Genomic DNA, 46,852 nt, shown 5'->3' with positions numbered 1-46,852 from the left:
GCCTTTCCACTTGATGATGTTAAGCTGGTTCCAGTTATTGCTATTGGAACGGCTGCTGTGTCGCACACCTTTTATTTCTACGATTACGAGACATTCGGGGTTGATCCTGCAAGGGACTGGCCTGCCCAGTTTGCCGGTATTCGTACAGATCCTGATTTCAAAGAAATCGAAGAACCTCTGGAGTTATTCTGCAAGCTTCCTGAGGATCAGCTGCCCCATCCGGAAGCCTGTCTGGTAACTGGATTGACTCCTCAAAAGGTTAATCAGAAAGGTATCTGTGAAGCAGGGTTTATCGGGCGTATTCATCAGGAGTTTGCCAGGCCCAATACTTGTGTTCTGGGTTACAACACACTTCGATTTGATGATGAGGTAACCCGTTACAGTCTCTACAGAAACTTCTTTGACCCTTACGCCAGAGAGTGGCAGAACGGTTGCAGTCGCTGGGATCTGATTGATGTCGTCAGGTTATGTGCTGCTCTGCGGCCGGAAGGGATTGTGTGGCCCAAGCGTGAAGATGGCAGCAACAGTTTTAAGCTGGAAGAGTTAACCCGGGCCAATGGTATTTCTCATGCTGATGCGCATGATGCAGTTTCTGATGTGCGCGCCACCATTGCCATGGCGAAGCTATGTCGTCAGGCGCAACCTGAGTTGTTTAATTTTGCTTTGCATCACAGAAAGAAAGCTGAGGTGGCGAAGCTGCTGAATATAAATATTGCGCGGCCACGTCCGGTTGTTCATGTTTCGGGAATGTTTCCTGCCATACGCAATTGCCTGGCGGTTGTTGCTCCACTGGCTCCGCACCCAACCAACAATAATGGTGTATTGGTTTACGATCTTTCAGTTGATCCGGAGCCGCTGCTTTCCCTGACCGCTGAAGAAATTCATAAGCGAATCTACACATCAAACGAAGAGCTTGTGGCAGAAGGCAAAGAACGAATTCCGGTCAAGACTGTGCATATCAATAAGTGTCCGATAGTTGCTCCGCTGGGTGTTATCAAAGATGACTGGGAGCGACTGGAAATCAATCGCAGAGCCTGTGAACAGCATTACTCCCAGTTGTTTGATGACCGCGAGGCTTTGGCTCGTGTCAGGCAAAAGCTGCAGGATGTCTTTTCAAGGAATGATTTCCCGGTCAGTGATGATCCGGATCACCGTTTGTATGGTGGTTTTTTCCCGAACCAGGACAAGCCGCTTATTGAGCATGTGAGAAATACATCTCCAGAGCATCTGAGTGGCATGGTTCTGCCATTTAGCGATGATCGTCTAGAAGAGATGTTGTTCCGTTATCGTGCCAGAAACTGGCCGGAGCTACTGTCAGAAGAAGAGAAATGTCATTGGGGTCAGTTCCGCAGTCAGCGGTTGCGCCATGGATGTGGCGGAGATAGCTTGGACCTGCAGACCTATCATGCCCACCTTGAGCAGTTGCTGGGAGGGGAAGCTTCAGAAAGCCGCAGGCAGGTTCTAAGAGATCTTCAGGCTTACGGGCATTACCTGGAAGGACAGCTGTAAGCCTGTAATGTCAGTGTATCAGGATGCCAGTGCGGCAATATGCTGAGCCAGGCGTCCTGCAAATGACGGCTTCTCAATATAATCAATTGCTCCAGCCTGAATGGAAGCGACAGCGCCCATAAGATCCTGCTGCAGTCCCAGCACAATCACTGGAATCGTTGCATATGTACGGGTGATATCCGTAATACGCTTAACCATGCTCTGGGAGCTGTTTTCCTGGGACAGGATCAGGCAGCGGGGGGATCTGTTTGTCAGACTGGTTTGCAGCTCTTCCCAGGAACTGAAACAGTGCAGGTCAACCTCACCCTGTTCTTCGCAGAGCTGGTTCACGGAGTCCATTATGTCCTTGTCGTTTTCCAGCAGAAAAACGCAGGACTCTGCTTTAGTGCTCATGTGTAAATCTATCCCGAAGTCATCAGCGTAAAAATGTGATGCGTTAACGCTGAGTTTCTGTATTTTCTGGCTGTTTTCTCTACAAAACGCCTGAATTGTGCTTGAAATCAGAAAGCCATGGTTATCATAGGGGCGCTGAACCATTTCAAGCCATCGTTGCTTTTACCCAGCAGGATGTGAGATGTAACTAGCGGCTGGTACAGCTGTGCAGAAACTGAAAGGACTAAAGAGGGGAGAAATCCTCCGGCACCCGGGGTGGCACCGGAGAAGGGAAGAAGAAGTTCTTACTTGAAGCGGAAATCTTCTTTGATGTGTTCCTTAACCTGCATAACCTGACGAACCAGGTGTGCCAGAGACTTGGTACCCATCTTTTCCATTACGCGGGAACGGTGGATTTCAACGGTACGTTGGCTCAGGTTGATGTCGGCAGCAATGACCTTGTTGGCCTTACCTTCAACAACGTGATGCAGAACTTCGCGCTCACGATCGGTCAGGGTGGACAGGCGACGCAGGATTTCCTTGTGCTCGAGCAGTTCGGCGCGTTGCTGGGTATCCAGCTTCAGAGCGTCGTTGATCAGGTCCAGAAGTTCCTGGTCACGGAAAGGCTTCTGGATGAAGTTCATGGCACCATCCTTGATGGCTTGAACGGCCATAGGTACATCACCGTGACCGGTAATGAAGATGATAGGCAGGATACAGTGCATGTCGTTCAGCTTGCTTTGCAGCTCCAGACCGCTCATGCCCGGCATTCTGATATCCAGAACAATGCAGCCGGGTCTGTTTTCATCGTAGGCTTCCAGAAAATCTGCAGGAGAGGCAAAGACCTCAACCTTCTGACCTACGGAATTCATCAGCATTTTGAGAGAGTCGCGAACTGCTTCATCATCGTCGATGATAAATACAGTGGGTTCCTGGTGTTGCTGCATGATGGCTCCGATATGCTAACAGGCAAAAGTGCTGAAAATTAATTGTCAGATGGGATGATCATGAAATCAGTCGACAATGTGTGTTTTTTTGTGAGTACGTATGTGCACTCTTTACCTGAAACTCACGCTTGTCGAATCGATTAGGTCACCGTCCCTCTGTGCAAAGCTGTCAGTTTTATAGCTGCTGGTTCCAAAATCGGCAAACCACAAACAAGCGCTGCCTTGCCTACGGGAGCACTTACTTTCTGTCGAATTGTGGTTGATGACTTTGTTCTTAGTACAGAAAACCTGCCAACTGTATTCAGCGATATAGGACAAAGTTATCTTTTTCGTATATCGCCGGGTGCTACTGAGTTGATTGCTGATCAGTCCGCACATTTATCGTAAGCCTCACCCTGTTCGGTTGGTTGCCAGGGGAGGGATCCGTAGGGCGGCGATCTTATAGTGAAAGAATGTGTCTGGTTATCCGTAAAAGTACCGATTGTTGGAATTGCTCATACTGAGAGCGGAAAGGAGAAGATGGGCTGAAATTTTAGACTCTAGTTAACTTAATGCGTAGTTTTTGTTTTTCTGGATTACTCCTCCCCTCCCTGATCCTGTTTCATCTGTTGTACCCAGCGGAAGACTTCAGCAACCGGTGTGATCAGTTCACTGGGAATAAACGAACCCACTTCAGTCTGGCTGAACAGTGCATGGGCAAGAGGAACATTCTCCATAACCGGGATTTCATGGCGCTCGGCTACCTTGAGAATAAACTGCGCCTGGTTGCGCTTTCCGAGGCAGGTCACCATTGGCAGTGGTGTTAGGGCTTTGTCGTAGTGAAGGCCTACGGCGAGATGTGTCGGGTTCTTGATCACAACATCTGACTGGGAAACATTATCTTCCGAGTTAAGCAGCTCTTGATGCAGTTGCTTACGTTTACCCTTTATCTCAGGGTTACCTTCCATTTCCTTGTATTCCCGTTTGACCTCATCTTTGGTCATTTTCTGTTCTTTGGTGAACTGGTACTTTTCGAACATAAAGTCCGCAACTGAAATCACCATAAAAGCGACAATGGCGAACAGCATCAGCTTTTTCATCAGAGAACCCAAGACTGGCAAAATACAACTGGAACCACACCAGGGCAGGTTGATCAGCTCATTCAAGCTGTTACGAATCACGTAATAGACTACAAGGGAAAGAAACAGAATCTTGATTATTGATTTAACCAGTTCCACAACGTTCTTGATTGAAAAGATTTTCTTGGCACCCTGAATTGGGTTGATCTTTTTTATATCTGGTTTGATTGGTTCAAAAGCCAGCAGAAATCCGAACTGCACAACATTGCCGGCAACTGCTGCAAAAGCAGAGGCGACAACCAGCGGGGCTATCATTAGTATTGCTTTGGAAAGCAGGGCCCAGGTCACTATCTGCAAAGCCCGCTTGAACTCCATATTGTACACTTCCGCTGGGAACAGAAGGATCTCCTGGAACATCTGCAGGTACCAGTCACTCAAAGCCCAGATAATAACCACAACGGCAATGATGCCTGCAGTTGAGGATATTTCCTTGCTCTTGGCAACCTGGCCTTTCTTGCGGGCGTCGCGAAGTTTTTTGGGGGTGGGTTGTTCGGTCTTCTCACCACTCATTGCGCATGTTTCCCGGCTGCAATTATTTTAAATATTGACCAAGAATGGCCATCACGCTCGGGAACTGAGCGGCATTCTGCTTGCCAAGGGTCATGATGGTGGCAACGTAAAGAACCAGAATGGCTACCGCAACAGCAGATTTGATCGGCATAGCAAGAATAAACACATTCAATTGTGGAGCTGAGCGGCTGATCAAGGCAATTCCCCACTCGGTGATAAACATGCAAATGATAATGGGAGCCGCCAGCCAGACTGCCAGGGTAATAATCAAATCAAACTGACCAAGAAAAAACAGCACGGCTGATTGATTAACCTTGGGCCAGAATTCAAACACCGGCCAGGCTTCATAGCTGTGGAAAAGGCTACCCAGCATAATCAGGAAAATACCGCTCATCAGATAGAGCGTTGTGAATGTCTGGGCAAACATAATACCCATGGGAGACGACTCGGAACCGGACATGGCATTCATGCTGCTGGCCATGGAGGCACCACGCTGGTTATCGATAAAAAATCCGGCAGCTTCAACGGCCCAGAAGGGAATATTGATAATGAATCCAATAAACATACCGATCATGACTTCTTTCATGATCAGAGCAAACAACATTAACGTTCCAATGGAAGTTGCGGGCTCCTGGGATTCAACCAGGGGAAATAAAAACAAGGCCAGACACATCACAATGCCATTACGAATCATGGCACTGCCTGTTATCTGTTTATTCAGCATGGGAAGGGTATTGAATACAGCCGCCATACGAACCATGGTCAGGCTATGGATATAAAACCAGTCCTTAAGCTGTGTGACAATTTCCTCTGGCATGAATTCGCCTTAAATTTCCGGGATGTAATTCATAACCGCAAGAGCAAAGTTATAAACCTCTATCCCCATCCAGCGTGCAGTGGCAAATATGCTTATCACCACGGCGATCAATTTGAAGGCAAAGGGCAGAGTCTGTTCCTGTATCTGAGTCAGAGCCTGAATCAAGCTGACCAGTAGGCCAATACCTGCGGCAGCGATAATAGGCGGCATGGACAGCAGCAGGGTCAGCATCAGAGCCTTGGCTGTCATTGTCAGAACATCAGCTTCAACCATCGGTCAGTCCTCGCTACTGATAACTGAGCACGAGTCCGTGCACCAGTTTGGTCCAGCCATCGAGAAGCACGAACAGCAGCAGCTTGAAGGGCAGGGAGATGGTCATTGGCGACACCATCATCATACCCATGGCCAGAAGAATATTTGAAACAATCAAATCGATTATTATGAAAGGCAGATAAAGCAGGAATCCCACCTGAAAAGCTTTGGTCAACTCACCAAGAGCAAAAGCCGGAATCATGATCATAAGGCTGTCTACAGCCAGTTCTTCCTGATATTCAGGCGGCCAGAGTGCTCGGGCTGTTTTCAGGAAGAACTTTCGTTCACGTTCCGTGGTGTTTTTCGCCAGAAACTTTCGGTAGGGCTCTGCGCTGGCCTCAAACGCGAACTTCCAGGAGTCATCCTCCAGACTGATTTCCTGCTGACTCTGCTCCAGTGTCTTATAAGCTTCGATACCTATTGGAGCCATGATGTAGATGGTCAGGATAATGGCCAGGGAGTTCAGGGCCATATTGGGAGGAATCTGCTGCAGACCTGTGGCGTTGCGCAGGATACCAAACACCACAACAAGCTTCAGGAAGGATGTGCCCAGAACCGCAACAAACGGAATCAGAGACATCAATGCCAGAGGCAGTATAAGGTAAAATGGTGAGGAAATATCGAAATCCATATCCCTGGCCTTGTTTCCTTTCCCTGAACGGCAGAGCCGTTAAATAAGCCTGACTATACGTGCGCCCAGCTGGTTATTGATCTGAACCAGTTCACACTCTGCAAATGGTTTACCGTTGGCCTTCATGGTGACGGGGCTGGCTGTATCCCTGTTCAGCTCAAAGGTGTAACCAGGGCTCAGGCGGCCCATGTCCCCCACAGTGATTTCGTGATTGCCAATATCAAACATCAGCTTAACCGGAAGACCTTGAATATCCGCATGAGTTACCTGCTGGCTTGGGGCCTGAGCCTGTGGTGCCTGTGCAGGTGCGGCTGCAGCCTGCTGAGGCGCTTCTGGTTGTGCTGCAGGAGCTGCCTGGGCCTGAGGGATTTCATCCAGATCATCATCAAAGTCATCTCCCAGATCCAGGTCGTCATCCAGGTCGAAATCATCGAAGTCGTCATCACTCATGGTATTTTTCACCTGTTGTTCCAGAGTTATCCGGTTTCCATCGAGTCGGCCCAGAAAACCCGAGCTGGCAGACATTCGCAGGAAGACATGTTGCCGGTCCTTATGCCAGCAGCGGTCGAAGAGAACTATGTCTCCGGTTGACATGCGAGCCAGCCGGGTATCAGCAATCTTGGTGTAACCCACTTCCACAGGCAAAGGCATGAGCAAGTCAGCGGGAGGTGCTGGTTCTGCCGTTGTGGCCAGGTTGTGAAGAAGAGTTGTCAGCTGGTCATTAAGAATCAGCAAACCATTTGAGGTGCGGTTGCCCAGCTGTATGGCAATACCCAGTGCAGGTGTTCCATCAGGAAGATGTTCGCAGCGTGAGATTTTACTGAGACGGACATCTTTCTGAATCAGTGAGCGAAGGTCTCCCAGCAGTCTGTCGACGACCATACTTGCACATCCCATGCGCAACTCGTCGGGCAGCTGCTCAAGAAGATCTGCCATGGGAGAACCACCTACCGCCATTTCTGCAAAAAGATCACGGGAGACCTGGATTCGAACCGGAAGCCCATCGACCTCCAGAGTGAATTGAAGATCAAACTGGCGGGTAGTTGTGATGGGATAAAGTGATATCTGGCAGGTTGAACTGCCAAGTTGTGTCTGAAGCTGGCCACTTAGTCCGCACACCAGGTTATTCAGCAACACCTGCTGGTGGGGGAGTTGTGAGTAGGTCAGTGGCCGAATCGACATGGTTCAGGTTATTCCTGTCTATTATGGAAATGCCAAGGCATTTTCATTTTTTGGGATGGGCATTTTACCCGCAGGGCACATGGCCCGCTCATGGCTGTTTGTCCTTGTCGTCTTCATCCTCGAATGCATACTGTTCTCTGGAGCGACCATCTCCGGTATCCTGGTCTGCTCCACCTCCCTGCATTTTGATATCGACTGAAATATCACCACCAATTTTGCGATTCAGGGTATCCATCAGTGCCTGCTCGCCCTTATTGAGAAAGTTAAAGGAATCAGCTGATGTTGTGGTGAACTCAATATTTAATTTCCCAGTGGCGTCCTTGCGAATCATGACTTCAGTGCCAGGCAGCACGCTGTTATTGAAGTCGACTTTGACCGCTTTAACGTCCTGGGCGTTACTGACCATGATCTTGTCGGCAATCTTATCGATCTTGTCGATCATGGCCTTGTTCTCAACGCCCTGTACTTCGGCAGCCTTGCCCATGCGGGCATCCATGGCTTTGCCAGCTTCGCCACCAAAGGCACCATCCTCACGGGAATCTTTTTTCTTGGAGTGGGCCTTGCGGAACAGGTCTTCGAGACCGTCTTCCTTCTTCTCACCCTTTGCGCCCTTATCTTTCTTTTCCAGAGCTTTATCAAACTCGCCTTTGCTGCCTTCAGCCTCTTTGGAATTTTTAGCCTCTGGCCTGTTGTTTTCGGTAGGGCCGGAAGACTGGACGCCACCGGCGGAAGGTCCCTGGATGCTCATGGTGATATCCTTTCACTCTTTGTTTATCAAGGAAATGCCCCGCATTCTACGTGTATGGAGTTGGCATTTCCCGCTCATGGCTGCTCGGCTCAGAAACGGTTTCTGGGGGTAAACTCTTCCAGCTCCAGTTCTTCCAGCCGGGCCTTTTCCTTGGCCTCTTCCTTGTCCAGTGCATCGGTAAATTCTTTGAACTTCTGCACAGCCTGTGTTGCCAGAACGTGTTTCTGGCGGGCTTCTTCCAGTTGCTGGCGGCTTTCCTCAAGGTGTTTCTCTGCGTCCTTGATGGCTTCTTCCAGTACCAGATCTTTCTCCCTCAGTTTGGCGACTTTCTGCTTAAGAATGTCAAGATCAAACTGTTTTACGGAGGTGTTCATAATATTATCGTAGAGTCTTTGTTCTTCTTTATGACGCCAGGCTTTGTATTCTTCGAGATTTCTCTTTTTATCCTCGACGTCTTTGACTGCGATTTCGACCCGGTACTTGCACTTGCGGACTTCTTCTTCAGCGGATTTTTCCCGAATCCGCTTGATGCGCAGCAGGTCATGCAGCATGGGCGTTCAACCCGCTACCTGACCAGCTGATGTAATTGCTGGACTGAGGTATCGAATGGTGACAGTTCATCGGTACGCTGTTTCAGGAAGTTGCGGATATGTTCAATCTTGGCCAGCGCTTCATCTGCCAGGGCATCAGCACCCTGCTTGTATTCACCGACTTTTACCAGCAGCTCGATCTCTTCGAACTTGGCCATCAGCTCCCGCACCCGGCCTGCTGAGGCAATATGGTCTTTATCCACGATATTGTTCATAACCCGGCTGGTACTGGCGAGAACATCGATAGCCGGATAGTGGTTGGCCGCTGCTAACTTTCGGGACAGGATAATATGTCCATCAAGAATGGATCGGGTTTCGTCAGCCACCGGTTCAGTCATATCGTCACCTTCCACCAGAACTGTGTAGAGTGCGGTAATTGAACCTTTATCTGACATACCTGCCCGTTCCATTAACTTTGGCAGCGTAGCGAAAACAGAAGGCGGGAATCCTCGGCGGGTTGGTGGTTCACCAGCTGCCAGACCAATTTCCCGCTGTGCACGAGCGAAACGGGTAACAGAGTCCATCAGCAAAAGAACCCGCTTGCCCTGATCCCTGAAGTACTCGGCAACGGCTGTTGCTGTATATGCAGCCTTGGCCCGCTCCATCGAGGATTTATCTGAGGTGGCAACGATGGTAACTGACTTCTTGATACCTTCCGGTCCCAGGTCATGTTCAAGGAATTCCCGTAGTTCCCGTCCCCGTTCACCGATCAGTGCCAGAACGGTCACATCAACTTCAGCACCTTTGACCAGCATGGAGAGCAGGGTTGACTTACCACCACCGGCTGCCGCGAAAATACCCATCCGCTGGCCTTCACCACAGGTCAGGACACCATCGAGGACTCTAAGGCCAAGGGGAAGTGGTTTATCAATAATCTTACGGGTTAAAGGGTCGGGAGCATTGGCATAAACGGGATACCAGGCCTCAGGTCTGATTTCTTCGTCTGGATCCTGATGCAGGGGGCGACCCATACCATCCAGAACACGTCCTAATAAATGATGACCGACGGCGACATGATGGACTCTGCCGGTCGGGATAACTTCTGTATTGGAAGAGATGCCCAGCATATCACCGAGTGGAGTGAGAACCGCGTCGTAGCCTTCAAAGCCCACCACTTCGGCGTAGTTCATATCATCTTCGCCGGGGGTATAGAGTTCACACAGTTCCCCGATTTTTACGCCGGGTACTGCGGCTTTGATAATCATCCCCTGAACTTCAGTCACTCGACCGCGGATATCAACCAGTCGACTGCCATCTACAGCGTTTTGCAGGGCCTCTGTCAGATAATCGAGTGCATCACTGTCGCTCAAGGTCAACTCCTTTGACCATTTTTCCCCTTGCTCAAAACCAGTATAGGGTCTTTAAAAAAAACGCCCCGTTAGGAGCGCTATGAGTGGGGGGATTAATTCTTTTTTGATTCTGTCTGGTTGTTTTTGTCTTGGCAGAACCCGATTTAAGCGATCCGGCTTAAACCATAATTCCCATATCGCCGCCAGGTTGTCCTGGAGGAGGTGTGTTTGGTTGGTTGCCGCCACCAGCACCGGAAGCGCCGCCGCCAGGGCCCTGAGGTGCTGCGCCATCTCCCTGCGTGTTATTGGCTTCCTGAACCACCCATTCCAGAGTATTCACAAATTTCTCCAGATTGGATTCAAAGGAGCCGTAATCAATAGAAGCAGGCATGGAGCGGATCAGCAGGGTTTCGGTCTTGTCATGGTTAAGAGCCATGTAGGCCCCCTGCATGCTGTGATGCTGCAGGTTTAAAAAGAGCAGTTTCTCAAGGAGGTCACGCTTCTCTTCACACTGAGCATGAGCTTCAACCGGTTTTACGGCAGAAACGAAAACCAAGGCTTCATCTTCTTCCAGATACTCCATGTTTACGATCAGAGTATCGTCGAAGCAGAGGCCGCAGGCACCGTGTTCATTAAGCTTCAGCTCCCCCAGGCCAATGCCTTCAGCGAAGCGTTGCAGGTTTTCTTCGACATTTTGCCGATGGGACATGAGTGTAATCCTCCCTGATTATCTTTATGCCCGTCTCCTGATCAGCAGCATGATTCAAAATCATCAAAATGCGCTTCAGGGATGAACTTAGTAAAAGTTAAGCATAAAAAAGAAGAAGGAAACCGGTTCTTACAGTTGATTGTTTTGTTGAAGGCAAAAATGACAATTTTTTGATTGAGGTCTGGGTGGTGTCTGATGTTTGCAAATATCTGGTCATAACAATGTCAGAGTGAGGTCTTGCATAGGTAGTCACACTACAAAATATGCTTCGAGTCAGTTGATGTTCGAACTCTCTTTGGTAAGGTCGGGTGCTATATGTAATGCCACTCGCTTAAGAGCGACTGGCTCTCTTATTCAAGGGATATTTCACGGCTTTTCTCATAATCACCCTTGGGTATGCCCCCTTGCGTCTCTCAGGCAATATCAATCGCTTTCCCTGTGACCTCAAATTGGCAGGTTTTTTGGTTATCGTTCCAGGGATCGCTCAGAACAACATAGGAACTCATCCAGTATCAGGGTAAAAGCGGCCAGAAAACTGATCCTCAACGGCTTCCAGCCCCCGAGTCAGAAAAACCGCCGATACCCCAGCATCCTTCTGGATGCCGAAGGTTAGTTCTATTGTGCATTTTCTGCGGCTGTAGGTATCCCGTCCTTCTTGTGTCTGCAAACACCAACGTATCTATTCCAGAGCACTAGCCTTGTCACCCATGTACAGAACCGTTAACAAAAAATGAAATAACAACACTGTATATGAACGACCTCTCAACAGCTTTGTCTGTAACTCCATAGGATAATCGAAAAGAGGAAATAGACTTATGGAAGCTACAGCTTCAACAGGATATGGCGCTACCGGAGTAACACCCGCACCTCCCCAGAATGGCCATGAAAATCGACAAAGATTTGTTAGCACCAAAATAGTCGAGATAGGATCAACAACACCACCAAATTTACTAGCGAACGATCAAGTCCCCATAACAGAGAGACAGGTGGAAGATGCGCCAACAGCTAGAGCTACCAATCTTGGGAGCCCCCCGTCTTTAAAAACAAATGAAACGGACACTGGTACTGTGGAAGCGCCAAGCCCGACAGGAAGCAAAGAAAAAACACTGGAAGAGCATTCGGAGGCGCTGAAACTCACTCCTCTGGCCGATTTTCAAACACCGGAGGACAGAGACCACAATAGATATAGCTTTTGCTCCTATGTCAGCAAAACAGATTACCTTTCTCTGGAGACGAATACCAAAAACGTAATCGCGTCATTAAAAGAAAAAGAGGATGATAAACAAGGAAGTAAGGATAAGGATATCCAAAAGGCGAATATTGAAAGGCTGTGTAATAACGAAAATACAATTCTGGTGATCCAGATAAATGGCATGTCCTGTACCGTAACCTCTAGTTCAAAAGTCAATGACGGAGAGATTATTCTCCACCCCATGCATCGGGATGACCTTGAAAAGAAACAAGGTGAATCACTCAATGGCACCATTACTGTTCAGACAGTAGACGAGTGCCCAGTTATGACTGCAGCTACCAGGGTTGATATTGACCTACCTGATGGATCCTCTCCGGTTTCTATTGATGAAACAATCCTGCGTAATATAGGCATGAGGATGTTTGCGCACACGCCCGTTATACAGGGGCGCAATTATGAGACCAACTATATTGTCTCAGAGCCACAATCATGTGCCGTCGGAAGTGAAGCGTCTGATCCTCCCCGAAGACTAATACTTCGTTTTTTCAGATCATTGCAAAATTCGAAGAATATCACAGCAGGCACACCGTTTTTCCTGGGGCCACAAGTTGCTTTCAATGTTGCTTCTGGGAAGGAACACATAATTACTCTTTCAAATGAAGAAATTCCGTCTCTGAGTAATACTCATATAAAGTCGAGTTATTGTGGTAGGGCGCACAACTGTCTCCTGATACATCCGGAACAATACGCACACCTGAGTGATGGCTCTGATAGCAGGGCAACACTGGTGACTGTCAATGGGGAATATTATTGCGCGATGCCCCGATTAGATTGTAAATATGAGGCTGGCCAATGGAAGAAGCCAGAAAAAATAGGGGAGGTTCATGTTTCGACAACGACCTTCCCGAATCATCTTTCCGGCAAGGCCTGCATCAAAAAAGCCGCTACCGATACGCAGCTTCCCATAGCAAATTCCATAGAAGTGCTCGTTAGCAGAACCTCGATTACCTCCGGACGAGGATTCTGGAAAAAAACAGATATAGAAGCTATGGTTCGCAACTCTCTTCGGTACTTTCCGGCGGAAAATGGGCGGAAATTTGATGTTTACCCTCTTCCAGAGAATGGTATCGATTCAGGTAGATATTACCCCTTGGAAGGAGAGGTTCTGTCTGTCACAGGTGAAAGCAACAGTGGGGAGTCATCACTACCATTTTGGGTAGAAAAGAGCACCCGGATTGAGCTGGAAATCAATGATCCAAGTATTACACGTCAGAGTCACCCCGATTGCCCCGAACGCTGGGACGAACGAGTCAAGCAGGTTGTTGGCGGAGCCGAAGCAGCCATTGACCTCATTAAAACCGACTTACTTGATGACTGGCTATCTTACCACGACTTCAATACTTCAATGGATAGAAAATCCAAAGGCTGTGTTATCCATGGCCCTCCAGGCACCGGAAAGACTCTTCTGGTACAGACTGTCCTCCATGAATGGGTCAAATCTGGCTATATCAAAAGAGAGCATATCACCGTAACAAATGGAGCCGAGCTCCTGAAACACAAACCGGGAGAGAGCGTAAATGAACTCCATCGTCTTTTTAGAAAACCGAAAGAGGACTTTAAAAAAAACAATAAGAAAGCTGACCTTCATGTTCTTCATATTGATGAGGCTGAGGGATTTCTCAGGCGTAAAAGTAATGACCACACTACCCTTACGTCCGAGTCTGCCGTCAATACCTTCCTCAGCTTGCTTGATGGCGAAGAACGTCTGTCCAATGTGATGGTATTCGTTACAACAAACCATATTAATGTCATTGAGCCTGCCATACTGAGATCCGGTCGATTAGGGTTACACATCCCAATGACTTACCCTACACCAGATGAACAAAAAAACATCCTGCGCATCCAATTAGGGAGCTTGGCCAATCAGGGCTGGAGAACGGGTGGCTGCGATCTGGATAAAGTTGTTCAACAGACCGGCCAAAAGACAGGGGCTGACCTTGGCGCACTTGTGAACAAAGCAGTCAGGATATCAGTACAGAAATCAGAAGAGTCCAGATCGATAGCAACAGAACACCTGAAAGAGGCCCTCTTCAATGAAGTGGAAAGCCAAACATTCCAAAAACAAGCAGTGGCACAAATTCCGTTAAAATTCCGTCAAAAGCAGCAATATTTTAGCGATGGGCAAAAGAACGCCATCGCCGAAATAACACGCTTGACCAACGCTGCCTTATCGAAGCCCCTCTCTCTTGTTGTCTATCTTCACGGAATAGCAGCATCGGGAAAGTCAACCGTATTGCACGAAGTGATACGTCAATCCCCAGGGTATGAATACTACAATGTAGCCTCTGACAAGGATGGGGGAGGTCTTATAGATGACATGCACAGCGCAACCACTGTCGCCCGTAAAAAAAACAGTTCATTATTATGTCTCGACGGTATTGAGGCATTCCTCAGTGAAGACAATGCCCCCAATGCTGCTCATAAATCCACTGATGTTGTCAATAAGTGGAGACAGGCAACTGCAAGGCCCGCAAGTACGAATGTCCTGCTGATTTCTACCCAGGAAGAGTATGGTAGGTTCGATGATACATTGGGGTTGTATGGAATGCGGCGTCATGTAGGACTCCCTGAATATCTGACTGATGAAGATATAAATTCAATGCTGGAAACGAACTACAAGGTCAGCAGCTCAAAACTGAAGAAAGCTATCATCAAGGGTGTATCTAAATATCAGCCCCTGACATTCGATAAATTTCACCAGCTGGTCTCTGCCGGGTTGGATGAAGAGACAATGAAGTGGGATGGCGGACTAATAAAGGGGGTACACTTTTATGTTCCAAACAAATCTGAAACTGGAAATTTATACACTTGACCCCTGTAAACCCTCCCTGATGGGAGCCACCATAACATTCACTCCACCAGGTAGAATGCTCCTCCCATTTCAGCTATTTTGCACCTAAATGGGGGGGCAAACACCTCACTCAACTTATTGTCACTAAGGCTTCTTTTTCTTCAGGTATCCCTCCTCTACACATATCAGTGATATAATTCGCGCCCGTTTTCCCCCACCAGAATATCCCTATGTCAGAACTCCACGTAAAAATCGGTCACTGGAACAAGCTCAAGGTTATCCGCGAGAAAGATTTTGGTGTATTTCTGGAAGGCGGACAGTACGTCGATATTCTGCTTCCCAAACGTTACGTGCCAGAAAACACCGAGATTGGTGATGAGTTGGACGTGTTTATCTATCTCGATTCCAACGACGATGTTATCGCGACGACAGAGAAGCCCTATGCCCAGATGGGTGAATTTGCTTATCTGAAGGCGAAAGACGTAAACCGCATTGGTGCATTCCTGGACTGGGGACTTTCCAAAGATCTGCTGGTTCCCTTCTGTGAGCAGAAGCAGCGGATGCAGGCTGGTCATGCCTACATTGTTTATATCTATCAGGAAAATCGTGAATGGCGGATAGTTGCCTCATCCAAAATTGACAAATTCCTGAGCAATAAGCCACCACGTTACAAGAAAGGTCAGGAGGTAGATCTGCTGATCTGTGAAAAAACCGATATCGGATTTATGGCCATCATCAATGGTCTGCATCAGGGTGTGATTTTCAAGAATGATATCCACCAGCCTATTCGTACCGGTATGAAGATAACCGGCTATATCAAACGCATACGCCCGGATCAGAAAATTGACCTGTATCTGCAGCGTCCGGAAACCCAGCGCGATGATCTGGGTGACCAGATTATTGCAAAGCTGGAACAGAACGATGGATTCCTGCCCTTGCACGACAAGAGCGAACCGGAACTTATCAAACAATACTTCCCAGCCAGTAAGCGTGTTTTCAAAATGGCTATCGGTGGCCTGTATAAAGACCGTAAGATAACCATTGAATCCGATGGCATTCGCCTGATCACTGAAAGTGAATAATCTCTGGATATTGGAGAAGAGTACCGATGCATCCAATGAATGTTGTTAAAGCCTTTCTGCCAGCACTATTCGCTTGCCTGCTGAGCGTGACAGCCTGGGCTGAGGCGTCTGCTGTTAAACCAGTCAAGGAGCAAACACCTGCTGCGACCAAAGTCCTGATGGAAACCAGCAAGGGCACAATTACTCTTGAGCTGAATGATGAAAAAGCGCCTGTGACTGTGGCGAACTTTATCAAGTATGCCAATGAAGGGACTTACAATAATACGATCTTCCACCGTGTAATTAACGGTTTTATGGTCCAGGGTGGTGGCTTTGACGTGGATATGGACAAGAAGCCCACCAACGCTCCAATCCGTAACGAATCAACCAATGGTCTGGGCAATAAGCGCGGCACTATTGCCATGGCAAGAACCAATGATCCAGACAGTGCTACCAATCAGTTCTTTATCAATCTTGTTGATAATGATTTCCTTGATGGCAGTAAATCCAAGCCCGGTTATGCCGTATTCGGTAAAGTCACCAGTGGTATGAATGTTGTTGATGACATTGCCAAAGTGAAGACTGGTCGAAAGAGCTATTACAGTGATGTGCCTGTTGAACCCGTTATTATCAAGAAGGTAACTTTGCCAGCACGCACCATAGCACCATATTGAGTCCGGTTCAGACTGGTCTATTCAGCTGGAGAAAGCTTCCAAGTAAAAAATAAAAGTAGTTAGGCTCTGTTGACGTAAGAAAGCGTATAAACCATTCCCGTTTATACGCTTTCTTTAAATTCTGAATTATTTTCCAGCGATGAATCGAGTTTCACCGGGTACTGGCGGGTAAGGATAAAGGCTGAGCAACGTTTCTGAACGACCATTGTCCAGTACCTCTCTGGCATGGTTACGCCTGAGCTGCCTAGGTTCAGCCACGCCACAGGAGTGCGCAATCAACTCGACATCATGAACCAGATTATCGTGATAACTCGCTACACGTCGCGCCTTATCTTCCGGTACCAGTCCTCGCTGTAAACGTCTGTTATGGGTTGTGATACCGGTTGGGCAGGTGTTCTTATTGCATTGCAAAGCCTGAATACACCCCAGGGCAAACATATAACCTCGGGCTGAGACACAAAAATCGGCACCCATGCACAGCGCCCAGGCAACATCAGAAGGGTTTATCATCTTGCCGGAGCAGATAACCCTGACCCGTTCCCTTAAACCACGCTCAATCAGCAGATTTACAACCCAGGGAAGACTCTCCCGCAGGGAAAGTCCAACATCATCCATCAGCGCCATGGGAGCAGCTCCGGTCCCGCCATCACAGCTGTCTATGGTCATAAAGTCCGGAGCAGACTGAGCACCTCTCTTGGCTATCTCGGCACAAAGATCCAGTAACCACTGCTGACTGCCAAGCACAAACTTAATACCGGTGGGTTTCCCGGTCACGTTGCGGATACGCTCAATCATATCCAGCAGATCACCCACATTATCAATATCAGGGTGCCGGTTGGGGCTGATGGAATCCTCTCCCTCCTGAATCAGGCGAATACGGGCAATCTCAGGTGTGACTTTCGCCGCAGGGAGGATACCGCCCTTGCCGGGTTTAGCCCCCTGGCTGAGCTTGATCTCAAACATCCGGATCTGCTCATGGGCTGCGACTTCTTTCAGCCGGGCATCATCCAGCTTACCCTCAGGGCATCGGACACCATATTTGGCTGTACCGATCTGGTAGATCAGATCACAGCCACTCTCAAGATGGTAGGGTGAAACCCCACCTTCCCCGGTGTTCATCCAGCAGCTGGCTTTGGCAGCTCCCTGAGACAACGCCCGCACGGCAGGTATAGAAAGGGCACCAAAGCTCATACCGGAGATATTGAACAAAGAGCCCGGTCGATAGGGAGAACGGGTACCGGGACCGATAAGAACACAGGGTGTCTCACGGGCTTCATCATCCAGCGTTGGACTGAAGCAGTTAAGAAACAGGATTGAGCCACGCTCTTTGACCGGTTTACTGGAGCCAAAAGCCACGGTGCGATCGACATTCTTTGCCGCTCGGTAGACCCACGCCCGCTGGGCACGGTTAAAAGGCATCTCCTCCCGATCCCCGGCAAAGAAATACTGGCGGAAGAACTCCCCCACATGCTCAAAGAAATATCGGAAACGGCCAATAACCGGGTAGTTGCGGCGAACAGTGTGGCTGGTCTGGTTTTTATCAACCACATACATGATAACGACCCAGAGAGCACCACAGCCAAGAGCCAGAATGAATAAAGATGCCAGAATCTGCATGGACAGAGTCAGGAACTGGACATACTCGTGGGAAAAGATGGCATTGATATCCATGGAAACAATCCGGGTAAAGGGCTCTTCCGGATTGTCGGCATCAGGCGTGAACTCTGTAGATCAGGCGGTCTGGGTGGGGCGTTTTCCAAAAACATTAAGGCTTCTGTAGAAATCCTGGATTGTCACAAGATCGGCCTCATAGTCACCAGTTGGATAAAACAGCTTCTGGATACCTCCCTTCTTGGTTTTAAAATCCATAAAACCAAGGGCAATCGGAACATTGGCACCACTGGCAACATGGTAAAAGCCACTTTTCCACTGCTGGACTTTCTTGCGGGTACCTTCAGGAGGAATCGTCACAATTAATTCTTTGCAGCGATTAAACTCTTCCACCAGCTGCTGAACCATGCCATTGCTTTTACTGCGGTCAACCGGAATACCACCCAGGTATTTCATGATCGGCCCCATCGGCCCTTTGAACAGCGAAGCCTTACCCATCCAGTGTGCCTGAATACCGAGTTTGAAAAACATGGCGAGAGTAACGGGAAAGTCCCAGTTACTGGTATGGGGAACTGCAATCAATACATACTTCCTGGCATCAGGAGCCTGCCCCTCAACTTTCCAGCCAGTCAGCTTCAGACCAATCCAACTCAGCCACTTGAAGAAATGCCTGACAACCGGCGTATTGAAAACAGTACGATTCATTGTGATTTATTATCCGGGACATGTAATCAGAAGCTTGCATTGTACCTGTGACAGCAACATTACAACCCGTAATTTTTTGTAACGACGATTAAATTTTGCTCACTCTAAAATTTCAGTTCATTGACACTCCGGAAGCCAGCCCTGCCGGTACTCCGGCATAAACCCGTTCTCCCAAAGTTAATGCCTGAAAGCGAAGATCATTCCGGCGAATCTGAATAAGCCTACTGAGCTGCTGCCTTTCTTTGCAGTTATCACACTCGCTCATAATGTTTGTTTGAAGAACAAGCAAATCATGATGATCACCAAGGCATTCGGTTAACTGCTCAAGGGTGCCAAGATCTGGTTGGTGTCCGATGCTCAAGTACTCATGCAACAACTGGCTTTGATAGAGATAATCCTTGGTTCTTTTTCTCCAGGAATGAAACCTGTTATCGGTTGGTTTTTTCCAGACCTTTCTCATTGCTTCAAATCCAGAGCAATAACTCTGTGAGTAACCCTCCAGAAGCAATCGACAGCTACTGCCATCAAGAGGCCATCGTCCTGTTCTTGATGAATAATTCTCCAGTTCTACCCTAAGCAACTGAATCATTCTCAGTTGCCGCTGCATCTGGTGGTGAAGGCTTTCTCTTTTGAACGTCAGATGCCGCTTAATAATCTGCCGGGAATCAAGCAAAGAGAAATCTGGATTTTCCCGCCAAAGCATTTCATAAGTCTCAATAACAACATCAGCGTCTCTCATCACGGAAAGCTGGCGACCGGCATCACGAAACCAGTCAACCTCCTGCTCGAATCTTCCCTCAGCAAAACAATGACGTATCAGGCGAATAACGCTTCGAATCTTTTTAAAGCTTTTGCGGGCTGTGTGAATACCTTCAGGGTTTACAACTTCCAATGCCATGGCAGCTTTGGCAGATTGCTCTGCAATCACGCGCCGAACCGCTGCCGAAATTGTTTCCGTCAGTTCAAAACAGAAAGCCATACTGACACCTCACACAGCAGTATTTAGTGTGAACGTCCGTGTAAACATGCGGTTGGTATTTTACCAGTATCGCTTCTGTCGGAATGACCCGTTCCGCAGTCTTTTGCGCATTAGTTGTTTGACTGATGTGTTACCAGAAATGTTTCAAACAGTAACACTTCCCTTTGTCACAGAACAGTCATAGTCATGTCACAACCACCAACAATAATGGCTCTTTCCAGATAAATAGCTCTGGCATCAGGGCTACAAAAAATTGGCATGAAGCATGCTCATTTGAACTAACTCCGGTAGCCGTCATAGCGTTGCCTTCGGTCAACAAAAACACCCACCGGAAGGGATATGCTGCACATGTTATTCGGGATACCACACATCTGATTCGGCACTTACGCAGCTGACTAATGGACTACTGCCCTGGAGCAGTCATGAGCAAACCAGAACTGAGTCACATGATCGCTTACCTGAAGCGGTTAGGCGTAAATATTTCAAGCCCCGATCCCAAGCGCATCGAGGCAGAGTATTTCCGCAAGATCTACAACGTTATGCCAAGGGAACAGGCACTGGAACAGTTAGCAAATTCCAAGAAGCGCCCGAGAAAGGTTAATCACAGCCATGTGACCTGACATAACCAATGCAGGTACAAACTCCCGAATCAAAAAAGCCGCTATATCACTAAGCGGCTTATTCATCCCTGTTTTTGACGCTTTCCGTATATCTCCTACTCTTTACAAAGGTTCGGCATTCTTCCGGCGCCCCCCTGGAAAATGATTCAGCATTGTCTCTATCAGCCGAAATCACTATCTCAGCCCATACACGGATGTAATTTCATGAAGCGTTTTCTGTTTGCCCTTCTCGCATGCTCAGGAACAGCTCTGGCCAGCAGCGAGCAATGTCAGTCCCTGTTCTCATCCAAGAAACATGCCGATGCCCTGATTCAGTGCCATCAGGCTGCCAAGTCTGGTGATTCCCAGGCTGCCTGGCTGATGGGCCAGATGAACAGCCAGGGTCTGGGCACAACAAAGAACGAAACCAAAGCCATCGACTGGTTCCGTATGGCAGCCGATAGTGGCCATACCGATGCCCAGTACAATCTGGCCGTGATGCTGGATATGGGTAACGGTATTACTGAAGACAATGCCAAAGCGGTTCACTGGTACAGCAAGGCTGCCGAGCAGGATCATGTTCACGCGCAACACAATCTGGCCCTGATGTATGCCCACGGTGAAGGTGTTGAGCAGAATTACAAAACGGCCCTGAGGTGGACACGGGAAGCAGCTGAGAATGGGCTGGCTGAGTCCCAGTATCTTATGGGTCAGATGTACCGCGGCAATGGTGAGCTGGTTAAGAATGACCCTGCCGTTGCTCTCGACTGGTTCAAAAGAGCAGCCGAACAGGGACATATGAAGTCACAGGTTATTCTGGGTGTGTCCTATGCCAAGGGTATTGGCGCAGAAGCCAATCCTGATATCGCCATGGACTGGTCCCGCCGAGCTGCTTTCCAGGGCAGCCCACAGGCTCAGTTCCTGCTGGGTGTACTTCATGCCCGTTACAGTGAAGATAATCAAGATCTGCAACAGGCCGTAGCCTGGCTCACAGTCGCTCTGGCAGGTGGTTTCTCCGCAGCTATGGAGCCTCTACAGAACCTGACTGCAAGCCTGTCCAAAGATGAGCTGCAGGAAGCCCGTGAGAGCGCCCAATCAATTATTGAGACTATCCAGCGTCAGCAGATCAGAAGACAAGGCGCCTAAGCCGTCTCACCTTCTGCCTTTCAGACACAAAAAAGCCCAACTGAAATCAGTTGGGCTTTTTCATTATGCTCTAAGAGAAAAACAGCGGGTTATTCACCCTGCTGATCTTTCCGGCACTGCTTCAGGGTATCTGCAATCAGGAACGCCATTTCCAGAGACTGGTTGGCATTCATGCGAGGATCGCAGTGGGTATGGTAACGGTCAGCCAGTGATTCCTCAGTGACCTCATGGCTGCCACCCAGACACTCCGTCACATTCTGCCCGGTCATCTCAAAGTGAACACCACCGGCATAGGTACCTTCAGCCCTGTGGACTGCGAAGAAACTGCGAACTTCCTGCAGGACACGGTTTACATCACGGGTCTTGTAATCACCAGCGGTAATGGTGTTGCCGTGCATGGGATCGGAACTCCAGACCACCTTGCGCCCTTCCCTCTCAACGGCACGAATCAGTGGTGGAAGCCCTTTCTCAACGTTGTCAGCACCCATGCGAACGATAACGGTACTGCGCCCAGCAAGGTTATCCGGGTTGACCTGATCCAGCAGTTGGATCAGGTCATCAGGATCGAGAGAAGGACCAGCCTTGATACCAATGGGGTTATGGATGCCACGGACAAACTCGATATGGGCTCCATCGGGTTGGCGGGTTCGGTCACCGACCCACAGCATATGGGCAGAACAGTCATACCAGTCACCGGTGAGACTGTCTTTGCGGGTCAGACCCTGTTCATATGGCAGCAGCAGTGCTTCGTGTGAGGTATAGAAACTGGTTTCACGAATAGCAGCGCTGTTTTCTGCGGTGATGCCACAGGCACGCATAAAGGCCAGCGTTTCATCAATTCGCTCAGCCATCATATGGTAAGACTGGGCTTCCGGACTGGTTTTCACAAAATCCAGATTCCAGGCATGAACCTGCTCCAGAGAGGCCAGACCACCCTGGGCAAAAGCCCGCAGCAGGTTCAGGGTTGATGCTGCCTGGTGGTAAACCGCCAGCATTCTCTCAGGATCCGGAATGCGCGCTTCAGGCGTGAACTCATTACTGTTCACAATATCGCCACGGTAAGTGGGAAGCTCAACACCATCACGGCTTTCTGTGGGTTTGGAACGCGGCTTGGCAAACTGACCTGCCATACGGCCAACTTTTACTACGGGACAGCTGGCACCAAAGGTCAGTACCACAGCCATCTGCATCAGGACTTTAAAGGTGTCCCGAATATTGACCGCACTAAACTCTTTAAAGCTCTCTGCGCAGTCTCCCCCCTGCAGCAGAAAAGCCTGCCCGTCAGCAACCTTGGCCAGCTGCTCTGTTAATGCTCGCACCTCACCGGCAAAGACCAGTGGAGGCTGCTTTTTCAACTTCTCTTCAACCTCTTGCAGCCTGACATCATCAGGATAATCAGGCATCTGCAGGGCTTGATGATTCTTCCAGCTATCAGGCGTCCAGATGGACATGGAAATTCACTCCCTTTTTCTTAGTTCAGACATGAAAATACCCTGCTTTTTGCACTTCTGTATTTTCAATCAGATGAACCTGACACAATAACAGCAACCAGCATTCAGTACATCACAAATAACTGAAGTGTCAGAATTCCTGACAACAGGATATTTTCCCTTGTTAACAGGAAAATCTTTACATATCATTCATGCATTAAAGAATTATTGAGAAAAAACTTCAAAAAATGAAACTGACAGCTTCCACCACCAAAATGACTAAAACCGGTATGATTAAAGGGATCATTTGCCGGGGGGGAGTTGCAGTCTAGAAAAAGACAAGTTTCCAAAAAGCCCCCGCACCGAAAGGTCCGGGGGCTTTTTTATGGTTCCGCCGCTTGCAAATGAGGAGAAGACCAATGAATTACTATCGCTTGAAGCTGATTGCAGCTAACACCCCGGGCTGCCTGGAAAGGGTATTGAACAACAGCCGCACTGGTGGCTTTGATGTGTATGCCTTCAATGCATCTCTCTGCCCGGCCCGTAACCATTATGAGATCGATATCCTGGTATCAGGGGGCACCAGCCAGAATACGCTGATTCTGGCCCTGCTTCAGGAAAGCGATATTCGCTCGCTGACACCCTGTCGACAGTAACAGTCAAACGATAGCTATAGAGATAAGATTCAAGAGGAACAATGGTTAATGCAGTAGAGTCTTTTCCTCGGAAGAGGACTCCGGCATAACCATTGGGTCTGTGTCCTGAGCCAGATACTGCAGTTGCTGGCATTCCTGTAACAGCTGACGTTTTGTTTCCACGGCAACACCGAAAAATTCCTGGAACTGCGGCACAGTCAGTCCCTGTGTTGTCAGTATGCTTGAAGAAGCAATCAGCATTGGAGAAGACTCATCAGGAAGATCCTGAAACAGTTTCAGGGTCGGGAAAGACATGTTCAGACGTGTAAGATCTGCAACCACTGCCATAACCGCAGCATTGCGCACTTCCATTTCCGTGGTAAACAGCATTCCCCAGGGCTCAACAAAGAGACGACTGTCAACGATGCCGTCCATTGTCTGCAAAGCGGAAATATGAAGTCCGCTGCACTGATCACAGATATACGACTGATAACCAGCGTCACTCAGCCACTTCTCCAGCAAGGCAGTATCCGGTACCAGCAGATCTTGCATACTCATCTTCCAAACTTAAAAAAATCGAGGCACTGTACTCTAAACAGGTAGGAATAGCGACTTATGTTAATACCTGTTTACTAAGTCGCCATTGTATTACTGATTACTGTCTAGCTAATGCCAGTTTCACGCCGAGCATAACAATCACACTTCCTGTCATACTGTGGAATGCTTTAGAAAATCGTGGTGAAGCGAGAAGATGGCGGGCCCTGGCAACCATAATCGCCAGGAAACACTGCCAGCACATACAGATAACAAAGTGCAATCCTGCCAGGGGCTGGGACTGCCAGAACGCAGAACCTTCAGGACTGATAAACTGCGGCAGAAAAGCCATATAGAAGATCACTGTCTTGGGATTCAAAACATTGGACAGTGCTCCTTCACGGTAAGAGCGCCAACGGTCAACCGATAGCTCTCTACTCTCGGTATCCTGCACAGGTAATCCATGCCCCAACAGCATCTGCTTCAGACTGGAAATACCCAGCCAGATCAGAGATGGCTGGTCGAGGTTTTATGCAGGACTGGAAGACGTGAAGTGGCTGGAACAGGTTGAGCAAACAGCAAGACGTTGAAGGATCAGAGCGTGGCCTGATTGTGAGCCTGTTGTGCGATCATCTTCTGTTGCAGCATCCTGAACAGATAGCCCTGCTTGAAAATAAGCAACCTGAGATGCCTGCTGGTTGCCTGATAGAACGTCTTAAAACGGAGTCACTCTTGGAAACCGTCACTGGAAGCTCTGAGCTCTGCTCTAAGAGCCTGCCAGGAGTTCAAGCAAGCATATGGCAGCGCGCGAGATCTCGGATGCCAGGAAATCGCTCCATCTTTGGTATATCACGCCAGGGCAGCATGCTTCTAAACAGAAGCGGACTGAAATATCAACTACTCAAAACTGCGTTATCGAGTGATAGAGATAAAATTAAACCGAAAAGGATAGTTTGAGCCATAGCAGGGGCCTGTGATAGGCTCAAAAAGGGGAGGAGCAGCAATGTATTTTAATAATAATAATCGATTACAGCCTCCAGTTAGTAGGGCTGCATACAGTGATAGAGCTGCAGGAATGATGGCTGAGATGTCTCGGCTGGCATACTTCCGCTTTGAAGGGAGTGTCGATCTTGAAGAGCGAGCCCAAAGCCTGGCTGAAGAAACTGATTCAAAGAAAGTTAAAAAGATTCTGAAGAAGTTACTCTCAGAAAAAGAACTTACAGCAGAAGATGCTAAGAATCAGCTTTCTGTCCACTTGGAAAGTGGCGAGTTTGTTTTGCGTGACGTATTTAATCAGGGGGGGACGCAGGCCTTCCTTGCTTACAGTGATAAATTCAAAATCAATGTGCTGGCTTTTCGTGGAACTGAAAAGAAAATTGAAGACATTAAAATAGATCTGAAAGCTGCCATGGTTGAAATGAATGGTGACAGGATTCACAGTGGCTTTTACCAGGCATTCAGAGATATTCGTAAAGACATTGAAGGATCACTACAGGGCCTGAAAAAAAATGGATACCCTCTATATTTAACAGGTCACTCACTGGGCGGTGCTTTGGCACTAATGGCTACCAAGTATCTTGCTGATAACAGTGTTGGAGCCTGCTATACATTCGGTAGCCCCCGGGTTGCATCGATCAGTTTTAGTGATTCTATTAAAACCCCGATTTACCGCGTTGTGAATGCTTCTGATGGCGTTCCCAGAATCCCACCTGCGCATATGACTAGTGTTTTAAGCGGAATACTGGAAGTGATTAAGATTCCCTATATCAGTCAATGGTTAATCAGGTGGCTGGATAGTGTATCCGGCTATCGTCATCATGGTGATATGAGATACCTGACAGGCTGTCGCCCTGATTACAGTGATCTGCAGTTATTACATAATCCACCGATTATTGATCGCGCAGTGCGAATGCTGAAAAGAATGATGGATGTCAGCATGAGTGTGCCAATTACAGATCACTCGATTGAGACGTATTCTGCCAAGCTTTCATATTACGCAGGAAAACGCTGTCTGGGCGTGGAAGATGAGCCAGCTTAATAAGTTATCGAATGAAGGTTGCTCCCAGGCTCTTAATCAGAAGATGATGGGAGCAACCTGATATCCGTTCATGCTTCATTTGTAGATAGCAGCTTTCCTTTGGTAGACGCACGTCGAGTAATACAATCAACGGCCAGGCCAGTGTGAGGCCATCTGGCAGTGAGTAATCGTTTTCTTGAAATTCTGGTGACTGTGACGGCATTGGACTGATTCCCACCAAGAATATGGTAGGCTTCATCGTCCTCTGCCCAGTAAAGCCCTACATGTCCTTTCCAGCCACTGGGGCTTCCGCGCCAGAAAACCATGACGGCTCCCAGTCTTGGTGAAACTTCGTGGCCAAACCTTGCCCACTGTCGCGCTCCCAGAGGGTTTACGGGGAGTGGTTCTTCCGGCATTTGAGAGCCGACACAGTGGGCAACAAATAACCCACACCATGGGATATCATCATCGTTATATGCGGTAATCTCCAGATCCTCAGCCCATCCGATAATAGCCTCATTGGATTCACTACCACGTTTTTCCTGAGTGCCAATCAGTTCGAAGGCTGTTTCCAACCATGGAATGGTTGTTGGGATGCTGAATTCAGGATTAGGGGCAGTTTCAACACCTTCAAGAAGGACAGCTCTTGTTTTGGGACCGACAAGTCCATCGCTGATTAAGTTATTTGCCTGCTGAAAGGCTTTGATGGCCAGGATTGTTTTCCGCCCTCTGATACCATCAATCGGACCGGGGTCAAACCCCGCAGACTGCAGGGCTTGTTGGATGTCTTTTATGTTCATTTGTTGAGTGTCCTGTTGTTATTGTTTTCATATGACACAACTTCGCTTATCACATATTAAATCAGTAAGTCATGTAAGTAATTGGCCTTGCTTACATTCTGTTGACATAAGTCAGGCGAATGATGGTTAATGATTGAGGGGTACATACGTACTATGTAGCATAATAATGCTTCATGCAGTACCGCCTAAATAATAAACAATAATTAGCTGCAGGTAGCTTCTTGTGTGCCAGTCTTCGCAAACAGTTCATTCATCCAATACATATTGTGTATTGATAGAGTCTATCGGTCGTGGGACTCCTGCATCTGCAGCAGCTGTAGCCAAAGGTTTGGGGCGACCAGCCTCTGAAGTAGTTCGCTGCCTCTATACTGCCCCTGCCGTTCTGGTAGAAAAAGTAGATCGGAATGTTGCTGAACAGCTTAATGAGCTGCTGGAGAGTATTGGTTATGAAGCCAGGGTAGTGGAAATGGGAGGCTTTGTTCAGGAAACGCCTGAGCTATATGACATCTCTTTGTATTTGCAGGAGGCCTCAAAGCTGACAACTGTTGCCAACAAGCTGTCAAAGTTCATTGGATTATCCGAGAGTGATGCTGTTCAGGCACTTCTAAACCCGCCAGGCGTTGTGCTGGGTTCAGTCAGCAGGGCAACGGTGGCAGCACTTGAAGCATTACTTGATGGAGATGCTGACTTACTCGCCTGTCCCCAAAATAAAACCCTTTATGATGTCTTTGTCGGAGAGCTTCCTGAAGTGATACGAAGACGCCTGCTGGATGACCTTAAATCCAGGGGCATTCCACTGTTAGGCGAATCGGGCCTTGTTGCGAGCAGTATAGAAATTAGTCGGCTTGAGGATATATGGCAGAGATATAAGGCTAATGCTGGCCTGAAAGTTGTAAATCAGGCTTTTCTTAGATTTGATATTCAGCTTGATTCCTCAGTCAGTGATCTAACTGATGCACAGATTGATTGCTTTCGCAGAAATACTGATATTCCTGAGAACCTGTTAGCTCAGGTTGTACAAGCCGCTCCGGTAACAATTATTGAATCCCTGCCAAAAACGTCTCTAGACAGGGTGTTAGACGACTTTTACAAGACAGATATACCCGTGTCGGCACACCTTATTACTTTCCAGTCACTGGGGTTGAAAGTTATCAATGCTCAGGATCTGTCTTATGTAAATGAAGTGTTAGACGCATTTTCTATAGGGGAAACACTGCAGGAAATACCTGCAACTCTACCCTGTGCTTTCCCGGAAATTCAGGCAAGAGTTATTCGGCGCTCTCTGGAATCAGCGGGAGCAACCGTTGAACTTGTTAGTGAGCTTTGAGTTGAGAGTCATAAAGTGGTCACATCAACAGCGCACAATAGAACCAAAAAAGAAGCAGAGAAAATATCTGTGAAGAATTCAGCACATGCTTTGCATTATGCAATTGCTGAGTATGGCAAAGTTTTGGCATTAAAGAACCGGCATGATGAGGCTCTGGAGCATTACCGGGAAGCAATCCGCAGAGCTGTTTCGCTTAAGGCTCCTGAAGTGTTTTTTCGGCACTATACCCAGTGTGTTCTGGAGAGCCTGGAGTTAACTGGCTCCTACTCAGAAGTTATTGAGTTCTGCCTGAAGGCTGATGACCATTATCAAACACTAACTGTCGATACGCCTCTGCACAGGAAAGATCATGGCTCGGTTCTTGAGAGATGCGCGATGATTTATATCCGCTCTGGAGATTACACCAGTGCAAAAGCCTGTCTGTCTGATGCGTGTGCAGTTGCTGGAAAGGGTGTTTTACCCCTTAGTGAAGAAGTACTTGGGTATCTAAATCGCGGACTTTCGATTGATAGTTTCAGGCTGACAGTTTTGCAAAATAAGCATCGATATTTTGTGGTACGCAAGGGGATGGTTGATGAAAAAAATGCCAGACCTCTTGATAACGGGAAAGCAAGAAAAGGCAGTGGTGTTTTATTAGGAACACCCATATAAAACAATAAGGATAGCAGTAGTTCAGATCCTTACATGAACGCTTGAAGGCACTTCGGGGAGGGCGCCATGGCGGAATATGATGGACTGAAACCTGGTCAGATTCTGGCGGATGCCAGTGTTGCAGAGTTTATCAAGAATCTCGGGTTGGGGATCGCTGAAGCCCAGAAAGCACTTGATGATAACTCTGTTCAACAGATCGCTGAGTTTATTGAACCTATTGAGGGCCTGGGAGGTAAAACACTTCTTGATCTGGGTTTATCACCAGCGTTTTACCATTACCAGTATGCAGATTTGAAATGTTCAATGCAGTTGAGTCTGCGGGTTCAGAAGGATTTAAGCCTTGGGCTGAATATTGGCGGTTCTTATAAAAGCGATTCTTCTGATTCCAGTAATGAAAGTGCCAGCGAAACTTATAAGGAAAGTGGGAGCAAGAAGTCTACGCAAACCCGTAAGGCCAGTGTTGAAATTACCTCGGCTTCTGCAGGAGCCCTTGTTGTTAACGGCAAGAATTTCCAGTTGTCAGGTTCATCACCGGCCGAACGAATTGAAAGCCTGCAGGATGCGCTGGTAGGTGATAAAGAGAGTGGGATCGATCGCGTCCTTTATCAACTGAAACCCTCAACTATTGCTATCAACTCAACTGCTGATCCAAAGCATGTCACGGTCAATGGCAATACAATCGCTTTTCATGGTGGAGAGAGCAACGCCGGAATTATCCGGATTTCAACCAATGGCGATACGGAATATGTCCTGAACAGTTCACCGGATATCAAAGTTCAGACATCAGCCAAAGGTGATCTGGCAACTTATGCCACGCATGTAGCATCAGCGATAACAGCCAAGAATTACAATGTCGATCATATTGCGGAAGGTGGAGCATTTAAGCCGGTTATGTTTGAGATCGGTAAACATACCATCTCAAGCAGTCAGCAGGATTATCTGCAGGTTCTTGCTTATGTGATCAGCAAGCTGGGCTTTAGCGTTGATATAGAAGGATTTGCAGATACTCAGCAGTATGCTGATAAATCAGCTTCTGATCAGCTTAATAAGGACCTGGGCAATAATCGGGCAATTGAAGTTTTCAGTATCCTGCGCTCTTTTGGGGTGAATGACTCAAAACTGAATGTTATCGAATCAAAAGGTGATCAGGCTGCTCGCGGCGCTGGTGACAGCCCCGGAACAGACAACCCTGTTCACAGGAAAGTTGAAATCCGTAAGTCCGGCCACACCGGCCACTGGCTGCTGGTAAGAGCCAAGAATGGTGGCCCCGGTCTTGACAGTGTTGCTCCCAACAAAGTTGGGGATTCCTCTGCAGATAATGGTTTTATTTACCTGTTTGATAAGCGGGCGCTGCAGCTTGAGAACAAGGCGGTGACTATTGATGGTCACACCTATCCATATCGCGGTGATGCTGCGGGCGGGTTTACAGTGAAAAGTGCACCGGCCTACGCCAAAAACCTTGCAGATGATATTAACAGTGATACCAACAGCGGACTGAAAGCCTCAGCTCGCAGGAATATTGTCACTGTCAGTAAGAATGGGGATAAATTTGCCCTGACACTGGTCACTAACTCCAGCAGGAATATCAGGCTCGACAGCACTGAAGGAGTCACAATATCCAGTCAGTTTACCCTCAGTAAAACCTCAAACATGACAAAGCAGAGTAAAGGTAACCGCTCTGTTGCCGTTGGTGCGACAGTGGATGCCCGTTACTCCCGTCAATTTGAAATGAATGTGACCGGTAATTCGAGTATTGCGGCCAGGCTGGTCTCAATTCCGGCGCCTCCGCAGTTTCTCGAGACCATAAAAGAGTTTCTGGACAATGAGGGGTAAAGGCCATGGCTGAAACACCCGCAGTCACAAGGGCGCTGGTTTCGGCGCCTTTACCGCAGATCATTGAAAAGCTCGGGCTGGCTATTGCCCAGGCGCAGTTCGCTTTGGACTCCAACTCAGTTGAGCTGGCGAAGACTATGGCGGAGACAGAAGTTGAGATTGGTGAGGAGTCTTACAATCTTCTCAGCCTTGGTTTTGTACCGGCTTTTTACTCTTTTTCAGAAGCAACGGTAGAGGCCAAGCTGAGTTTTACCATGACGGAGTCAACGGAAACATCTGTGTCTGTTGGTGTACAGGCTGGCGTGAACTATGGCGTTTTCATGGCAGCAGCCTCCATTGATGTTTCTTATGCCCGAAAGTTTTCTGTATCAACGGAGGGAGCCAGCTCAATAGCTGCCCGACTGGTCTCCTTGCCTGCCCCGGATGTTTTTACGCAGTTAATAAAGCGTCAGTATGAGCAGGTCATTGAATAACTGGCCATAGAAAGACAGTGCCAACAATTACAAGAATGCACAAACAAACGAGGTGACACATGGCTGCAATTGGACAGGAACTGCTAAATGTTCCCATGGGTGACATGATCAAGCAGATGGCCACCGCCATTGCCGATGCACAGTATGAGCTTGACGAGAATTCCATCAATGTCGCAGAGATGATGGGGGGGCTGACAACCGTCTACGATGAGAAAGGCGAAGTCAGCTTCGATGACAGTCGGGTCTTCTTTGGTTATGACTATATGAGCATGAAAGAAGCCCGCGCTTATGCCCTTATCGATGACGCACTGACCGGAACAATGGGTGATGATGTCATCAAGCTTGATGAAATGCTCGACAAGATTCAGGACAAGGGAAAAGACGTAAAGGGAGAACCAATAACCGATGACTCCGAAATTCGCGTCCCGATCCGTATGTCCATGATGGAGTTAGGATTCACTCCGACATTCTATCAGTTTGTTGATACCATCATTGAAGTGAAAATTGCGATAAAGATTACAAGAACTAAAGAGAGAAAATACGACAGATCCAAGAAACTCACGGACAAGTCTTCAACTTACAAGCGTAAGCGGAGCTTCTGGGGAACCAGTAATCGGGTGACCAGAACATCAACAGTGAATACCTCCCAGGTTGATGCAAGCTACTCCTCCAAATACTCATTTTCTGCAGAGGGCGCCAGTCTCCTGAGAACAAAATTGACTCCGGTTCCTCCTCCGGCCGTTCTTGAGGAGCGTATTCGCAACTTTATGGAGCATGAAGAGCAGAGAAAGCAGGTCCGAGTTGAAACAGAACGCAAGAAACGCGGGCTGGATACACCGGAACCCCCCAAGACTAAATAACAGAGGAATGGGCAATGTCGGTAGGAACTGAACTCTTGAATGCACCATTTCCTGAAATGGTGAAAACACTCGGGGTTGGTATCGCTGAAGCCCAGTATGAGCTTGATCTGGTTTCTCTGAAGATTGCGCGCATGATGGCAGGGTACGAACCGGATGATGAACCGGAAGACCCAGATGCCGCACCGGTTGCATCTGAGCCTAAGAGAAACCAGCTGGTTGCCTTGGGTGATGGGAATCAGTACAGCCTGCTGGAGCTGGGATTTGTTCCCAGCTTTTATCAGTTTGTTGACACGTTAATAGAACTGAAAATGTCGATTTCCATGTCAAGAGAGACCAACTTCAAACGCTCGAGTAAAACGGTCAGCGCCAAAGTTAAGGGTAAGGTTGGCTTTTTCTCGGCATCAGCATCCATGAGGGTATCGACGGTCAGTGCCAGTTATTCATCAAAGTATCAGTACTCTGCGGAGGGAAGTTCTTTGATGCGAACCAAACTGGTTCCTGTTCCGGCACCGGCACTTCTGGAGGAGCGTATACGGGCCATGATTACCGCGAGTGAGGCTAAGACAAAATAGTCGAGCTGAAGGCTGGTGGGCTCTTAAGGTAAAGGCCCACAAACAGCCATGAGCGGGAAATGCCCACCCCGAAAAATGAAACAGCAGTGGGCATTTCCATGGTGAAGGTAGAGGGCTTGTAAGGCAAAGAAATATGCCTGGAAATTCATGGAAAGATAAGCAATCAAGTTTTGAGGAGATAGCTGACCAGAGTGGCGGCCGGAATCAGGCAGGTCAGAATAAAAAAGCGCCTCCATTCGGTTCTGCCGGAAAGGGGTTTGATGATATGGCCGGGCTATCTCCGAAACTTGATGCACTTATCGAGCAGCGCAAGGAGCTGGAAGATACCATGCGCAATCTGTCTTCTGGTGATGAGTCGGAGGGAGGTTTTCTGAAGAGAAGTTACCCTGTAGCCAGCCTGGCTGAGCGTCGCATGGAACAGATGACCTGGGAGAAGCAGCGTGCAGACGGCTCCAGCAGGAAACAGGAAAGAGAGGCAAGAAGGAAGTCAACGGTTCAAAACAACAGCAGCCTTGGTTGGGAACAAAGTCTGCGGACCGGCCTGCGTGATTTTACCGAGCCGGTCAACAACTGGTTGAATGCCAGAGATCGAGAAAGGCAGGGATTAAGGGACAAAGTCAGAGATAAGCTGTCACCTTTGGATCGGGCCTCCAGACCAGTAAAGAGAGCACATGGTCAAGTGAAGGATGCTGCTGACCAGTTTCGCCAACTTGATAAGCAGCTGGAGAAAGAAGGTCTTCATAAGGACCGGGAAGAAATCAAAAATCTTAAAGCTGTTAAAGCCATCAATTCAGCGGACAAGTATCTGGGTGGAGTGAACAGAGCTCTGGATGCTCCCCAGAGAAATGTGAAGAAAGTGGATGACTTCTGGAAGAAAAAAGACAATGGCATCCGGGGAGCGATGGATCGGTTTGGCCCTTATGTAGAGCGTTCACGAAAGCGGCTCAGCTCAGAAACCGGGGGATCCGGTGATCTCTTTGAACGCATGAAAAAGAATCGCGAAAGGGCTCTCGCCAAAATGCGGGAAAAGCGGCAGCAGGAAGCACGAGATCAAAAGCGGCGGGAAAGAGCGCAGCAATTACAGAAGAAGCGTCAAAAGAATAAGCGTGAGGTTGATAAAATATGAGTAACAGCCAGTTTGCTTCCGAGTCGTTGGAGGAGCTTTTGGTTTCTCTGGCTGACGGATTGCGTGACGCACAGGATATTCTCAATACCAGCCCAAGTACGGACCGGTTTGGACGGCCAGTTCCCAGGTATCAGCTGCCGTATCTGGACTTTGAAATTAATGTTGATATGACGGTGACAGAGGAAGCGGCTGGTTTTAAGAAGTTGAGAGTGGGAACGGTAAAAAATCAGAAAGGTGAAATTTCCAGCAAGATTTCAGGACGCTTTGTTGTTGTTCCTCCGGGGGAAGGGCTTCCACTGCCAATGATCGATTTCAAATCTGAAAAGAGGGGTGTGAAAAAACACGACCTGTCAATAACCGTGGTTGATACCAATGGAGAACCGGTGTCCGATGCTGCTGTTGAGCTGAATCTGGATATTGAAGCTTCCACTGCATTAAGTGCAGGCAGTGGTGTTTTGCGTTCGGCCAGAGCCGAGTCAATGTATGCCAAGACGGTGCGGTCTGCCAAGTTGTCTGACGCCATTCTGGTGACAGACGGGCAGGGGCAGGCAAAAACAACCCTGGCTCTTGGCAGTCAGATACCCCCAAGGTGCTCGGTGGTTGTCAGTGCAGAATATGCCCAGCAGAAAAAACAAATAACAGTTATTGCGGATAAATAACAATGAAACAGGTTGAAGTCAGAGCCAAAGTGGTAACCAGCGATGGAAAACCCTCAGTCAACAAAACTGTTTATTGTGAGTATTTCTCTTTAACCAAGAATGCATGGACATCTCTGTTTACTGTTCGCACAGATTCGAAAGGCAGCTTTATCAAGAAAGTAAATTTTTCTTCGAGTGGTAACTCTGCTCCCAGTTTGCGTCTATCTGTTATTGTCACCCGTTCGAGAAGTGCGATCTCTGAAGACTGCTCCATGAGGTATGACAGTCGCAGTCAGCTGTTGAGGTGTGACTTTGGGCAGGTCAACCAGCAGGCAAACAATATGAAATTTGTGGCCATGAGAGCCGGGATATCTTACGAAGACCTAGCCACTGTTAAAAAGCCCAGGGCCGCTAACTTATCGCCTACACCTAAGGCCTCGTTGGAAGCTTTTGATAAAGAGCTTATCAAGTTCAAAACCATAGAACTCAAATCCCAGCAGGCACTAATAAAGAAAGACACTGAAATAAAGACCCGTGATAACGAGATTCGCAGTATAAAAACACGGTTAACCAATGCCGATCTTGAGATCAAGAAATTAAAAAAACACACCAAGGATCAGCAAAAACGTGCCGATCTGCTTGAAACTGAAAATAAAAAATTCAGGGATGAAACGACACGGTTCACCAGTTTGGATAATCTTACCCGGAACATTGGTGATCAAATCGACAGTGCAAATGATTTTATGAGTAAAAGGCGGAGGCAGTTTCGTGTTGATAATATCCAGATGGAGTTGAAGGGTGCTGTGAGCAATGACGGGCAGATTGCCCTGTCAAGATTAAGTGATGGCCAGGATGCGGGTCAGAACGCAGCCACTCTCAAGCTGGGCTTCAGTGCAGATAGAAACCTGACAGACGATCGCAGTATTGACGTGCCTGACCTGTCCGGGTTTACAGAGAGTGTTGTACAGAGGGTGCTGTCTGCCGTTGGTCTGCGATATGAAGCTATCAGTCAGTCGGTTGAGGAAACCTCCAGGTTTACACCGGGGCAGGCTATTGCACAGTCTCCAAAGGCAGGAACACCAAAGCCGGTTAACAGTCTGGTAAGAGTTGTTTTTGCAGCAGAATAAGAACAGCAGGTAGGCAAAATGCGGAATATTAAAAACCTGGTGCAGGATGTTGTGGTTTCTCCCCTTGGGGATGTTATTGCCTCTGTCGGACAGGGGGTGGCTGATGCCCAACAGGCACTGGATGAAGCTTCCATTGCCAAGACACTGGAGATTTATACGGAAGGGGGCGAGAAAGCCCTGGAGATTCTCCGGGCAATTGGCTACAAGCCGACTTTTTATACTCTCCCAGAAACAACAGGGGAGGTGAAAGTCGCACTGCGTCTGGGACCCAAGCAGAGCAGCAGTATACAGCCAGCTGTTTCAAAAACACGGAAGGCTGCCGTATCAACAGCACTTGCACGAGCTGGACTCGACACGCCAGCGTTAAAACCACGAATGTTTGCAACCCCTGTCGATGCCGGGTATGCCAACAAATATGGCTATCAGGCTGATGTCAGTGCCAAACTCACATTTAAAATCGTTCCGGTTCCTGCACCTGGGGGCGCTGATGAGTTAAGAGTGTTGCCAAAGCTGGTTGGGTTGAAAGCTAACGATGCTGAACAACTGCTGGATTCACTGGGTCTTGATACCGTTTATATTAATCAGCAGGGTGTGACTATTGATGAACCTGCCGCCTCTGCAAAGGTTCTCAGGCAGCTACCAGGTTTTGATGAAGAAGAACCGGTTGTGGTAAGTGCCGGTGATAAAATCTATTTAACAGTTAAATGATTTTTTCTTTTTCAGAATAAGCAAAACCGCCGAAGGCGGCTTTGCTTGGAGTCTAGCGATCTAGCTTGCTAATAAGAGCGATGGGTTACTCTTCTTCCCATGCACGGCTGCGCTCAACGGCGCGAGTCCAGCCCTTGTACAGCTTTTCACGCTTCTCTTCAGTCATATCGGCTTCGAACACGCGATCAACGCCAACATTCTTGCGCAGATCATCGATGCCTTCCCAGTAGCCGACAGCCAGACCGGCCAGGTAAGCAGAACCGGCAGCAGTGGTTTCGATAACCTTAGGACGAACAACGCTGGTACCCAGAATGTCAGACTGGAACTGCATCAGGAAGTTGTTGGCAACTGCACCACCATCGACGTTCACCTGGTTCAGCTGCAGGCCGGCATCCTTCTGCATGGCATCCAGTACATCACGGGACTGATAGGCCAGAGATTCCAGAGTTGCGCGAACAATGTGGTTACGGTTGGCGCCACGGGTCAGACCAACGATAGTACCGCGGGCATAGGCATCCCAGTAAGGAGCACCCAGACCAACGAAGGCAGGAACAACATAAACACCGTTAGTGTCTTCTACCTTGGAGGCGAAGTATTCGGAGTCAGCTGCATCACGGATCAGGCCCATTTCATCGCGCAGCCATTGGATGCTGGCACCGGCAACAAATACGGAACCTTCCAGAGCGTAGTTAACCTTGCCGTCCAGACCGTAGGCAATGGTAGTCAGCAGACCGTTTTCAGATTTAACTGGCTCTTCACCAGTGTTCATCAGCAGGAAGCAGCCAGTACCGTAAGTGTTCTTGGCCATGCCTTTTTCAAGAGCCAGCTGACCGAACAGAGCAGCCTGCTGGTCACCGGCGATACCTGCGATGGGCACCATGGTGCCGTTCAGGTTGGCTTCACCATACACTTCAGAGCTGGACTTCACTTCTGGCAGCATGCTGGCAGGAACGTTCAGAGCTTTCATCATCTTCTCGTCCCACTCCAGGGACTTGATGTTGAACAGCATGGTACGGGAAGCGTTGGTTACGTCAGTCACGTGTACACGACCTTCGGTCAGCTTCCAGGTCAGCCAGGAGTCAACAGTACCGAACAGCAGCTCGCCTTTTTCGGCTTTTTCACGTGCGCCTTCAACGTTATCCAGAATCCACGCAACCTTGGTGCCGGAGAAGTAGGCATCAACCACAAGGCCGGTGTTTTCACGAACATAGTCTTCCAGTCCGTCACGCTTCATCTGCTCGCAGGTGTTTGCGGTACGGCGGCACTGCCATACGATAGCGTTGTAGACAGGCTTGCCGGTGTTCTTGTCCCAAACAACGGTAGTTTCACGCTGGTTGGTGATACTGATGGCAGCAACCTGCTCTGGCTTGGTATCGGTTTTGGCCAGAACCTGGGTCATCACACCACGCTGGGTAGACCAGATTTCCATCGGGTCATGTTCAACCCAGCCAGCCTGAGGATAGATCTGAGTGAATTCCTGCTGGGCCATGCCCACAATTTCACCCTTGCGGTTGAACAGGACGGCACGGCTACTGGTGGTGCCTTGGTCAAGAGACAGAATGAATTTTTCGTCGCTCATTGTCATGTCCTTATCGTGAGATACGGTAAAGGTAATTGCGGACAGGCAGCAGGTGTTTGGTAAACCGCTCCGAGACTGCTTATCCGCCAGGGTGGTTCAGTTGAGGAAAATGCCCGCTGAAACAAGGCATTTTCCAATGCTTATTAGTTTATTTAGGCTGCTGCGTCAGCAGAATCTTCGCGAATTTCGCAACCTGGGGTGCCGCACTCTTTCAGGTCCAGCTGAGTTTCAATACCGCGGGTGTAGACAAATGCACCCAGGCAGGCACCAACGATTGGAGCAAAGATCGGAACCAGGAAGTAAGGAATATCACGGCCGCCGGTCATGGCTACATCACCCCAGCCAGCCAGGAAGGCGAACAGCTTAGGACCGAAATCACGGGCAGGGTTCATGGCAAAGCCGGTCAGCGGACCAAAAGAGGCACCGATAACAGCAATTAGTATACCGATCAGCAGAGGAGGCATGGCACCTTTAGGAGCACCGTTGCGATCGTCACCCAGACCCAGGATGCAGCACATCAGCAGAGCAGTGATGAATACTTCAACCAGGAAAGCCTGGAAAACGCTGATAGAGGAGTTGGCATAAGTGGAGAAGATGCCGGCAGTAGCCAGACTGTCCAGGCTGCCGCGGGTGATGTTGTTAACAGCTTCGAACTGCTCGAACAGTGGCTGGTACATCATGTAAACCAGAGCTGCACCAACGAATGCGCCCAGTACCTGGGAGCCGATGAAAGGAAGCACTTTACGCTTCTCGAAACCCTTGAACAGAGTCAGGGCAATTGTTACCGCTGGGTTAATGTGAGCACCGGATACGCCGCCGGTTACATAGACCGCCAGGGAGACTGCGAAGCCCCAGGTAATACTGATTTCCCATTGCCCGAATGAGGCGCCTGCAACAACAAGTGAGGCAACAACACCTGCACCAAAAATAATCAATAAGGCTGTACCAAGAAACTCGGCAAAGCATTCGCCGGGAAGGGTGTCGCGCTTCATGGTCTTCTCCAGAAAGTTGGTTGGCGATCAGTTCAAAAACGAGCTCATTATTCGTTTGTGTTTGAAATTGTTAATTGATGATCGTCAAGAAAAACGTTTTAACACAGCAATCTACGGGAATTACTAAGAAGGTGGTGAAAATTTTCTAACAGCTTGTTTTTTCGAAAAAATCGCTTTGTTCTGTATCAACAAAACAGAAGATGACACGGAGTAATATGGCCGCACTTATTATTGGGCTTGATTACTATGAGACGCTTGGAGGCAGATGTTGTCGTCATTGGCGGTGGCGCAACGGGAGCCAGTGTATTTAGAGATTGCTGCCTGCGCGGCATGCACACCATTCTTGTAGAAAGAGGCGATATAGCCAGTGGAACCACAGGGCGTAACCATGGTTTGCTTCACTCCGGTGCTCGGTATGCGGTAACGGATGGACATTCCGCCCGTGAGTGCATTGAGGAGAACCGGACTCTGAAAAAAATTGCCGGCCACTGTGTTGAAGAGACCGATGGCCTGTTTATTTCTCTGCCGGAAGATGGCCTGGATTTTCAGAAACAGTTTGTTGACGGCTGTGCCAGTGCAGGAATAGAGACACAGGTTCTGACACCTGAAGAGGCTATTCGACTTGAACCCTCCGTTAACCCTGACCTGATCGGGGCTGTTCGCATTCCTGACGGAACCATTGATCCTTTCCGTCTGACATCAGCCAGTATTCTTGATGCCAGAGAGCATGGCGGAACACTGCTCAATTATACCAAAGCTGTCGGTTTGATTATCCGCCTGGGTTATGTCCAGGGTGTCCGGTGCTGCGATATGCGCACTGGCGAGATGTTTGAAATTTATTCCCGACAGGTTATCAACGCATCCGGTGCCTGGTGCCATGAGGTGATGGAGTATGCCGATCTCTCGGTAGATATGTATCACTCCCGTGGTGCCCTGTTGATTATGGGCTACCGGATGAACAGCATGGTTATCAACCGCTGTCGTAAACCTGGTGATGCCGATATCCTGGTGCCCGGCGATACGGTATCCGTTATTGGAACCACCTCCACCCATGTTGAGAAAGATCAGCTGGATAATCTGGAAGTGACCGAAGACGAGGTGCGGGTGCTTTTGGCAGAGGGTAGCAAGCTGGCTCCGTCCATGATGGATACCCGTATCCTGCGTGCTTACTGTGGCGTTCGTCCTCTGGTGTCCGAGACCAACAGCAGCGGTGGTCGCAGTATCAGCCGTGGTCTGGTGGCCATTGATCATGCTGAAAAAGATGCTCTGAATGGTTTGATTACCATTACCGGCGGCAAGCTGATGACCTGTCGTCTGATGGCGGAAGTCGCTACTGATATGGCAGCCCGTCATCTGGGTGTCACCAAGCCCTGTGAAACAGCGAAACGTGCTCTGCCAGGTGCCAACCTGCCAGAAGCCATGGGTCGTAAAACCCGCGAAGCCCGTAAGACAGGTTACAGCCTTCCTGGCTCCTCCATTCCCAACAGTGTGGCCGGTTCTGCCGTTTACCGTCACGGTGACCGGGCCCGTAACTTTATGAAGGAAGACAGCAACTGGAATAACGCTGTCGTCTGTGAATGTGAAGTCGTGACCCGTGGCGAGATTCTCTACGCTATCGACAAACTCAACGCCCGTACACTGTCTGACCTGCGCCGCCGTACCCGTGTTGGTATGGGGCCATGCCAGGGTGAGATGTGTGCCTGCCGTGTAGCAGGACTGCTGGCCAGCAGCCGTGAAGATGGTGAGGTGGTGCTGGACAGCCTGCATGACTTTGTTGATGAGCGCTGGAAAGGAGTGCGCCCAATACTCTGGGGTGATGCACTGCGTGAAGCGGAATTCAGTTATTGGGTACAGGAAGGTCTTCTGGGACTGAGCAGCCTGCAGAAAGATGAGGCCAAGCCTCTTCTTGAGATCCAGGAACCGGAATCTGAAGAAACCCAATGCGAACAGGAAGCGAAACAGACAGCACAGAAGGACACGCATCATGAAGCATGATTGTCTGGTAATTGGTGGCGGTCTGGCTGGTCTGACCGCAGGTATTCGCTGTGCGGAAGCCGGATTGAAGGTCACGGTGTTATCCTCCGGTGAAAGTGCGCTGACATTTTCATCCGGTGCCATTGATGTACTGGGTATGGATACGTCCGGCATGCCGGTTCGTCATCCGTTCCAGGGTATTGGACGGTTGATTGTCGAACAGCCCGATCATCCTTACGCTCTTTTGGGCGGTAACAGTGTCTATCGCGCTCTGGACTGGTTCCAGGGGCAGGTGGCTGAGACTGGTTTAAAGCTGGTCACAGCCAAGATTCTGGAAGAGAATCACTGGCGTTTAACCGCAGCTGGAGCACTTCGTCCGGCCTGGTTGAGTCAGCCAACAGCTGGCACCCTGGACTGGGATTTTGATGAGATTCGTCGTGTTGTCTTTGTGAACTTCACCGGCTTCCTCGATTTTATGCCGGAACTGGCTTCCGCCGGACTGAAAACCAATAAAGCCTTTGAGCATGTGTGTGTCAGTAGCCTGAATATTACCCTGCCACTGGAAAATGGCAGTGGTGCTACGGCAGACACCATGCGTTCCACCCAGTTGGCACGGGCGATTGGTGAGAGTGATATCGAACTGATCAGCTCAACGCTGCTGGAAAAAGTTGGGGATGCTGACCTGGTTGCCATGCCGGCCTGCCTTAATGTTGCCGGACGCAACTGGCTGGAAGAGTTGCGTCGCCGGACCGGTCTGAACATTATCGAAGTGGCAACCCTGCCTCCTTCGGTACACGGCATTGGTCTGTTAAGGGCTCTGCGCAGCCGCTTTGCAGCTCTGGGTGGTTTTTATGTGCCAGCTGTGCCAGTTAAACAGGGTGTAGTGAGTAATGGTCGTGTTGAATCTGTTCAAACACCTGATGATATTCTGGAAGCCAATCATTATATCCTGACAACGGGAAGCTACTTCAGTAAAGGCATGACCAGTAAACAGCAGGGTGTCAGTGAACCGGTGTTTGGTCTGGATATGCAGGCCAGTGAAGAGTTCTGTGACAGCCGTTTCCTTGCCCGTGAAGGTCATGGCTTTAACCGGACCGGTGTTGTGTTCAACAAACACCTTCAGCCCAGCATTAACGGGCAGAGCATAGAGAACCTTCATGTGGCCGGAGCGCTGCTGGCGGGTTATGACCCGATTATTGAAGGCTCTGGTGGTGGTGTGGCTATCAGTACAGCCTGGAAAGCGGCTGGTGAAGTGATTGAGAAGATGGGGCTGTAATGAATCTGTTTAAGGATAGTGACCGCTCATTTGACAGCTGTCTGAAGTGCACGGCCTGCTCTTCTCGGTGCCCGGTTGCCAGTGTGCGTCCGGATTTTCCCGGCCCGAAGCAGTGTGGCCCTGATGGTGAGCGTCTGCGCCTGAAAAGCCCGGATTTCCTGGATGAAGCCCTGAAATACTGCACGGGTTGTAAGCGCTGTGAAGTGGCCTGTCCATCGGATGTGCATATCAGCGATATTATCGCCGATGCCAAGGCTCGTTATGGCAAGGGTAACAAATTCAAGATTCGTGAGTTCCTGCTGAGTCATACCGACCTGATGGGCACCATGACCCGGGGCACGGCACCTATCGTCAATGCGGTCACCAAAACCAAGACTGCCAAGGTGGTCATGCACAAAGCCCTGGGTATTGACCAGCGTCGTCAGTTCCCTCCTTATGCCCACAAGAGTTTCCGCAGCTGGTATAAAGCCGAGCTGGAAGACAAGCAGGTGTTTGCCCGCAATGTCAGCTATTTCCATGGTTGCTTTGTGAACTACAACCTGCCTGAGCTGGGTATCGACACCATCAAAGTACTGAACGCCATGAATATTGGTGTTCAGCTGCTCAAGAAAGAGAAGTGCTGTGGTGTTCCCCTGGTCGCCAATGGCTTCCATAAGAAAGCCAAAGCCAATGCCCGGTTTAATACCGACTCTATTGAGCAGGCTATCGATAGCGGCAGCGAATGTGTTATCTCAACATCTTCAAGCTGTGCCTTTATGCTGAGGGAAGATTATCCCCGAATGCTGGGTGAGACCGAAGGCAATCCCCATCAGCAGGTGAACTACATCACCCGGTTCCTGACCCAGGAATTTAAAAACGGCAACAAGCCTGAACTGAAGCCGGTTAATCTGCGGGTTGGTTATCACAGCCCCTGTCACCTGATTCGCAGTGGCGGTGTTCTTCATACCCTCAGCCTGCTGCGGGAAATTCCCGGGCTGCAGTTACACCAGCTGGAATCCAACTGCTGTGGTATTGCCGGCACCTACGGTTTTAAAAAGGAAAACTACAACACCTCTCAGGATATTGGTGAACCCCTGTTCCACCAGATCGAGGAAGGTGAGTTTGACTATATCGTAACCGATTGTGAAACCTGCAAGATGCAGATCGAGATGAGTACGTCTGCCGAGGTGATTCATCCGGTCAGCCTGTTGGCCAGGGCTTTGGATGTCTGATTAGATGAGTTGTAAGGAGCCATTTTTGAAAAAGTCAAAGGTGGCTCCTTATGCCAAGCAACTTAGAAACGTCTATCTTGCAGAGTGAGTCCTCGGCTGTTTGCATGGCTTCTTAGCGTTCCAATTCTTCCCAGCAAATCGATAACCGCGTTTGATATGTTTTGATAGGTATCGCTGCCTGGACGATCAGGGTGTACCCTGCGAAGCAGCTGATGCCTTACACGGCGAGGATCTGTCATTACATCATTTATGGATTGATACCTGTAACTAGAAAGAGCCGGATTTGGCCAGTTTTTAGAACCACTTTCGTCAAATAGAACCACTATTACCTCAAGTGCTTCTAAAAACTGGCTCAAACCGGACTTTTTCTCGCTACGGTCGGTTAAGTCCGACAGGCTCCTAGCAAATAAGACGAGGTGTAAGCCAGACCATAACTTGTGAGGTAGTTTAGTCCTGCTGGTACTGCCACCTCATCAAGAACTTTTTTAGTTCTGCTGTAATTTGGTGACGGACTGTATTCAAGATACCCGGCATCAATTAAACCAGCGGGAGCTGCCAGTAGAGCGGGAGGTATATCGTGAGCGATGGTCTTACATGTACATAAGAGCAATAAACCAGAGCAAAAAAATGCTTGAGACAGTTTGGCTCTAATGTTCATTCTTGCTTCTCATTAAGGGTTAATGGAAAAATATAAGCTCTTCAAAATAATTCCCGAATAGTAATAAGGCAAGGAAGTAAAACTAAAAATCTTGAATCTGTTTTGTAGAGGGGAGTACTTGCTATTTTAACAAGTGTGAATCTACCTAAAATGATGTTTCAGGAATGGGTGTTTGTATTAAATGTTATTTATTTAATCGAGTTCTTTATTCAGTTATTGAATATTTGTTTCTAATGATATTTTTTTTGTAATCACGTTATGGATACTTCTTAATTATGTTATTTTAAAAAATTTAAATCAAAATGATCTGGGGGAATGGGGTCGGGAAATAATAGTTGAAATAGTATGCAACAGTTTTGGAATAAGAGTTTCAATCTGAATTATTAATACAGTTTAAGTAAGGTAAGCACTTCGCTGGCATAGGCCCCGGTATCAATAAAGTGGGTATTACCCAGAGTCACAGGTTCAGCGACGATTGTATGTCCACAGTAAATCTCATCAATGCCTTGCACGACTGACTTATCCAGGGTTTGAACCTTATCCCGCCGCCACTGCATCTGTTCAGTCAGTTCTACGTTACCTTCAATCTTATCAGGCGCCCAATGGTTAAGGGGAAACTGGGCATGGCAGATGGCAATATGCCTGTCATTGCTGAGTTCCACTTCAATCAGGTAGGGAAGCTGATCCAGTTGATCAGCAAAGCTTTTCATCTCATTATCGGAGAGATCCAGGTGCCATTCACCGCCATTGGCAACCCAGTTATCCAAAACCTCGGTTGGTTTTTCTCGAGCAACCCTGATCAGTGTGTCTTCATGGTTTCCTCTGGCTGGAAAGAACCAGGGCTGGTGGATCAGGGAGATACATTTTGCCGAATCAGGGCCCCGGTCTATCAGGTCGCCGCAGCTGAAGCAGCGGTCTTTATCATAGTTAAACTCAACAGATTCAAGCTTCTCCATCAGTAGATCATACATGCCGTGCAGATCACCAATTACGAAGTCTCGGCCTTGAGTATTGGGCTTGAATGATTGCAGGAACATAATCTTTTGTGAGCCTTTGAGAGCCGGTCTTATTGAAAGACCCCAAAGTCTGGAGGATTTGACCAGCCTCTGGCAACTTTTATTTTGAGAAGCCGGTCATTTAAATCAATTATGGAGGTGCAGTTATCATCAGGGTACCTCTTGGAAGAGGTCGGAGTTCATTCAAAAGGTCACCAATATTTGTGAAACCCAAATTTTCTGGAAGAGTCACTTTATTTTCAGCAGCTTGCTCAATGTTTGCTTTAATGACATCCAGATGGATGTTAATGTTTTTAAACAGATCTTCTGTTTTTCCATCATTTTTATCTGGATGAGTTCTGATATTGAGTTGTCGGCGAAAGGACTTAATTGTTGAAAGGGTTGGCAGTTGCCTGAGAAAAAAGTTATCAAGCCCTCCAGAAAATATCAAAAGCTGATTGTATTTATCAATATGCGAGCGAATGGGGCCTGCATAAATCTCAGCTTTCATTCGACGTAATTGTTCTTGTAAATCCTCGAGATTCCTTCTGGCACGCTCATAACTGGCTTCTTGCTCTGCCTTCATTTGTGCAAATCGAGCTTCCCTTTCTCTGGCATGTTCCCTCAGAGTTTCTTCCCTTTCTCTGGCATGTTCCCTCAGAGTTTCTTCCCAAATTTCTTTCCATGGTCTTTCAGGTTCTCTCTGTTGTTCTCCTCCTCTGCGTCTCCCGGATTCTCTGTGATATTCCTCCCACCGCCGGTCAAACTCTTGGTTTCGTTCGCCCCATATTCTTTCAAAATTAGCCTGTCTCTCTCGCTCAAATTCTTCCCAGTCTCTCTGTTGGTGTGAGTACTGCCAGTTGCTCTCTTGCTGAGCTTCCTCTCCTGCGATATTTCCATGTTCGGCGCCTACCATGGAAGAAATACTCACTGAGAAAAAGCGAGTCAGGTTGAAGGGAAGACGGGCCCAGGAATTGAAAACAGGATAGGAGAGATGTTCTGTAAGATTCCCAAGGCTGTGCTTCCAATGTTTACCACCATCAAGAATAAATTCTGGAGTTGATTCGCTGTAAAGTGAGAGCAAACTGGTTTCTCCCGGGTAAAGCCAGATATTAAAGTGCTCTGGGGCTGAAAAAAGCTTTAAGTGACCATTTTGCTGGTAGCTTGTCAGCCATTTCTCGGGAGTGGACGGGTGTATCATACCCTGGCGGAGGTTAGCTATTTGAATTAATAAATCGGGAGAGAGAGGGTCGGCAAACGTAGATGGGTTTCTCTGTTCATCATTTGGGTCTGTCGCTTGGATAGTTTCAGTCCACCAGCTCATTTTTTCGGTATCAGCAAGATAGATTGAAGTGAGTGCCCTCTGCTCCCCCTCAGCAGACAGCCAGGAATATTTGATGTTCAGGGGGGATGATCCCCGTCTCGCTACTGGGTATAAACAGACCCCGGAATAGCCTAGATGCTGCCCCGATGTTGCTAAATGCAGGAGCGCTTTGTTATTGGCAAATTCTTGAGTTTGATCGCTGGTTGAAAGCACTGATATGTCAGACCATTGGATCTTTATATTGAGAGGGGTTGAGTCAGAGGGAGTTTCAAGGGTCAGGCTGATACCTTCAGGAGTTTTTTCCAAATGAAAAACCCGGGTGTTTGCATTTCGCCAGATACTCCACTCAGGATAAAGATTTAGACCGAAGTTATAGAGGGTAAGGCCAAGATTTAAACCAAAATTCAGGTTGTTACTCTTTGCCCTGATAGGAATAGTCAGGAGAGTAGGCCAGGATGAAATAAGGAAATCACTTATGGAATTGTGGTGCAGCATGAAATTCCAGGCTAGCAGGGTTCCCTCTCTGAATAAGCGATTTTTTGTGTAGGCCCCCGCATCAG

At 48.5% G+C, this 46,852-nt stretch carries 44 protein-coding genes; 22 read left to right on the top strand and 22 right to left on the bottom strand.

Annotated features, from left to right (window positions below; genetic code table 11):
• Positions 1 to 57 precede the first annotated feature (57 nt).
• Positions 58 to 1,509: an exodeoxyribonuclease I gene (gene sbcB / locus M3P05_RS17465; protein ID WP_249701349.1), complete on the top strand. Its 1,452-nt coding sequence runs from the start codon at positions 58 to 60 to the stop codon at positions 1,507 to 1,509.
• A gap of 18 nt (positions 1,510 to 1,527) precedes the next feature.
• Here the strand turns inward: sbcB and M3P05_RS17460 are convergent, their stop codons facing one another.
• From M3P05_RS17460 to M3P05_RS17410, 11 genes are all read right to left on the bottom strand, one after another.
• On the bottom strand, positions 1,528 to 1,902 hold the full coding sequence (locus tag M3P05_RS17460; RefSeq protein ID WP_249701347.1) for a response regulator: 375 nt from the start codon (positions 1,900 to 1,902) through the stop codon (positions 1,528 to 1,530).
• 284 nt (positions 1,903 to 2,186) lie between these two features.
• Positions 2,187 to 2,828 (bottom strand): response regulator transcription factor, encoded by a 642-nt coding sequence (locus M3P05_RS17455; RefSeq protein WP_249701346.1) that lies wholly within the window; start codon positions 2,826 to 2,828, stop codon positions 2,187 to 2,189.
• A gap of 575 nt (positions 2,829 to 3,403) precedes the next feature.
• Positions 3,404 to 4,456, bottom strand: a complete 1,053-nt coding sequence (gene sctU / locus M3P05_RS17450) for a type III secretion system export apparatus subunit SctU (protein WP_249701345.1) — start codon at positions 4,454 to 4,456, stop codon at positions 3,404 to 3,406.
• Between the two features lie 22 nt (positions 4,457 to 4,478).
• A complete protein-coding gene (sctT, locus tag M3P05_RS17445) occupies positions 4,479 to 5,273 on the bottom strand; it encodes a type III secretion system export apparatus subunit SctT (protein ID WP_249701344.1) in 795 nt (264 codons plus the stop codon).
• A 9-nt stretch (positions 5,274 to 5,282) separates the two neighbouring features.
• Entirely contained in the window at positions 5,283 to 5,546 is a 264-nt protein-coding gene (sctS, locus tag M3P05_RS17440) for a type III secretion system export apparatus subunit SctS (RefSeq protein WP_249701343.1), read from the bottom strand.
• Positions 5,547 to 5,559: 13 nt separating this feature from the next.
• Positions 5,560 to 6,216 (bottom strand): type III secretion system export apparatus subunit SctR, encoded by a 657-nt coding sequence (gene sctR, locus M3P05_RS17435; RefSeq protein ID WP_249701342.1) that lies wholly within the window; start codon positions 6,214 to 6,216, stop codon positions 5,560 to 5,562.
• A 39-nt stretch (positions 6,217 to 6,255) separates the two neighbouring features.
• Positions 6,256 to 7,398, bottom strand: a complete 1,143-nt coding sequence (gene sctQ, locus M3P05_RS17430) for a type III secretion system cytoplasmic ring protein SctQ (RefSeq protein WP_249701341.1) — start codon at positions 7,396 to 7,398, stop codon at positions 6,256 to 6,258.
• Between the two features lie 88 nt (positions 7,399 to 7,486).
• Positions 7,487 to 8,146, bottom strand: a complete 660-nt coding sequence (locus tag M3P05_RS17425) for a type III secretion HpaP family protein (protein ID WP_249701340.1) — start codon at positions 8,144 to 8,146, stop codon at positions 7,487 to 7,489.
• 89 nt (positions 8,147 to 8,235) lie between these two features.
• Entirely contained in the window at positions 8,236 to 8,697 is a 462-nt protein-coding gene (gene sctO, locus M3P05_RS17420; protein WP_249701339.1) for a type III secretion system stalk subunit SctO, read from the bottom strand.
• A gap of 14 nt (positions 8,698 to 8,711) precedes the next feature.
• Positions 8,712 to 10,046 carry a type III secretion system ATPase SctN gene (gene sctN, locus M3P05_RS17415; protein ID WP_283777858.1) on the bottom strand — a complete coding sequence of 445 codons (1,335 nt, stop codon included), beginning with the start codon at positions 10,044 to 10,046 and terminating at the stop codon, positions 8,712 to 8,714.
• A gap of 157 nt (positions 10,047 to 10,203) precedes the next feature.
• Positions 10,204 to 10,734, bottom strand: coding sequence for a type III secretion system chaperone (locus tag M3P05_RS17410; protein WP_249701337.1), 531 nt, complete (start codon positions 10,732 to 10,734; stop codon positions 10,204 to 10,206).
• Between the two features lie 815 nt (positions 10,735 to 11,549).
• Here M3P05_RS17410 and M3P05_RS17405 point away from each other — a divergent pair.
• From M3P05_RS17405 to M3P05_RS17395, 3 genes are all read left to right on the top strand, one after another.
• On the top strand, positions 11,550 to 14,798 hold the full coding sequence (locus M3P05_RS17405; RefSeq protein ID WP_249701336.1) for an AAA family ATPase: 3,249 nt from the start codon (positions 11,550 to 11,552) through the stop codon (positions 14,796 to 14,798).
• Between the two features lie 209 nt (positions 14,799 to 15,007).
• Complete coding sequence (locus M3P05_RS17400; RefSeq protein ID WP_249701334.1) at positions 15,008 to 15,859, top strand: CvfB family protein; 852 nt, start codon at positions 15,008 to 15,010, stop codon at positions 15,857 to 15,859.
• A gap of 26 nt (positions 15,860 to 15,885) precedes the next feature.
• Positions 15,886 to 16,512, top strand: coding sequence for a peptidylprolyl isomerase (locus M3P05_RS17395; protein WP_408635956.1), 627 nt, complete (start codon positions 15,886 to 15,888; stop codon positions 16,510 to 16,512).
• A gap of 126 nt (positions 16,513 to 16,638) precedes the next feature.
• Here the strand turns inward: M3P05_RS17395 and M3P05_RS17390 are convergent, their stop codons facing one another.
• The 3 genes from M3P05_RS17390 to M3P05_RS17380 all read right to left on the bottom strand — a co-directional run bounded on the left by M3P05_RS17390 (position 16,639) and on the right by M3P05_RS17380 (position 19,807).
• Positions 16,639 to 18,183 (bottom strand): FMN-binding glutamate synthase family protein, encoded by a 1,545-nt coding sequence (locus tag M3P05_RS17390; RefSeq protein WP_249701333.1) that lies wholly within the window; start codon positions 18,181 to 18,183, stop codon positions 16,639 to 16,641.
• A gap of 60 nt (positions 18,184 to 18,243) precedes the next feature.
• Complete coding sequence (locus M3P05_RS17385) at positions 18,244 to 18,828, bottom strand: lysophospholipid acyltransferase family protein (RefSeq protein ID WP_249701332.1); 585 nt, start codon at positions 18,826 to 18,828, stop codon at positions 18,244 to 18,246.
• 112 nt (positions 18,829 to 18,940) lie between these two features.
• The gene (locus M3P05_RS17380; RefSeq protein ID WP_249701331.1) at positions 18,941 to 19,807 is read right to left on the bottom strand and encodes a CHAD domain-containing protein; all 867 of its coding nucleotides are present in this window, start codon (positions 19,805 to 19,807) and stop codon (positions 18,941 to 18,943) included.
• A gap of 422 nt (positions 19,808 to 20,229) precedes the next feature.
• Here M3P05_RS17380 and M3P05_RS17375 point away from each other — a divergent pair, with 422 nt between their 5' ends.
• Both M3P05_RS17375 and M3P05_RS17370 read left to right on the top strand, forming a co-directional pair.
• Positions 20,230 to 20,427, top strand: coding sequence for a hypothetical protein (locus M3P05_RS17375; protein ID WP_249701330.1), 198 nt, complete (start codon positions 20,230 to 20,232; stop codon positions 20,425 to 20,427).
• A 204-nt stretch (positions 20,428 to 20,631) separates the two neighbouring features.
• The gene (locus M3P05_RS17370) at positions 20,632 to 21,552 is read left to right on the top strand and encodes a tetratricopeptide repeat protein (RefSeq protein WP_249701329.1); all 921 of its coding nucleotides are present in this window, start codon (positions 20,632 to 20,634) and stop codon (positions 21,550 to 21,552) included.
• An 89-nt stretch (positions 21,553 to 21,641) separates the two neighbouring features.
• Here M3P05_RS17370 and M3P05_RS17365 read toward each other — a convergent pair whose 3' ends face one another.
• Positions 21,642 to 23,003, bottom strand: a complete 1,362-nt coding sequence (locus M3P05_RS17365) for a class II 3-deoxy-7-phosphoheptulonate synthase (protein WP_249701328.1) — start codon at positions 23,001 to 23,003, stop codon at positions 21,642 to 21,644.
• Positions 23,004 to 23,401: 398 nt separating this feature from the next.
• Here M3P05_RS17365 and M3P05_RS17360 point away from each other — a divergent pair, with 398 nt between their 5' ends.
• Positions 23,402 to 23,638: an ACT domain-containing protein gene (locus M3P05_RS17360; RefSeq protein WP_249701327.1), complete on the top strand. Its 237-nt coding sequence runs from the start codon at positions 23,402 to 23,404 to the stop codon at positions 23,636 to 23,638.
• A gap of 45 nt (positions 23,639 to 23,683) precedes the next feature.
• On the opposite strand, the gene M3P05_RS17355 is transcribed toward M3P05_RS17360, so the two are convergent.
• Positions 23,684 to 24,169 carry a YbjN domain-containing protein gene (locus M3P05_RS17355; protein ID WP_249701326.1) on the bottom strand — a complete coding sequence of 162 codons (486 nt, stop codon included), beginning with the start codon at positions 24,167 to 24,169 and terminating at the stop codon, positions 23,684 to 23,686.
• Between the two features lie 103 nt (positions 24,170 to 24,272).
• Complete coding sequence (locus M3P05_RS17350; RefSeq protein ID WP_283777859.1) at positions 24,273 to 24,653, bottom strand: LysE family translocator; 381 nt, start codon at positions 24,651 to 24,653, stop codon at positions 24,273 to 24,275.
• Between the two features lie 65 nt (positions 24,654 to 24,718).
• Between M3P05_RS17350 and M3P05_RS17345 the strand changes: the two genes are divergently transcribed.
• On the top strand, positions 24,719 to 25,108 hold the full coding sequence (locus M3P05_RS17345) for a hypothetical protein (protein WP_249701324.1): 390 nt from the start codon (positions 24,719 to 24,721) through the stop codon (positions 25,106 to 25,108).
• 130 nt (positions 25,109 to 25,238) lie between these two features.
• A complete protein-coding gene (locus tag M3P05_RS17340; protein ID WP_249701323.1) occupies positions 25,239 to 26,189 on the top strand; it encodes a lipase family protein in 951 nt (316 codons plus the stop codon).
• Positions 26,190 to 26,257: 68 nt separating this feature from the next.
• Here M3P05_RS17340 and M3P05_RS17335 read toward each other — a convergent pair whose 3' ends face one another.
• On the bottom strand, positions 26,258 to 26,968 hold the full coding sequence (locus M3P05_RS17335) for an NlpC/P60 family protein (protein WP_249701322.1): 711 nt from the start codon (positions 26,966 to 26,968) through the stop codon (positions 26,258 to 26,260).
• 223 nt (positions 26,969 to 27,191) lie between these two features.
• On the opposite strand from M3P05_RS17335, the gene M3P05_RS17330 reads away from it, so the two are divergent.
• From M3P05_RS17330 to M3P05_RS17285, 10 genes are all read left to right on the top strand, one after another.
• Entirely contained in the window at positions 27,192 to 28,295 is a 1,104-nt protein-coding gene (locus M3P05_RS17330; RefSeq protein ID WP_249701321.1) for a hypothetical protein, read from the top strand.
• A gap of 69 nt (positions 28,296 to 28,364) precedes the next feature.
• The gene (locus M3P05_RS17325) at positions 28,365 to 28,946 is read left to right on the top strand and encodes a hypothetical protein (RefSeq protein WP_249701320.1); all 582 of its coding nucleotides are present in this window, start codon (positions 28,365 to 28,367) and stop codon (positions 28,944 to 28,946) included.
• A gap of 66 nt (positions 28,947 to 29,012) precedes the next feature.
• Positions 29,013 to 30,779 (top strand): OmpA family protein, encoded by a 1,767-nt coding sequence (locus M3P05_RS17320; RefSeq protein ID WP_249701319.1) that lies wholly within the window; start codon positions 29,013 to 29,015, stop codon positions 30,777 to 30,779.
• Positions 30,780 to 30,784: 5 nt separating this feature from the next.
• Entirely contained in the window at positions 30,785 to 31,252 is a 468-nt protein-coding gene (locus M3P05_RS17315) for a hypothetical protein (RefSeq protein ID WP_249701318.1), read from the top strand.
• Between the two features lie 59 nt (positions 31,253 to 31,311).
• A complete protein-coding gene (locus M3P05_RS17310) occupies positions 31,312 to 32,112 on the top strand; it encodes a hypothetical protein (RefSeq protein WP_249701317.1) in 801 nt (266 codons plus the stop codon).
• Between the two features lie 14 nt (positions 32,113 to 32,126).
• A complete protein-coding gene (locus tag M3P05_RS17305) occupies positions 32,127 to 32,684 on the top strand; it encodes a hypothetical protein (protein WP_249701316.1) in 558 nt (185 codons plus the stop codon).
• A gap of 133 nt (positions 32,685 to 32,817) precedes the next feature.
• Positions 32,818 to 33,810, top strand: a complete 993-nt coding sequence (locus M3P05_RS17300; RefSeq protein ID WP_249701315.1) for a hypothetical protein — start codon at positions 32,818 to 32,820, stop codon at positions 33,808 to 33,810.
• Positions 33,807 to 34,469, top strand: a complete 663-nt coding sequence (locus tag M3P05_RS17295; protein ID WP_249701314.1) for a hypothetical protein — start codon at positions 33,807 to 33,809, stop codon at positions 34,467 to 34,469. The genes M3P05_RS17300 and M3P05_RS17295 overlap by 4 nt, the downstream gene beginning before the upstream one ends.
• Before the next feature lie 2 nt (positions 34,470 to 34,471).
• The gene (locus M3P05_RS17290) at positions 34,472 to 35,575 is read left to right on the top strand and encodes a PASTA domain-containing protein (RefSeq protein WP_249701313.1); all 1,104 of its coding nucleotides are present in this window, start codon (positions 34,472 to 34,474) and stop codon (positions 35,573 to 35,575) included.
• 18 nt (positions 35,576 to 35,593) lie between these two features.
• Complete coding sequence (locus M3P05_RS17285) at positions 35,594 to 36,283, top strand: PASTA domain-containing protein (RefSeq protein WP_249701312.1); 690 nt, start codon at positions 35,594 to 35,596, stop codon at positions 36,281 to 36,283.
• An 85-nt stretch (positions 36,284 to 36,368) separates the two neighbouring features.
• Here M3P05_RS17285 and glpK read toward each other — a convergent pair whose 3' ends face one another.
• Both glpK and M3P05_RS17275 read right to left on the bottom strand, forming a co-directional pair.
• Complete coding sequence (glpK, locus tag M3P05_RS17280) at positions 36,369 to 37,862, bottom strand: glycerol kinase GlpK (RefSeq protein ID WP_408635952.1); 1,494 nt, start codon at positions 37,860 to 37,862, stop codon at positions 36,369 to 36,371.
• A gap of 152 nt (positions 37,863 to 38,014) precedes the next feature.
• Positions 38,015 to 38,854: an MIP/aquaporin family protein gene (locus M3P05_RS17275; RefSeq protein ID WP_249701310.1), complete on the bottom strand. Its 840-nt coding sequence runs from the start codon at positions 38,852 to 38,854 to the stop codon at positions 38,015 to 38,017.
• A gap of 246 nt (positions 38,855 to 39,100) precedes the next feature.
• On the opposite strand from M3P05_RS17275, the gene glpA reads away from it, so the two are divergent.
• The 3 genes from glpA to glpC are packed head-to-tail and all read left to right on the top strand — an operon-like array spanning position 39,101 to position 43,315.
• Entirely contained in the window at positions 39,101 to 40,849 is a 1,749-nt protein-coding gene (gene glpA, locus M3P05_RS17270; protein WP_249701309.1) for an anaerobic glycerol-3-phosphate dehydrogenase subunit A, read from the top strand.
• The gene (gene glpB, locus M3P05_RS17265; RefSeq protein WP_249701307.1) at positions 40,839 to 42,104 is read left to right on the top strand and encodes a glycerol-3-phosphate dehydrogenase subunit GlpB; all 1,266 of its coding nucleotides are present in this window, start codon (positions 40,839 to 40,841) and stop codon (positions 42,102 to 42,104) included. Before glpA ends, glpB begins: the two co-directional genes overlap by 11 nt.
• Positions 42,104 to 43,315 (top strand): anaerobic glycerol-3-phosphate dehydrogenase subunit GlpC, encoded by a 1,212-nt coding sequence (gene glpC, locus M3P05_RS17260; protein WP_249701306.1) that lies wholly within the window; start codon positions 42,104 to 42,106, stop codon positions 43,313 to 43,315. Before glpB ends, glpC begins: the two co-directional genes overlap by 1 nt.
• Before the next feature lie 1,041 nt (positions 43,316 to 44,356).
• Here glpC and M3P05_RS17255 read toward each other — a convergent pair.
• Both M3P05_RS17255 and M3P05_RS17250 read right to left on the bottom strand, forming a co-directional pair.
• Entirely contained in the window at positions 44,357 to 45,010 is a 654-nt protein-coding gene (locus M3P05_RS17255) for a metallophosphoesterase (RefSeq protein WP_249701305.1), read from the bottom strand.
• A 109-nt stretch (positions 45,011 to 45,119) separates the two neighbouring features.
• Positions 45,120 to 45,899 (bottom strand): AAA family ATPase, encoded by a 780-nt coding sequence (locus tag M3P05_RS17250; protein ID WP_249701304.1) that lies wholly within the window; start codon positions 45,897 to 45,899, stop codon positions 45,120 to 45,122.
• Positions 45,900 to 46,852: the final 953 nt, after the last annotated feature.

This window comes from Parendozoicomonas callyspongiae, assembly GCF_023502345.1.
Lineage (GTDB): Bacteria > Pseudomonadota > Gammaproteobacteria > Pseudomonadales > Endozoicomonadaceae > Sansalvadorimonas > Sansalvadorimonas callyspongiae.
Note: the sequence above shows the minus strand (reverse complement) of the source record. Positions and strands in the feature narration are given on the sequence as shown.

What these genes read in the sequence shown, in the direction of transcription:
- M3P05_RS17305 (WP_249701316.1), top strand. Translation starts at nt 32,127, where the DNA reads ATGTCGGTAGGAACTGAACTCTTGAATGCACCATTTCCTGAAATGGTG.
- sctS (WP_249701343.1), bottom strand. Translation starts at nt 5,546, where the DNA reads ATGGTTGAAGCTGATGTTCTGACAATGACAGCCAAGGCTCTGATGCTG.
- M3P05_RS17390 (WP_249701333.1), bottom strand. Translation starts at nt 18,183, where the DNA reads ATGGATATCAATGCCATCTTTTCCCACGAGTATGTCCAGTTCCTGACT.
- M3P05_RS17275 (WP_249701310.1), bottom strand. Translation starts at nt 38,854, where the DNA reads ATGAAGCGCGACACCCTTCCCGGCGAATGCTTTGCCGAGTTTCTTGGT.
- sctT (WP_249701344.1), bottom strand. Translation starts at nt 5,273, where the DNA reads ATGCCAGAGGAAATTGTCACACAGCTTAAGGACTGGTTTTATATCCAT.
- glpK (WP_408635952.1), bottom strand. Translation starts at nt 37,862, where the DNA reads ATGAGCGACGAAAAATTCATTCTGTCTCTTGACCAAGGCACCACCAGT.
- glpC (WP_249701306.1), top strand. Translation starts at nt 42,104, where the DNA reads ATGAATCTGTTTAAGGATAGTGACCGCTCATTTGACAGCTGTCTGAAG.
- M3P05_RS17355 (WP_249701326.1), bottom strand. Translation starts at nt 24,169, where the DNA reads ATGCAAGATCTGCTGGTACCGGATACTGCCTTGCTGGAGAAGTGGCTG.
- glpA (WP_249701309.1), top strand. Translation starts at nt 39,101, where the DNA reads ATGAGACGCTTGGAGGCAGATGTTGTCGTCATTGGCGGTGGCGCAACG.
- M3P05_RS17310 (WP_249701317.1), top strand. Translation starts at nt 31,312, where the DNA reads ATGGCTGCAATTGGACAGGAACTGCTAAATGTTCCCATGGGTGACATG.
- glpB (WP_249701307.1), top strand. Translation starts at nt 40,839, where the DNA reads ATGAAGCATGATTGTCTGGTAATTGGTGGCGGTCTGGCTGGTCTGACC.
- M3P05_RS17380 (WP_249701331.1), bottom strand. Translation starts at nt 19,807, where the DNA reads ATGGCTTTCTGTTTTGAACTGACGGAAACAATTTCGGCAGCGGTTCGG.
- M3P05_RS17340 (WP_249701323.1), top strand. Translation starts at nt 25,239, where the DNA reads ATGTCTCGGCTGGCATACTTCCGCTTTGAAGGGAGTGTCGATCTTGAA.
- M3P05_RS17365 (WP_249701328.1), bottom strand. Translation starts at nt 23,003, where the DNA reads ATGTCCATCTGGACGCCTGATAGCTGGAAGAATCATCAAGCCCTGCAG.
- M3P05_RS17290 (WP_249701313.1), top strand. Translation starts at nt 34,472, where the DNA reads ATGAAACAGGTTGAAGTCAGAGCCAAAGTGGTAACCAGCGATGGAAAA.
- M3P05_RS17295 (WP_249701314.1), top strand. Translation starts at nt 33,807, where the DNA reads ATGAGTAACAGCCAGTTTGCTTCCGAGTCGTTGGAGGAGCTTTTGGTT.
- M3P05_RS17375 (WP_249701330.1), top strand. Translation starts at nt 20,230, where the DNA reads ATGAGCAAACCAGAACTGAGTCACATGATCGCTTACCTGAAGCGGTTA.
- M3P05_RS17300 (WP_249701315.1), top strand. Translation starts at nt 32,818, where the DNA reads ATGCCTGGAAATTCATGGAAAGATAAGCAATCAAGTTTTGAGGAGATA.
- M3P05_RS17320 (WP_249701319.1), top strand. Translation starts at nt 29,013, where the DNA reads ATGGCGGAATATGATGGACTGAAACCTGGTCAGATTCTGGCGGATGCC.
- M3P05_RS17255 (WP_249701305.1), bottom strand. Translation starts at nt 45,010, where the DNA reads ATGTTCCTGCAATCATTCAAGCCCAATACTCAAGGCCGAGACTTCGTA.
- M3P05_RS17395 (WP_408635956.1), top strand. Translation starts at nt 15,886, where the DNA reads ATGCATCCAATGAATGTTGTTAAAGCCTTTCTGCCAGCACTATTCGCT.
- sctU (WP_249701345.1), bottom strand. Translation starts at nt 4,456, where the DNA reads ATGAGTGGTGAGAAGACCGAACAACCCACCCCCAAAAAACTTCGCGAC.
- M3P05_RS17360 (WP_249701327.1), top strand. Translation starts at nt 23,402, where the DNA reads ATGAATTACTATCGCTTGAAGCTGATTGCAGCTAACACCCCGGGCTGC.
- M3P05_RS17385 (WP_249701332.1), bottom strand. Translation starts at nt 18,828, where the DNA reads ATGAATCGTACTGTTTTCAATACGCCGGTTGTCAGGCATTTCTTCAAG.
- M3P05_RS17285 (WP_249701312.1), top strand. Translation starts at nt 35,594, where the DNA reads ATGCGGAATATTAAAAACCTGGTGCAGGATGTTGTGGTTTCTCCCCTT.
- M3P05_RS17335 (WP_249701322.1), bottom strand. Translation starts at nt 26,968, where the DNA reads ATGAACATAAAAGACATCCAACAAGCCCTGCAGTCTGCGGGGTTTGAC.
- M3P05_RS17460 (WP_249701347.1), bottom strand. Translation starts at nt 1,902, where the DNA reads ATGAGCACTAAAGCAGAGTCCTGCGTTTTTCTGCTGGAAAACGACAAG.
- sctR (WP_249701342.1), bottom strand. Translation starts at nt 6,216, where the DNA reads ATGGATTTCGATATTTCCTCACCATTTTACCTTATACTGCCTCTGGCA.
- sctQ (WP_249701341.1), bottom strand. Translation starts at nt 7,398, where the DNA reads ATGTCGATTCGGCCACTGACCTACTCACAACTCCCCCACCAGCAGGTG.
- M3P05_RS17400 (WP_249701334.1), top strand. Translation starts at nt 15,008, where the DNA reads ATGTCAGAACTCCACGTAAAAATCGGTCACTGGAACAAGCTCAAGGTT.
- M3P05_RS17455 (WP_249701346.1), bottom strand. Translation starts at nt 2,828, where the DNA reads ATGCAGCAACACCAGGAACCCACTGTATTTATCATCGACGATGATGAA.
- M3P05_RS17405 (WP_249701336.1), top strand. Translation starts at nt 11,550, where the DNA reads ATGGAAGCTACAGCTTCAACAGGATATGGCGCTACCGGAGTAACACCC.
- M3P05_RS17410 (WP_249701337.1), bottom strand. Translation starts at nt 10,734, where the DNA reads ATGTCCCATCGGCAAAATGTCGAAGAAAACCTGCAACGCTTCGCTGAA.
- M3P05_RS17425 (WP_249701340.1), bottom strand. Translation starts at nt 8,146, where the DNA reads ATGAGCATCCAGGGACCTTCCGCCGGTGGCGTCCAGTCTTCCGGCCCT.
- M3P05_RS17370 (WP_249701329.1), top strand. Translation starts at nt 20,632, where the DNA reads ATGAAGCGTTTTCTGTTTGCCCTTCTCGCATGCTCAGGAACAGCTCTG.
- sctO (WP_249701339.1), bottom strand. Translation starts at nt 8,697, where the DNA reads ATGCTGCATGACCTGCTGCGCATCAAGCGGATTCGGGAAAAATCCGCT.
- M3P05_RS17315 (WP_249701318.1), top strand. Translation starts at nt 30,785, where the DNA reads ATGGCTGAAACACCCGCAGTCACAAGGGCGCTGGTTTCGGCGCCTTTA.